Annotated in this window: 62 protein-coding genes and 1 other RNA gene (2 of these 63 only partly in view); 44 read left to right on the forward strand and 19 right to left on the reverse strand. The window is 39.4% G+C overall.

Features of this window, described 5'->3' with window-relative positions; translation table 11 throughout:
• The 14 genes from hypD to CLV48_RS12045 form a co-directional block, all read left to right on the forward strand.
• Positions 1-151, forward strand: partial view of a hydrogenase formation protein HypD gene (gene hypD, locus CLV48_RS11980; RefSeq protein ID WP_106567522.1) — the end only. 956 nt of this gene lie to the left of the window's left edge; only the last 151 of its 1,107 coding nucleotides appear in the window; its start codon lies beyond the left edge, outside the window; it ends in the stop codon at positions 149-151.
• Positions 152-178: 27 nt separating this feature from the next.
• The gene (gene hypE / locus CLV48_RS11985; protein WP_106567523.1) at positions 179-1,240 is read left to right on the forward strand and encodes a hydrogenase expression/formation protein HypE; all 1,062 of its coding nucleotides are present in this window, start codon (positions 179-181) and stop codon (positions 1,238-1,240) included.
• 1 nt (position 1,241) lies between these two features.
• Entirely contained in the window at positions 1,242-2,411 is a 1,170-nt protein-coding gene (locus CLV48_RS11990) for an NHL repeat-containing protein (RefSeq protein WP_106567524.1), read from the forward strand.
• An 11-nt stretch (positions 2,412-2,422) separates the two neighbouring features.
• On the forward strand, positions 2,423-2,629 hold the full coding sequence (locus CLV48_RS11995; protein ID WP_106567525.1) for a hypothetical protein: 207 nt from the start codon (positions 2,423-2,425) through the stop codon (positions 2,627-2,629).
• On the forward strand, positions 2,630-3,205 hold the full coding sequence (locus tag CLV48_RS12000; RefSeq protein WP_106567526.1) for a bifunctional nuclease family protein: 576 nt from the start codon (positions 2,630-2,632) through the stop codon (positions 3,203-3,205).
• Positions 3,206-3,208: 3 nt separating this feature from the next.
• Positions 3,209-3,556: a hydrogenase maturation nickel metallochaperone HypA/HybF gene (locus CLV48_RS12005; RefSeq protein ID WP_106567527.1), complete on the forward strand. Its 348-nt coding sequence runs from the start codon at positions 3,209-3,211 to the stop codon at positions 3,554-3,556.
• 69 nt (positions 3,557-3,625) lie between these two features.
• On the forward strand, positions 3,626-4,252 hold the full coding sequence (locus CLV48_RS12010; RefSeq protein ID WP_106567528.1) for a TetR/AcrR family transcriptional regulator: 627 nt from the start codon (positions 3,626-3,628) through the stop codon (positions 4,250-4,252).
• On the forward strand, positions 4,249-4,611 hold the full coding sequence (locus CLV48_RS12015) for a hypothetical protein (protein ID WP_106567529.1): 363 nt from the start codon (positions 4,249-4,251) through the stop codon (positions 4,609-4,611). Before CLV48_RS12010 ends, CLV48_RS12015 begins: the two co-directional genes overlap by 4 nt.
• An 11-nt stretch (positions 4,612-4,622) precedes the next feature.
• A complete protein-coding gene (locus CLV48_RS12020; protein WP_106567530.1) occupies positions 4,623-5,237 on the forward strand; it encodes a TetR/AcrR family transcriptional regulator in 615 nt (204 codons plus the stop codon).
• Positions 5,238-5,599: 362 nt separating this feature from the next.
• Positions 5,600-6,580: an NADH-quinone oxidoreductase subunit B family protein gene (locus CLV48_RS12025; RefSeq protein WP_106567531.1), complete on the forward strand. Its 981-nt coding sequence runs from the start codon at positions 5,600-5,602 to the stop codon at positions 6,578-6,580.
• A gap of 8 nt (positions 6,581-6,588) precedes the next feature.
• On the forward strand, positions 6,589-8,181 hold the full coding sequence (locus CLV48_RS12030; protein ID WP_106567532.1) for a nickel-dependent hydrogenase large subunit: 1,593 nt from the start codon (positions 6,589-6,591) through the stop codon (positions 8,179-8,181).
• Between the two features lie 111 nt (positions 8,182-8,292).
• The gene (locus CLV48_RS12035; RefSeq protein WP_106567533.1) at positions 8,293-8,793 is read left to right on the forward strand and encodes a hydrogenase maturation protease; all 501 of its coding nucleotides are present in this window, start codon (positions 8,293-8,295) and stop codon (positions 8,791-8,793) included.
• A complete protein-coding gene (locus CLV48_RS12040) occupies positions 8,777-9,151 on the forward strand; it encodes a hypothetical protein (RefSeq protein ID WP_106567534.1) in 375 nt (124 codons plus the stop codon). The genes CLV48_RS12035 and CLV48_RS12040 overlap by 17 nt, the downstream gene beginning before the upstream one ends.
• Positions 9,148-10,665: a hypothetical protein gene (locus tag CLV48_RS12045; protein WP_106567535.1), complete on the forward strand. Its 1,518-nt coding sequence runs from the start codon at positions 9,148-9,150 to the stop codon at positions 10,663-10,665. The genes CLV48_RS12040 and CLV48_RS12045 overlap by 4 nt, the downstream gene beginning before the upstream one ends.
• A 42-nt stretch (positions 10,666-10,707) precedes the next feature.
• Here the strand turns inward: CLV48_RS12045 and CLV48_RS12050 are convergent, their stop codons facing one another.
• From CLV48_RS12050 to CLV48_RS12060, 3 genes are read right to left on the reverse strand one after another with little or no spacing between them, the layout of a single operon-like run.
• Entirely contained in the window at positions 10,708-11,475 is a 768-nt protein-coding gene (locus CLV48_RS12050; RefSeq protein ID WP_106567536.1) for an ABC transporter ATP-binding protein, read from the reverse strand.
• Between the two features lies 1 nt (position 11,476).
• The gene (locus CLV48_RS12055) at positions 11,477-12,508 is read right to left on the reverse strand and encodes a FecCD family ABC transporter permease (protein ID WP_106567537.1); all 1,032 of its coding nucleotides are present in this window, start codon (positions 12,506-12,508) and stop codon (positions 11,477-11,479) included.
• A 3-nt stretch (positions 12,509-12,511) separates the two neighbouring features.
• Complete coding sequence (locus CLV48_RS12060; RefSeq protein ID WP_106567538.1) at positions 12,512-13,753, reverse strand: ABC transporter substrate-binding protein; 1,242 nt, start codon at positions 13,751-13,753, stop codon at positions 12,512-12,514.
• A gap of 171 nt (positions 13,754-13,924) precedes the next feature.
• Between CLV48_RS12060 and CLV48_RS12065 the strand changes: the two genes are divergently transcribed.
• From CLV48_RS12065 to CLV48_RS12075, 3 genes are all read left to right on the forward strand, one after another.
• Positions 13,925-14,371, forward strand: coding sequence for a DUF2721 domain-containing protein (locus CLV48_RS12065; RefSeq protein ID WP_106567539.1), 447 nt, complete (start codon positions 13,925-13,927; stop codon positions 14,369-14,371).
• Positions 14,361-15,302: a glycerophosphodiester phosphodiesterase family protein gene (locus tag CLV48_RS12070; protein WP_106567540.1), complete on the forward strand. Its 942-nt coding sequence runs from the start codon at positions 14,361-14,363 to the stop codon at positions 15,300-15,302. The genes CLV48_RS12065 and CLV48_RS12070 overlap by 11 nt, the downstream gene beginning before the upstream one ends.
• A 380-nt stretch (positions 15,303-15,682) precedes the next feature.
• Complete coding sequence (locus CLV48_RS12075; RefSeq protein WP_106567541.1) at positions 15,683-16,696, forward strand: threonine aldolase family protein; 1,014 nt, start codon at positions 15,683-15,685, stop codon at positions 16,694-16,696.
• A 208-nt stretch (positions 16,697-16,904) separates the two neighbouring features.
• On the opposite strand, the gene CLV48_RS12080 is transcribed toward CLV48_RS12075, so the two are convergent.
• Together CLV48_RS12080 and CLV48_RS12085 are read right to left on the reverse strand one after the other, a co-directional pair.
• Positions 16,905-17,159 (reverse strand): Txe/YoeB family addiction module toxin, encoded by a 255-nt coding sequence (locus CLV48_RS12080; protein WP_106567542.1) that lies wholly within the window; start codon positions 17,157-17,159, stop codon positions 16,905-16,907.
• A gap of 17 nt (positions 17,160-17,176) precedes the next feature.
• Entirely contained in the window at positions 17,177-17,428 is a 252-nt protein-coding gene (locus CLV48_RS12085; RefSeq protein ID WP_106567543.1) for a type II toxin-antitoxin system Phd/YefM family antitoxin, read from the reverse strand.
• A 149-nt stretch (positions 17,429-17,577) separates the two neighbouring features.
• Between CLV48_RS12085 and CLV48_RS12090 the strand changes: the two genes are divergently transcribed.
• Positions 17,578-18,840 (forward strand): replication-associated recombination protein A, encoded by a 1,263-nt coding sequence (locus CLV48_RS12090; protein WP_211299939.1) that lies wholly within the window; start codon positions 17,578-17,580, stop codon positions 18,838-18,840.
• 226 nt (positions 18,841-19,066) lie between these two features.
• Complete coding sequence (locus CLV48_RS12095; RefSeq protein WP_106567545.1) at positions 19,067-19,471, forward strand: GxxExxY protein; 405 nt, start codon at positions 19,067-19,069, stop codon at positions 19,469-19,471.
• Between the two features lie 94 nt (positions 19,472-19,565).
• On the opposite strand, the gene CLV48_RS12100 is transcribed toward CLV48_RS12095, so the two are convergent.
• Positions 19,566-20,801 (reverse strand): hypothetical protein, encoded by a 1,236-nt coding sequence (locus CLV48_RS12100; protein ID WP_106567546.1) that lies wholly within the window; start codon positions 20,799-20,801, stop codon positions 19,566-19,568.
• Between the two features lie 90 nt (positions 20,802-20,891).
• Positions 20,892-21,623, reverse strand: coding sequence for a nitroreductase family protein (locus CLV48_RS12105; protein ID WP_106567547.1), 732 nt, complete (start codon positions 21,621-21,623; stop codon positions 20,892-20,894).
• A gap of 102 nt (positions 21,624-21,725) precedes the next feature.
• On the opposite strand from CLV48_RS12105, the gene CLV48_RS12110 reads away from it, so the two are divergent.
• From CLV48_RS12110 to CLV48_RS12200, 19 genes are all read left to right on the forward strand, one after another.
• Positions 21,726-23,213 (forward strand): DUF5687 family protein, encoded by a 1,488-nt coding sequence (locus tag CLV48_RS12110; protein WP_106567548.1) that lies wholly within the window; start codon positions 21,726-21,728, stop codon positions 23,211-23,213.
• Positions 23,210-23,905, forward strand: coding sequence for an ABC transporter ATP-binding protein (locus CLV48_RS12115; RefSeq protein ID WP_106567549.1), 696 nt, complete (start codon positions 23,210-23,212; stop codon positions 23,903-23,905). The genes CLV48_RS12110 and CLV48_RS12115 overlap by 4 nt, the downstream gene beginning before the upstream one ends.
• A 316-nt stretch (positions 23,906-24,221) precedes the next feature.
• Positions 24,222-25,547 (forward strand): site-specific integrase, encoded by a 1,326-nt coding sequence (locus CLV48_RS12120; RefSeq protein WP_106567550.1) that lies wholly within the window; start codon positions 24,222-24,224, stop codon positions 25,545-25,547.
• Positions 25,548-25,552: 5 nt separating this feature from the next.
• Positions 25,553-26,272, forward strand: a complete 720-nt coding sequence (locus CLV48_RS12125) for a hypothetical protein (protein ID WP_106567551.1) — start codon at positions 25,553-25,555, stop codon at positions 26,270-26,272.
• A 112-nt stretch (positions 26,273-26,384) separates the two neighbouring features.
• On the forward strand, positions 26,385-26,660 hold the full coding sequence (locus CLV48_RS12130) for a helix-turn-helix domain-containing protein (protein ID WP_106567552.1): 276 nt from the start codon (positions 26,385-26,387) through the stop codon (positions 26,658-26,660).
• Positions 26,661-26,726: 66 nt separating this feature from the next.
• Positions 26,727-27,056 (forward strand): hypothetical protein, encoded by a 330-nt coding sequence (locus CLV48_RS12135; protein WP_106567553.1) that lies wholly within the window; start codon positions 26,727-26,729, stop codon positions 27,054-27,056.
• Positions 27,049-27,366, forward strand: coding sequence for a hypothetical protein (locus CLV48_RS12140; protein ID WP_106567554.1), 318 nt, complete (start codon positions 27,049-27,051; stop codon positions 27,364-27,366). Before CLV48_RS12135 ends, CLV48_RS12140 begins: the two co-directional genes overlap by 8 nt.
• Positions 27,353-28,162 (forward strand): hypothetical protein, encoded by an 810-nt coding sequence (locus CLV48_RS12145; RefSeq protein ID WP_106567555.1) that lies wholly within the window; start codon positions 27,353-27,355, stop codon positions 28,160-28,162. Before CLV48_RS12140 ends, CLV48_RS12145 begins: the two co-directional genes overlap by 14 nt.
• A 26-nt stretch (positions 28,163-28,188) precedes the next feature.
• Entirely contained in the window at positions 28,189-28,443 is a 255-nt protein-coding gene (locus CLV48_RS12150; protein WP_106567556.1) for a hypothetical protein, read from the forward strand.
• A gap of 2 nt (positions 28,444-28,445) precedes the next feature.
• Positions 28,446-29,072 carry a hypothetical protein gene (locus tag CLV48_RS12155; RefSeq protein ID WP_106567557.1) on the forward strand — a complete coding sequence of 209 codons (627 nt, stop codon included), beginning with the start codon at positions 28,446-28,448 and terminating at the stop codon, positions 29,070-29,072.
• Positions 29,073-29,146: 74 nt separating this feature from the next.
• Positions 29,147-29,764, forward strand: coding sequence for a hypothetical protein (locus CLV48_RS12160; RefSeq protein WP_106567558.1), 618 nt, complete (start codon positions 29,147-29,149; stop codon positions 29,762-29,764).
• Between the two features lie 164 nt (positions 29,765-29,928).
• Positions 29,929-30,429 (forward strand): ParB/RepB/Spo0J family partition protein, encoded by a 501-nt coding sequence (locus CLV48_RS12165; protein ID WP_106567559.1) that lies wholly within the window; start codon positions 29,929-29,931, stop codon positions 30,427-30,429.
• Positions 30,430-30,557: 128 nt separating this feature from the next.
• Entirely contained in the window at positions 30,558-30,827 is a 270-nt protein-coding gene (locus tag CLV48_RS12170) for a hypothetical protein (RefSeq protein ID WP_106567560.1), read from the forward strand.
• Complete coding sequence (locus CLV48_RS12175) at positions 30,824-31,048, forward strand: hypothetical protein (RefSeq protein WP_106567561.1); 225 nt, start codon at positions 30,824-30,826, stop codon at positions 31,046-31,048. Before CLV48_RS12170 ends, CLV48_RS12175 begins: the two co-directional genes overlap by 4 nt.
• 12 nt (positions 31,049-31,060) lie before the next feature.
• Positions 31,061-31,249 (forward strand): hypothetical protein, encoded by a 189-nt coding sequence (locus CLV48_RS12180; protein WP_106567562.1) that lies wholly within the window; start codon positions 31,061-31,063, stop codon positions 31,247-31,249.
• Positions 31,250-31,263: 14 nt separating this feature from the next.
• Positions 31,264-31,626: a hypothetical protein gene (locus tag CLV48_RS12185; RefSeq protein ID WP_146140095.1), complete on the forward strand. Its 363-nt coding sequence runs from the start codon at positions 31,264-31,266 to the stop codon at positions 31,624-31,626.
• 173 nt (positions 31,627-31,799) lie between these two features.
• Complete coding sequence (locus CLV48_RS12190) at positions 31,800-36,422, forward strand: tape measure protein (protein ID WP_106567564.1); 4,623 nt, start codon at positions 31,800-31,802, stop codon at positions 36,420-36,422.
• A gap of 124 nt (positions 36,423-36,546) precedes the next feature.
• Positions 36,547-36,879: a hypothetical protein gene (locus CLV48_RS12195; protein ID WP_106567565.1), complete on the forward strand. Its 333-nt coding sequence runs from the start codon at positions 36,547-36,549 to the stop codon at positions 36,877-36,879.
• A 1-nt stretch (position 36,880) separates the two neighbouring features.
• Complete coding sequence (locus CLV48_RS12200) at positions 36,881-37,195, forward strand: hypothetical protein (RefSeq protein ID WP_106567566.1); 315 nt, start codon at positions 36,881-36,883, stop codon at positions 37,193-37,195.
• Between the two features lie 84 nt (positions 37,196-37,279).
• Here the strand turns inward: CLV48_RS12200 and ssrA are convergent.
• Positions 37,280-37,682, reverse strand: a transfer-messenger RNA (tmRNA) gene (ssrA, locus tag CLV48_RS12205).
• A 201-nt stretch (positions 37,683-37,883) separates the two neighbouring features.
• Between ssrA and CLV48_RS12210 the strand changes: the two genes are divergently transcribed.
• Together CLV48_RS12210 and CLV48_RS12215 are read left to right on the forward strand one after the other, a co-directional pair.
• Positions 37,884-39,029 (forward strand): DNA polymerase III subunit gamma/tau, encoded by a 1,146-nt coding sequence (locus tag CLV48_RS12210; protein ID WP_106567567.1) that lies wholly within the window; start codon positions 37,884-37,886, stop codon positions 39,027-39,029.
• A gap of 122 nt (positions 39,030-39,151) precedes the next feature.
• The gene (locus CLV48_RS12215; RefSeq protein ID WP_106567568.1) at positions 39,152-39,622 is read left to right on the forward strand and encodes a DNA polymerase III subunit gamma/tau; all 471 of its coding nucleotides are present in this window, start codon (positions 39,152-39,154) and stop codon (positions 39,620-39,622) included.
• Here the strand turns inward: CLV48_RS12215 and CLV48_RS12220 are convergent.
• The 4 genes from CLV48_RS12220 to CLV48_RS12235 are packed head-to-tail and all read right to left on the reverse strand — an operon-like array spanning position 39,619 to position 44,459.
• A complete protein-coding gene (locus CLV48_RS12220) occupies positions 39,619-40,608 on the reverse strand; it encodes a DUF3078 domain-containing protein (protein ID WP_106567569.1) in 990 nt (329 codons plus the stop codon). The genes CLV48_RS12215 and CLV48_RS12220 overlap by 4 nt on opposite strands.
• Positions 40,609-40,628: 20 nt before the next feature.
• The gene (locus CLV48_RS12225; RefSeq protein ID WP_106567570.1) at positions 40,629-42,587 is read right to left on the reverse strand and encodes a LysM peptidoglycan-binding domain-containing protein; all 1,959 of its coding nucleotides are present in this window, start codon (positions 42,585-42,587) and stop codon (positions 40,629-40,631) included.
• Positions 42,584-43,228 (reverse strand): O-methyltransferase, encoded by a 645-nt coding sequence (locus CLV48_RS12230; RefSeq protein WP_106567571.1) that lies wholly within the window; start codon positions 43,226-43,228, stop codon positions 42,584-42,586. The genes CLV48_RS12225 and CLV48_RS12230 overlap by 4 nt, the downstream gene beginning before the upstream one ends.
• Before the next feature lies 1 nt (position 43,229).
• A complete protein-coding gene (locus CLV48_RS12235; RefSeq protein WP_106567572.1) occupies positions 43,230-44,459 on the reverse strand; it encodes a M16 family metallopeptidase in 1,230 nt (409 codons plus the stop codon).
• Between the two features lie 196 nt (positions 44,460-44,655).
• Between CLV48_RS12235 and CLV48_RS12240 the strand changes: the two genes are divergently transcribed.
• Positions 44,656-45,942, forward strand: a complete 1,287-nt coding sequence (locus CLV48_RS12240) for an aminopeptidase P family protein (protein ID WP_106567573.1) — start codon at positions 44,656-44,658, stop codon at positions 45,940-45,942.
• Between the two features lie 75 nt (positions 45,943-46,017).
• Here CLV48_RS12240 and CLV48_RS12245 read toward each other — a convergent pair whose 3' ends face one another.
• Positions 46,018-47,145 (reverse strand): PQQ-dependent sugar dehydrogenase, encoded by a 1,128-nt coding sequence (locus CLV48_RS12245; RefSeq protein ID WP_106567574.1) that lies wholly within the window; start codon positions 47,143-47,145, stop codon positions 46,018-46,020.
• 186 nt (positions 47,146-47,331) lie between these two features.
• On the opposite strand from CLV48_RS12245, the gene CLV48_RS12250 reads away from it, so the two are divergent.
• Entirely contained in the window at positions 47,332-49,257 is a 1,926-nt protein-coding gene (locus CLV48_RS12250; protein ID WP_106567575.1) for an ABC-F family ATP-binding cassette domain-containing protein, read from the forward strand.
• A 43-nt stretch (positions 49,258-49,300) separates the two neighbouring features.
• Positions 49,301-50,572, forward strand: a complete 1,272-nt coding sequence (locus CLV48_RS12255; protein ID WP_106567669.1) for a type IX secretion system plug protein — start codon at positions 49,301-49,303, stop codon at positions 50,570-50,572.
• 32 nt (positions 50,573-50,604) lie between these two features.
• Here the strand turns inward: CLV48_RS12255 and cas6 are convergent, their stop codons facing one another.
• The 5 genes from cas6 to CLV48_RS12280 form a co-directional block, all read right to left on the reverse strand.
• On the reverse strand, positions 50,605-51,474 hold the full coding sequence (gene cas6 / locus CLV48_RS12260) for a CRISPR-associated endoribonuclease Cas6 (RefSeq protein ID WP_106567576.1): 870 nt from the start codon (positions 51,472-51,474) through the stop codon (positions 50,605-50,607).
• A gap of 101 nt (positions 51,475-51,575) precedes the next feature.
• Positions 51,576-52,673, reverse strand: a complete 1,098-nt coding sequence (ychF, locus tag CLV48_RS12265; RefSeq protein ID WP_106567577.1) for a redox-regulated ATPase YchF — start codon at positions 52,671-52,673, stop codon at positions 51,576-51,578.
• A 15-nt stretch (positions 52,674-52,688) separates the two neighbouring features.
• Positions 52,689-53,771: an AI-2E family transporter gene (locus CLV48_RS12270; protein ID WP_106567578.1), complete on the reverse strand. Its 1,083-nt coding sequence runs from the start codon at positions 53,769-53,771 to the stop codon at positions 52,689-52,691.
• A gap of 107 nt (positions 53,772-53,878) precedes the next feature.
• Positions 53,879-54,211 (reverse strand): DUF3276 family protein, encoded by a 333-nt coding sequence (locus tag CLV48_RS12275; RefSeq protein WP_106567579.1) that lies wholly within the window; start codon positions 54,209-54,211, stop codon positions 53,879-53,881.
• A 282-nt stretch (positions 54,212-54,493) separates the two neighbouring features.
• Entirely contained in the window at positions 54,494-54,841 is a 348-nt protein-coding gene (locus CLV48_RS12280; RefSeq protein WP_106567580.1) for a 4Fe-4S binding protein, read from the reverse strand.
• A 145-nt stretch (positions 54,842-54,986) separates the two neighbouring features.
• Here CLV48_RS12280 and CLV48_RS12285 point away from each other — a divergent pair, with 145 nt between their 5' ends.
• Positions 54,987-56,003 (forward strand): aldehyde dehydrogenase family protein, encoded by a 1,017-nt coding sequence (locus CLV48_RS12285; RefSeq protein ID WP_106567581.1) that lies wholly within the window; start codon positions 54,987-54,989, stop codon positions 56,001-56,003.
• Here CLV48_RS12285 and CLV48_RS12290 read toward each other — a convergent pair.
• On the reverse strand, positions 55,996-56,919 hold the 3' portion of the coding sequence (locus CLV48_RS12290; RefSeq protein ID WP_106567582.1) for a sensor histidine kinase. 837 nt of this gene lie beyond the right edge of the window; 924 of the gene's 1,761 nt are visible here — the last part of the coding sequence; the start codon falls outside the window, past its right edge; it ends in the stop codon at positions 55,996-55,998. The two genes, CLV48_RS12285 and CLV48_RS12290, sit on opposite strands and share 8 nt — an antisense overlap.

Consider the following 56,919-nt stretch of genomic DNA (forward strand, 5'->3'; position numbering starts at 1 on the left):
GAAAGGTATAAAAAAACCACACGAATGCCCTCAGTTTGGAAAAGGATGTAATCCTGAGAGACCACTTGGTGCGCCAATGGTAAGTAGCGAAGGTGCTTGCGCGGCGTATTACCATTTTTCCAAAATCAGCGGTCAGGTAATGGAAGCCTAGTACATAAACCAGAATTAACCTTAAGTTATGTCGGAATATAAAAGTATTTTATCATCCTCCTGCCCCATGCCCAAGCTTGATTTTGAGATCATTACCATGGGGCATGGCAGTGGAGGCTTGCTTACCCACAAACTTTTAGATGCAGGAGTATTTGATGTGCTTTCCAATGAATACCTAGATAAGCAGCATGACGGCGCTGTCTTTGAAGTTACTCCGGGAAAGATGGCTTTTACTACGGATAGCTATGTGGTTTCTCCGATATTTTTCCCTGGAGGAAATATCGGTGAATTGGCGATCAACGGTACTGTGAATGACCTTTGCATGTGTGGGGCAAAAGCAGCTTTTATTTCCTTATCTTTTATCATTGAAGAAGGCTTGCGTGTCAGTGATTTTTGGGAAATCTTATTGCATATCAAGCAAGCAGCAGATCATGCCGGGGTCAAAATAGTAACTGGGGATACCAAGGTGGTAGAGCGTGGAAAAGGAGATAAGATTTTTATCAATACAAGTGGAGTGGGGAAGGTGCATCCAAAAGCGGATATTTCGGTTGACCGAATCAAAACAGGGGATAAGGTGATTATTTCCAATGATATTGCAAGGCATGGTATAGCCATTATGAGTGTCAGGGAGGGCTTGGAATTCGAATCGGATATCGAAAGCGATACTTGTCATTTCAATACGATTATTGAGCAGCTTTTGGAGGATTTTGGCAAGGGGATTCACTTTTTAAGGGATGCTACCAGAGGTGGATTGTCTACCATTTTGAATGAGGTATCAAAGTCTTTGTTGAAAGGAATTGCCATTCACCAAAAAGACATCGTTGTAGATGAATCAGTTGCAGGAGCTTGTGAATTATTAGGTTTAGATCCACTATATGTAGCCAATGAAGGGGTTTTTGTAGCATTTGTAGAAGCCTCCATCGCAGATCAAGTGGTCCAAAAATTAAAAAATTGGGAGAATGGAATACATGCAGCAGTGATTGGAGAAGTAATTGATGGTCATCCTGGTCAGGTGGTTTTGCATAGTCAAATCGGAGGAAGAAGGGTTGTCAATATGCTGGTAGGGGAACAATTGCCGAGAATTTGTTGATATGGATGATAAGAAACCAAATATAGCGCTGAATATTACCCTGAAAAGAGCTGTAGCTCCTTCCCTGAGTCCCGGTAAGAAAGTTCCGGTAATTGAGGGTTCAAATAGGGTTTTTTTAGGTGACCCAGGGAGTCCATTTCTTGCCCCGAGGGGAGTGTATGTACATGGCAACAAACTGCTGGTTTCTGATACCGGACAGAATAGGGTTTTCATTTGGCATCAGATTCCAGCGCGAGAACAACAAAAACCAGATTTAGTCATAGGGCAATCTGATTTAAAGAATACCGGTAGAAATGAAGGGGGAGAGGCTTCTGCTCAATCCCTTCAATATCCTTCGGCAGTATGGACAGATGGGAGAAGCTTAATTGTAGCAGATGCTTGGAACCATAGGGTATTGATTTGGAAGCAATTTCCCGAGCAAAATCATCAACCTGCAGATGTTGTCTTGGGTCAGGAGGATTTTCGGGGAAACCTGCCCAATAGAAAAGGAGTGAATTCAGAGCCTTCTGCTGACTCCCTTTATTGGCCTTATGGGATAGCTGTATTTGATGAAAAATTATTTGTGGCTGATACTGGTAATAGAAGGGTATTGGTTTTTAATCAAATCCCGGAGTTGTCAGGTCAGGCAGCCGATTCGGTTATTGGCCAGGAAAATTTTGAAAGTAGAAGCTATGATCCAGACAATGCCATATGGCCCTATGGAGTTGCCCTTGGGCCAAAAGGAGAATTGGCCATCACAGATACACAGTACTATAGGGTCCTCCTCTGGGATCATTGGGAAGATTCGATGAATCAACAGGCTAAGTGTCTTGTTGGCCAACCCAACTTTGAATCCAATGGGCAAAACCAATTTGGTTTATCTCCTGGTCCACATACATTGAATTGGTGTTATTTTGCCGGCTTTTTTAAGGAGGGACTTTTTGTTAACGATACGGGAAATTCAAGAATTCTTTGGTTTGAAAAAGTCCCCAAATCTCATGGAGTTTCTGCAGATGCTCTGATAGGTAAGCCGGATTTTTATACGGGCAGTGAATTTGGGGACACAATATTTGGTACTGAAAAATCTTTGTATTGGCCTTTTAGTTTTAGTATATTTCCTGAAAGGCATCAAATGGTTATAGCCGATACAGGTAATCACCGAATTGTGTTATATGATTTACTGATTTCTTAAAGATTCAATTTATGAATGCAACTCAAAGGTTACTGGAAATGATGGAACAATTTGACCTGCCGGTTTTGGTTCAACGCGAAAAACAAATTGAAACGCAACATGGCTATGTAATTGAGGTGGAGGGCCCAGGCCTATATAAGCTTATCCATCTGGGGGATGTCATCGCACCTTTTGATAATCTAGAAGAACTATGTGGATTTATCAAAACTTACAGTTGAATGGGGGATAAATCAGAATTGGTTGAGGTTTTTATTGTAGCTATGTCTCCAAGTAAAAATCTGCCAAGTAAATTTGCATTAATTTTGGAGGATTTGGATAAGAAAAACAGATTCCCATTACTTATAGGAGAGGCAGAAGCTTTGTCCATAGGGGTTGCCTTGGAGCAGATTAAAACAAAGAGGCCACTCACCCATGACCTTTTTTTTGATGTGGTGAATTTGTTTCATGCCAAAGTGGAACATGTTTGGATCAAGGAAGTCAAGGATAGTATTTTTTGGAGTGAAATTATTTTCAGGACGGCGGATCAAAAGGAGATGAGGGTGGACAGCAGGACCTCTGACGCCATTGCTTTGGCTTTGAGATTTGATAGCCCGATCCTGATTTCGAGACGGCTTTTGGAAGAACAACGCATAGATATGGAAATTTATATTGGTGAAAGCAATAGAACTGCTTTTTCTTCTTATACCTTGCAAGAGTTGGAAAAACTCCTGCAAAAGGTATTGGAAAAGGAAGATTATCAAAGCGCTGTCAGGATAAGAGAGGCAATTGCAAAGAGAAAAAACATCAATCATTAAAATATGCATGAAATTTCATTGGTCAAAAACATATTTGGATCTCTTGACGCTGTATATCCGGAAAAGGATAGAAAAAAGATCAAAAAGATCCACATGAAGGTTGGGCTCCTTTCAAATGTCGAGCCCATTCTGATGCAGAATGCTTTTGAAGCAGTTGTAGCTACTGAGAGAAAAGAGTACATTGATTGTAAACTTTATATTGAAGTATTGCCTATTTTAGTGCATTGTGATGAATGCAATAAAGAGTCGGAGGTGGTGAATTATAAGTTTGTTTGCTCTTGTAATAAACCCACCAATAAGGTAATCCAAGGGAATGAGTTGTTGATTTCAGGTGTTGAATTCCTGGAGTGATTTCTTGTGTACCAAAGTATATGACTGTCATTGTGGGAAAAATGCCGGAAGACTTAATATCCTGATAAGATGACTAAAAAAGACACCAAATCAAGAATTAAAGATGTAGCCTTAGAGCTTTTCAATAGAGATGGCTTCGTCAATGTACGGTTACAACATATATCAGATGTTTGCGGACTAAGTTTGGGCAATATTGGTTACCATTTCCGAACAAAAAACGATATCCTATATGCCTTATTCAGTGATTTTTTGGAGGAGCAAAAACTCTTGCTATCAGAATTTAGGGTTTTACCACTTTTTGAAGATTTTAATCGGTTCTTAAATTCAAATTTTGAGTTACAAAAGCGGTATGTATTCTTTTATAAAGACGCTTTGGACTTGACAAGGTTGTATGAAAATATATCAAAAAAATACAGAGAACATTTAAACTGGCAAGAATTACAATTGCAAGGAATGTTGGTTTTCAACGAAGCAAGAGGGGCATTGGATTCCAAAGGAATTCAGGATTTTACACAAAAAATGTCCTCACTTTTAGTTTGGGCCAGTGAAAGTTGGATCAGTAGGCAGGCAGTAACAGGTGCGGAGGAATTAGATAAGTGCAGCTATCTGGAAATGGTTTGGTTTTTGTTGAAGCCTTACTTTACTGAAACTGGCGAAGAAGAGTTTGAAAACAGGGTCGTTATTTGTGAAAGATGAAAAAATATCTGGTTTTAGATTTTCAAGTGTATAATTGGCTGCTCCGCTCCATTAATCAATTATCACTTTATGAGGATAGATTGGGGGATGAGTCGGAGTTTAGTTTTTTGAGATCCAACGAATGGCTTGGAGACACAGCCGTCATAGATAGGTTGATCTACAGAAGAGGAGAATTCAGAATAGATCTTATTTTTGCACATCATAAACAACCGCTTAAATTCTTGGTGAGGAATATTACTGTCCAATCAGACAGAAAAAAGGCAGAAATTATGTCCCAGTTATTTAGACGACAGGCGGCAAAAGATCAGAGGGGAACATTGATGATTCAAGAGGGGTTATTAAATTTAGATTATAATTAACAGCGAGTAAAATGTCCAAGACTAAAGATAGAATCTTAGAAGCTTCCATAAGCACATTTAACGAACATGGGGTAGCCAATGTAAGGCTGCAACAGATAGCGGATGCTGCAGATATTAGTGTTGGTAACTTAGCCTATCATTTTAAAAACAAAGAAGCAATAGTTTCATATGTTTATGACTTTATTTTTAGTGAATTTTCCGAAATATTGTCCGATTATCTTTTTATAGAGAATTTTCAAGGACTGGATAGAAACTTTGAGCAATACTATGCTTTCTTCATGAAATACCGCTTTTTTTTCACAGATATGTTTGAGATAGAACGCAATTATCCAGATATCTTGGAGAAATGGCACAAGTATTCCAACCGTATGCTTTTACAGGTTAAATCCAGAATAGAATTTGATGTTCAGCGCGGTGTTCTTGTTCCTCAATCGGATGAAATGAATGAGTTACTTTCCAGTAATATTTGGATGTCCATTATTTTTTGGTTACCTCAAAGAATATTAAGGGGACTGCCGGCCGAGGAGAAACTTTTCAAAGAGGCAGTCTGGAGTCAAATGACCCCTTATCTCACAGACAGGGGAGAAGAAGAGTTTGTAGTTTATATTTATCCTGTTCTTATCTAAAGGTGCATTTTTTTCCATTTAATCCCGACTTAAGGGATGGGGACTGGGCTTAAAGCAGGGAAGCGATTGATTATGCCCGTCGAGGCGTAAGAGTCCGTATTAGAGATTCAAGTCCATATTCGGATTTATCTGACCAACTCTTAGGGTTTAATTTGGTAGTCTCAAAAAACTGTCCTATTCACTATAAATCCTATTTTTAGAAAAAAATTTCTAAATATTAGAAAAAATATTCAAATAAAATTAGGAAACCCTTTCTAATTTGATTCAGAATATTTAAATTTGATATTATTGCTTGATTTTAAAATATTGTTTGGCGATCAAGTGATATTCATTTCACAATTTAACCCATAACGACAACTTAAATGGCAAACGTTCTTTGGTTGCAAGGAGGGGCATGTAGTGGTAACACCATGTCTTTTTTAAATGCAGAGGAGCCAACTGTAGTAGAATTGGTCACTGATTTTGGTGTCAATATTCTCTGGCATCCTTCTATAGGTCTGGAAATTGGTCATCAGGTATCTGATCTTTTGGAAAGCATTGTTGCTGGAAAAACCCAATTGGATATTCTGGTTTTTGAAGGTTCAATCGTACAAGGACCCAATGGAACCGGTACAATGAATTATTTTGCTGAAAGGCCAATGATGGACTGGATAAAAGATTTGTCCAAAGTTTCAGGTTATGTGGTAGCCATAGGTGATTGTGCAACATGGGGAGGAATTCCCGCAGTTCCGCCAAATCCTTCTGAAAGTACAGGTATGCAATTCCTTAAAAAACAAAAAGGAGGGTTCTTAGGGGCAGATTATGTTTCCAAAGGAGGGCTGCCTGTAATCAATATTCCCGGATGTCCCGCCCATCCTGATTGGATTACCCAGATTTTAGTGGCCATTTCCACAGGAAGGATTGGAGATGTATTATTGGACGAGTTTCATCGGCCTAAAACCTTTTTCACAGATTTTGTTCAAACAGGATGTCCAAACGCTATTTCTTTTGCCCAAAAAGTGGATGGTCAGTTTGGCAAGCGAGGCGGATGCTTATTTTACGAGGTAGGCTGTAGAGGTCCTATGACCAGGGCCAGTTGTAACCGGATTTTGTGGAACCGTCAATCCAGTAAAACCAGGGCAAACCATCCTTGCTTAGGATGTACAGAGCCAGGATTTCCTCACAATGACCTCGTTAAAGGCTCTGTATTCAAAACCATGAAATATTTGGGTTTTTTGCCAAAGTCAGTCCCGGCAGGTAATACCAAAGCAGGGTACTATGCGAGAGCCGGATTTGAAAAAGCAATGGGTACCCTGGATAAAGTGGTCGTAGGAACAAGGCCTCAATTTGATAGCTCAAAATAACCATAGTAATGTCAACATACAAAGAATTGAATATATCGCCAGTCGGACGTGTAGAAGGAGACTTGGACGTAAAAGTGTATATGGAAAACGGGGTAGTGACCAGAGCACATACCCAGGCAGCAATGTTCCGTGGTTTTGAACAAATCATGGCAGGAAAGGACCCTCAATCCGGACTTATTGTTACCCCAAGAATTTGTGGAATATGTGGTGGTTCACACCTTTATTGTGCTTCTTCTGCTTTGGATACTATTTGGAAGACCCAGCTCACTCCCAATGCTTTACTTTTGAGGGCAATTGGTCAAGCTGCTGAAACCATTCAAAGTATTCCAAGATGGTTCTATGCCATTTTTGCTACTGATATGGCCAATAAAAAGTTTGCCAATAAGCCGCTCTATGAAGAAGTGACCAAAAGATTTTCAGCCTATGTGGGCACTTCCTTTCAAATTGGCTTAACAGCTTCTGCTTTACCTGTAGAGGTCTATGCAATTTTCGGAGGACAATGGCCACATTCTTCTTACATGGTGCCAGGAGGAGTAATGTGTGCCCCGACCTTAAAAGACATCACTAGAGCACACGCTATTCTTAACCATTTTAGAAACAGGTGGTTGGAAACAACCTTCCTTGGCTGCTCTATTGAAAGGTATTTGCAAATAAAATCCTGGGATGATATGTTGGCATGGGTAGAGGAAAATGAAAGCCAAAGAAATAGTGATTTGGGACTGTTTATCAGGGCAGGTCTTGAATTTGGATTGGATAAATTTGGTCAGGGAGTAGGCAAGTTCATTGCTTATGGTACCTACTTGCATAAGGATAAATATAATTTCCCAACTATTGAGGCGAGGAATGAGGCAGTTATTTCGCCTGGAGGATTTTATGATGGATCTAAATTTCACAGCTTAAACCATCTGGATATTCAGGAACATGTCGACCATGCTTGGTACAAGCAAGTGCCACCAGCACATCCATGGGATGAACCTATTCCGACACCTGTACCCTCTCAGAATTTAGAAAATACAGACTTTTCTGGAAAATATAGCTGGTCCAAAGCACCTAGGTACATGGGTTTCGCTGCTGAAGCAGGGCCATTATCCAGGGTGATTATGGCAGGCAATCCTGATAATTTGGATCACCAAAACAGAGATCCTTTGTTTTTGGATATCATGGACAAATTGGGACCTTCTGTATTTACAAGAACTTTGGCAAGGCTGCACGAAGCGCCACGCCTATATGAATACCTTAATCAATGGCTGGGCCAGATTGACCTAGATGGAGAATTCTACATCAAGCCAGAGGAAAGAGATGGGAAAGGATGGGGAGCAACTGAAGCAGCCCGAGGTGCTTTGGCACATTGGGTGGAGATCAAAAATGGGGTGATTGAAAACTATCAGGTGATGGCACCGACCACATGGAATGTGGGACCAAATGATGGTCAGGGAAATCCTGGTCCTATTGAAGCTGCGCTTGAAGGAACTGAAATCGAAGATCCGCATGATCCTGTTGAAGTGGGTATGGTCGCCAGGTCCTTTGACAGCTGTCTGGTATGTACGGTTCATGCCCATGATGGAAAGAGTGGAAAAGAATTGACCAAGTTTAAATTGTAAAACCTTCCTCAGTTAAAAAGTGGAATCCTGGATAGGTTTCCACTTTTTTATTGGCATTACCGATCCCCTAATGTGTCAAGGGATTTTCCACCAAATTGATCCGCTAAAAACATGAAAAAAACTGCCATTCTCGGCTTTGGTAATCCTGTGAGAAGTGATGATGCTGTAGGCTGTGAGGTGATTCGCTTATTAAAAGAAAAGTTGGATCCAGTTCCTGAAATCCTTACGATTATTGATATGGGGACTTCTGCCTTTGAGGTTTTATTTTCCCTTAAGCATCATGACAGGATATTGCTCATAGATGGAGTTATTAATTCTGGACAAGAAGACGGGAGTCTTTTTAAATTGCCTGCAGAGGAGATTCAAGCTGCTATACAAGATGATCCTATGGTATTTCTTCATAGTCTCAAGTGGGACCAAGCCCTCTCTTATGCCAAAAAAATTATGCAGAATGATTTCCCTAAGGATAACATCACAGTGTACTTGGTCTCTATTACAGATACCAGGTTAAGCGTTGGCATGTCAGCCATCATTCAACAATCTGCGTACCATCTGGCCAATAAAATTATTGATGACTTAGAACTCTTTGAAAACAATGGAAAGGGCCTTTGATTTCAATCAAAATATTCCACAGCAATCCAAAATACTGGATACTCCTGTTCAGCTTCATAATCTACATTTGATTATTCAACATGAATTGGCGAATCGGCTTATTGGGGAGGAAATGCAGGCATATGCGGCAATGATGCCCGAAGCAAAAAAAATACTTTTGACAAAAGCCAGTAATATTGCATTTAAGGCAAAGTATAAACCCATCATGCTATTTGTCAAACAAAAAAATACTCATGGGGATAAATCAATTTCCTTACAGGAATTTTTCGCTGATCACCCTGATTTATCTCAAGATAATCAGGCACTGAAATTCAGTTTTGAAGATAAAGAAGCTATTTTAGAAATACATATTATATGATTAAGATATTCTGCCACATTGGCTTATGGGAAGAAATAAAGGATGCTGTTTATTTCGGTTTTCAACTTCAAGATTGGATTGCTTTTGCGGATATAGAGACAATGAAGCCATCAGCCTCTGCTAACCACTTAATCGTGGATAAAGGTTATATTATCCTGCCGGTAGATTGGCAAAATGCAATGCCTCCTTATCTGCTTCCCGAGAAAATTTTATTCAATGAAAAGGTACTTTTGGCCTTGGTCATGATAAGATTGGGAGAATTTGAGAAATCCTTACAACTTATTTCATTTTCTCCTACACTAAAAGCTGAATTTCAAATTATAATTGATTTGATGGAAGGTGGTGAAATAGACCCTCAACTACTTTCTGTAGAGACTTATCAGGAATTTGATGATTATAGACTAATGCATAATCATGCAGTGATAAGACATTATGGCCATGTGACAAATCCCTCCAAAGTAGACTATTACTACCAGGAAGCTACGATGTCCGCTCCAACTGAGGAATATGCTGCATTTTCAGCATTTCATTATTTCAATTATCTGTTTGATGAAGGAAGATTTTCCGAAGCTGAAGGACAGTTGAGAAGAATCCAAACAGCAGAAGTTTCCCAGGAAGGAAAAATGAAAATCCAGGCAGCATTGGCCCATTTATCCACACAATTGTTAAGCCCTCCTTATGATAAAGAAGGACTGACAACCCTGAAAGATAAGTTGTGGCAATGCCTTACCTACTATGAGATTCATGGGTTTAAAGTAGAAGAAGCACAATGTCTTTTGGACGCTGGTTTGATAGCAAACTTTTCTGAAAGTTTTGCTGAGGCACTGGGTTATTATACCAAAGCAGTCAAACTTTTTCAAGAAGAGGGCATGGAAGAATTTGCCTACCAAGCCTTGTTGCAAAAGGCGAGATTGCTAACTATTTGGGCTCAAAAAGGTAACCCTCAGTTCTTTAAACCAGCCATGGAAGCCTATCAGCAGGCCAGTAGATTTTTCACTAAGGAATATTTTCCAGTGGCTTATGCAGAAATTCAAGAAAGCTTAGGGATCATTTATTCAGAAATCCCTGATGAAGTGAAAAAGAAAAGTGTGTGGGCGGCAGTTTCTGCCTCATCATTTGCAGAGGCATTGACCATTTTCACAAAAGAAGACTTTCCTTACGATTATGCGAGAGTTTGTAGCCATTATGGCAATGCCTTGATGAAATACCCACAAGCAGTAAGATCAGATAATTTTGTAAAAGCACTAAGCTATTTTCAAGAGGCTTTGGCTGTCAGGGATGCAGAAAATTTTCCGGTTGAAAGAAGTATCACAATCCTGAATTTCTTAGAAGCTTCTTGGTATGCCGATAATTCTAATGATGAAAATAATCCTGGCAGGCTTTATGAGATGCAGTTGAGGATCGACGAATTGATAGCTATTAATGCAGGTGAAGAATTTGTACAGGAGGCCAAGCTGCATCAAGAAAAATTGAACCAACTTAAAAGCATAATTGCAGAAGAAGGAAAAAGTTAGTGGGATGCAAGTGTTTTTTATGGCCTAACAAAGTCAATGCCCCTAATTCTTTCGAGGCAATACCATCTTTTTCTCTGCAATAGTCTCCAAGGTGCACATGGGACCATAAATCTGTTGCAGTACCTGTTCAGTCATTACTTCTTTTGGGGGGCCATCGGCAATCAACCGCTTATTGTCCAGTATGAGTACTCTGTCACAAAACCAAAGAACGTGATTGGGATCATGGGTACATACCAATACCGACTTTCCTTCTTTTTTTAACTGTAATAATATATGCCATATCAGCAACTGATTTTTAAAATCCAGTGAGGAAGTGGGTTCATCTAGCAACATTAACGTGGTCTGTTGGGCCAGTGCCCTGGCAATTAATACCATTTGCCGCTGCCCACCACTAAGCTGATTAAATGGTTTATCAGCCAAACCCTCCAAGGAAAGGGCTTGTAATGCTTCTTCTGCCTTTAGGTAATGATCATCGGATATTTTGAAATAATTGGAGATATGGACAGTCCTTCCCATGAGGACCATTTCTCTGACCAAATATGGGAATGTTATGGGGTGATCCTGTGGTACATAGGCAATTTTTTTTGCAATTTCCGAAATCTTATATAGGTTTTTTTCTTTTCCCTCAAATGAAATGCTACCGCTTTTTGCATGCAGAAAACCCATTATACATTTAAAAAGTGTTGACTTTCCGCTACCATTAATTCCCAAAATAGCGCAGAGTTCCCCTTCATTTAAGGTAAAACTGACATCCTGAAAAACAGGTTGGCTGTCGTATTGAAAACCCAGTTGATCGACCTTTAGTAACATGTTATACAATTTTGGTTCTCAGTAAATAAATGAGATATGGAGCACCTAGGATGGAAGTAAGGATGCCAATAGGGATCTCCCCTGTGACTATATTTCTGGCCAGGGTATCACAAAAAAGTAAAAAAAGAGTGCCAATCAATGCGGATAAGGGAATTACAAAACGGTTATCAGGACCTATGATCATTCTTGCTGCATGAGGAACCATCAAACCCACCCATGCGATTATCCCTACATAGGCTACCGATAGGGATGTTAAAACTGTGGCACAAAGGATTAGGATGACTTTATTTTTTTTAGGGTCGACGCCTAAGCTTTTGGCTTCTTCATCTCCTATTGAAATTATATTTAGTTTCCAAGCTAAAAACCAAACGAATCCAGATACAGGAATGATTATTGGAGCCAAAAGATATATTTCATTCCAACCACTGTGGTAAAATCCTCCCAAAAGCCAAAACACAATTTCCCTCAGTGCCGAGTCATTGGATATGTACTTTAAAATTGAGACCAAAGAGGAAAAGAAAGAACCTATAACGACCCCTGCTAGAATCAAGGATAAAGTTTGAATCTGACCCCTGATGACTCCCAGGGACAAAGTCAACAAGACTGTTAGTCCCGCAAAAAGGAAAGCGGATATTGGAATTGAATAAAAGATGGCCGGAAAAACGATGGCCATTGAAGCACCAAAAGCTGCACCGCTGGACACTCCTAGGATGTAAGGCTCTACCAAAGGGTTCCTAAAACAAGATTGGAAGATGTTTCCGGAAATGGATAAGGCGGTGCCTACCAAAGCCGCTAAAATTATTCTTGGCATTCGGATTTCCCAAACGATCAACCTTGCCAATTTTTCCCTTTCAAAGTCTGAAAATTGTTGACTTTTGATCTGAAAAATTGCTTGAAACACTTCCCTCACTGATAAGTCATATGGTCCTATGCTCAGAGAAATCAAGCTTGTCAATACCACCATAAGCACCAAGAGAAAAAGTAATAATTTCTTCCGTTTATTGTTTTTTTTGGGAGCAATTACTTTTAGCATGAATTAAAACTGGTTAATTGTCCAATCTAGCCATTGAGCGCTTCTTAATTTTATCGCCATTTCCCGGTCTACATGATAGATTTGTTGATAGAAGTCTAAAACCCATTCATGAATTTGAATGTCTGCAAAAGCTTCGGGGTGAGCACTTTTGGCAATCATCATAACCTCTATAGGGTATTCTAGCCTTTTGGAACAATTACATGGTGTCCATGGGAGGGCGATGACATTTTTTTCCCGGACTGCCCTAAGATTTTGTAATCGGGAATAGTATGGCGCTTCATAAATTTCTTCTGGTGGATGATATCCTGTGGCGGTGTGTAAAATTATTACATCAGGATCTAAAGCTAAAATCTGTTCTTCGCTAAGCATCAAGGAGGCAGATCTTCCGCCTTTTCCCCGAATGGCATTTTTAGCATGAATAATTTGCTCGATGAAATACCCTTCCATAGTGTCTGTGCCCCTTGTAACACCTGCACTTCCACTTTCCCTTGCTATTGGAGATAATCCAAGCATAAGAACATTGGGCTTTTCATCTTTCCGAAATCCGGAAGTTCGATTTTTGATGTTGTGAACGGTTTCATTTAGAAAAGTTATCAGATGGATTGCTTCTTCTTTTTTGTCAAATAAATCACCTAATAGTTGGATTTCTTGGTTTAACATATCCAGATTTGGCGGATCATAAGAAGTGGTGCCTCTCAAAACCACTACAGGAATGCCTAATGATTCCAGCATGGATAAAACCTGCTTATTTTTGGGATCATCCAAATTATTGAGCGTGCAGCATCCTTCTCTAAGAATCACAAGGTCTGGTTTTAAAGTAACCATTTGCTCCAATTGAAGTGGCATTCCTGACCAGGCTATTAAAGGTAGCTCGGCAATTTCTGGATAAAGCATACGAACGGGATTCATGCCATCAGTATACCGGTATGTCTTATTTTTTCCAGGGATGTCATATGTGAAATTTTGTTGTATGCATCTTGATCCCAATGCGATAACTTTGTCTAGTTCCCCAAAACTCCCTAGTACTGATTCTATCATCCCATCACTGACGGTGATGACTCGCTGAGGGAATTTTGGAACATTCACCAATACATTCCTCATATCAGTGATTGTTCTTAGTCTTTCCTTTCCACTGCTGTTGTTTATCTTATCAGCGCTTTGACCACAGGACCCGAAAAAAAGAACAATCCATAACAATATTAAGTTGATTAAACTGAATTTGTCGATAGGTTTAATCTTAAGCATTTAAAGTCGTATTTTCGTATTAATTCGCCCAATGATAAATTAGGCTTAAACTAATCATTCGGATCTGATAATTCACCATTACCAATTAGTAAAAAATTTCTAGATTCAAATCAGGATTGATGGGATTAGCTTTAATCTTATTAATTTAAGAAAGTCACATCACCTTAATTTATGGAACTCCAACTCTCCACACCCGCTTTGCTTTTTTCGGCCATCACTCTGATGATGCTTGCCTTTACCAATCGATTTTTGGCCATTGCCAATCTGATACGGGGACTTCATAAAAAATACCTCGAAAACCCGGAAGAAAACATCATCATTGAGCAAATTCACAACCTGAAAAGGCGATTGAGCATGATCAAGTACATGCAGCTTTGCGGAGTCTTGAGTTTCCTGCTCTGTGTGATTTGTATGTACCTGATTTTCATTGAAGCCCAAGAAGCGGCCAATTATGTATTTATTGGGAGCATGTTGGCTTTGTTGGTTTCCTTAGGTATTTCATTGATCGAAATATTGATTTCAACCAAAGCCTTAAATTTGGAAATTCAGGATATGGAAGAACTTTTTCAAAAGCGTTCCTCTGGATTCTGGTTCAAAAAAGAAAAAAATGATGAATAAGATTTATGGATTTTTGATGCTGTTGCTGGTTTTTTCCTGTAAAAATGGGGGTTCAGATAGTCAAAATACAGCACCTGATATTGATGAACTGAATGGGATACTGGTTACCTCAATAGCAGAGGCCAAGGATTTTTACTCCTGGACTTCTGATAGGATATCAATGGTTTCTGCACATAGGGGAGGACCTTATCCGGGTTATCCGGAAAATTCCATTGAGGCGTTCGAAAATACATTAAGGCACACTCCTTCCATCATCGAATTTGATGTGGCACTGACCAAGGATTCGGTCTTGGTTTTGATGCATGACAATACTTTAGACAGAACTACTTCTGGGAAAGGAAAGGTAATTGATCATACTTTTGAAGAAATCAGGGAATTATTCCTGGTGGATAAAGAAGGCCATCAGACAAATTTCCGCATACCTACTTTTGAGGAAGCATTGGCATGGGGAAAAGGAAAAACCTTATTCACTGTGGATATCAAAAGAGAAGTTCCTTTTGAAATGGTCGTGGATGTTATCAAGAAGTATAATGCCGAACCCTACGCTGCGGTGATAACCTACAGTGTAGAGGCAGCAAAGAAAATGCACAGATTGCACCCTGAACTGATGTTATCCGTGACTATCAGAAATGAGGAAGAACTTCAGCGGTTTGAGGAGTCGGGTATCCCAGTGGACCGTTGGATTGCCTTTACCGGCACTTCCGAGCGTCCGAAGGAATTCAATGAATTGCTCCATGAGAAAGGTGTTTTCACTATTCTTGGGGTTTTGGGCAACCTGGACCGCAGTGCGATTGCCCGCGGGGACCAAATCTATGCGGAATTTGTTGAGAATGGTGCTGATATCCTTGCCACAGACAGGCCAATCGAGGCTGCAGAGGCCATTGCGGACTTGATTCCCGGGAATAGTTCTAAGTTGAAGTATTTTAGGTAAGAAGCAAGAACTTAGATGCTAGACACAAGACTTATGACATAAGATTTTGAACAATTAAGGAGTTGAGGGATTCATTAAGAGCCAAGGTAAAAGAGGACCGAGCGTAAATAAAAGCTTTAGTAAAGCTTTTTAGCGAGGGGCCAGGTTGCAGCGCGTGGAAAAGCCGGATTTCGAAAGTGTGATTTTGGAAATAATTAAGGATAAAGGAAGATGGAAAGCGAGAGATCAGGTTTAAGTGTGGTTTCGAATGGCGGTCGACGGGAAGCTCCAGATCTCAAATCTTGCATCTTATGTCTTATGTCTAAGATTTTTAGTCTTTATATTTACCATTTGCGGAAAAGTCTAGCATCTCGCTTCTCGCATCTAATCTCTTAAAAAATATGATTATCGATTTACGTTCAGATACCGTGACCAAGCCTACCAAAGGCATGTTGGAGGCCATGTGGTCTGCCCAAGTGGGCGATGATGTCTTTGGAGAAGACCCAACCGTCAATGCTTTAGAACAAAAGTTGGCGGACATGTTCGGGATGGAAGCAGGGCTTTTCTGCCCCTCCGGCACCATGACCAATCAGATAGCCATCAAGCTGCATACCGGCCCGCAAAAGGAAGTGATCTGCCACAAATATTCCCATATCTACCTCTATGAGGCTGGAGGTATTATGGCCAATGCCCATGCATCGGTCAAACTCCTGGAAGGCGTATATGGTAAAATCACTGCCCAGGATGTTGCGGACAACATCAGTGCAGATGATGTACATGCCTGTGAAACTACACTTGTCTCCCTTGAAAACACCATGAACAAGGGTGGAGGTAGTATTTATACTTTGGATGAGGTAAAGCCGATTAAAACCCTTTGTGAAAAACATGGCATCAAACTCCACCTAGACGGTGCCAGACTTTTCAATGCCTTAGTGGCAAGCGGTGAAAGTGCCAAAGATTGGGGAGCGCAATTTGATACCATTTCCATTTGCTTGAGCAAGGGTTTGGGTTGTCCCATTGGTTCTGTGCTTTTGGGATCCAAGGCTGACATCAAGAGGGCGAGAAAAATCAGAAAGTCTTTTGGCGGAGGCATGCGGCAGGCCGGTTATTTGGCTGCAGCTGCCATCTATGCCCTTGACCATCATGTGGATCGTCTGGCTGAAGACCATGACAGAGCAAAGGCCATGGGACTCATGCTGGAAAAACACCCCCTTGTGTCAGAGGTTTTCCCTGTGGTGACCAATATCGTGATCGCAAGATTGCAGGACATTAGTCCGGAAGTTTTCCTTTCCAAATTAGCAGACAAGGGCATCAAGTCCGTGAAGTTCGGTAAAGACCAGGTCCGTTTTGTGACACATCTGGATTTTAATGATGAAATGCTAGAGTTATTCGGGGAGAGGGTAAAGGAGATATAGTAGAAATCGGAGCGTAGCGCAGATCCCGAGAGCTTTAGCGATTCGGGATAGGCCTCGAAAAATGTATAGTTGATATTGGTTGATATTTATTTTATGATATTGGATATTAGTCTCAAAATCAATATCCATGAATATCTAATCAACCTTGTAGCATAAGGCTTTCACATAGTGTTTATATTTTGTTTATGCAGATTTCAAATCATACTTCCTAATAGTGATACCGGCATTGAAGGATATAAATTGAGTCATGCTCGACTCTATAAACCAACCTGTGTTCTAGATTGATCCTTCGTGACCACCAACCTGAAAGGTTATGTTTGTGGGGTTCTGGTTTTCCTGTCCCCTCAAATGGTGTTCTTATGGATTCTTTGATCAACTCATTGATTTTTTTGAGGGTTTTTCTGTCATGCTGTTGCCAAAAAAGATAATCTTCCCATCCGGTGCTTAAAAAAATGATTTTCATGGTGAAAGAGATACTTATTATTCAAAAAGATTTTTTTCTTCTCCCAAGCCTTCTTCAAATTCTTCTATTCCTCTCAAAAGTCGCTCAGCGTTTTTAGGGCTCTTTAACAAATAAAATGTTTCCTGCATGCTCTCATAGTCCGTCTTGGACATTACCACTACGTCTTCGCCATTGGCCCTTGTAACAAAAAGTGGAGACCTGTCATGGAATACTTTATCCAAAAAGCTTTTGAGATGTTGCCTGAAATTTGAGTAAGTTGTGATTTCCATGATTGTTCTTTTTTACAAATTTAAGCAATTTGACTTATTGTACAAAAAGCTGTACAAATTAGTAGCTTGCTGTTTTCTAATTTTATGGATAGTCTTTCCAATTACCGTCTTATTACTAATTTGCATCTTCAAAATTTCCCGGACAAATGATGGACAGCACCCCTTTGGCAGAACGCATGCGGCCTTCCCGATTGGAAGAGCTGATAGGACAGGAACACCTGACGGCCCCGACGGCATTTTTGTACAAGGCCATCAAGTCAGGCAATGTGCCTTCCCTGATCTTTTGGGGACCTCCCGGGGTGGGTAAAACTACCATCGCCAACATCATTGCCAATGAAATCAAAGTCCCTTTCTATACCCTTTCTGCCATTAGTTCAGGAGTAAAGGATATCAGAGAAGTCATTGAGAAAGCCAAATACCAAAGGGGTGCAGTACTCTTCATCGACGAGATCCACCGCTTCAATAAATCCCAGCAGGATGCCCTCTTAGGGGCCGTGGAAAAAGGGGTTATCCGTCTGATCGGTGCCACCACCGAAAACCCCTCCTTCGAAGTCAATGCGGCTTTACTTTCCAGGTGTCAGGTCTATACCCTGAATTCCTTGGGTAAGCATGAACTTGAGGCCATGTTGCAGCAGGCCATGGAAAAGGATGTGGAGTTGAAGAAAAAGCGTATAGAACTCCAGGAAACGGAAGCGCTGCTCAGGATGTCTGGAGGGGATGGCAGAAAGCTCCTCAATTTGTTTGAAATCGTCATCAATGGGATCAATGAAGACCCATGTGTCATCACCAATGAAAAGGTCGTTCAGATCGCCCAGCAGAAAATTGCACTATACGACAAATCCGGAGAGCAGCATTACGACATCATCTCTGCCTTTATCAAGTCTATCCGGGGTTCTGACCCGAATGCTGCTGTGTATTGGTTGGCCAGAATGATAGAAGGAGGGGAGGATGTGAAATTTATAGCCAGGAGACTGGTAATCTTGGCCTCAGAAGACATAGGCAACGCCAATCCCAATGCCCTTTTGTTGGCCACTAATTGTTTCGAAGCTGTAAAGGTAATAGGTTATCCTGAGTCAAGAATTATCCTGTCCCAATGTGTGACTTACCTTGCCTCCTCTCCTAAAAGCAATGCATCCTACATGGCCATCAATCGTGCCCAGGCCTTGGTCAAGGAAACGGGTGATCTGCCGGTTCCCTTACACCTGCGCAATGCCCCTACCAAGCTGATGAAGGACCTGAATTATGGAAAAGAGTACAAATATGCCCATGATTATGAGCAGAATTTTGTCGCGCAGGAATTTTTGCCTGATGCTATCAAAAACACCAAGCTTTATGAGCCAGGGAACAATGCCAGGGAAAATGAACTAAAGAGGTTTTTGGGGGATAGGTGGAAGGGGAAGTATGGGTATTAAGTGGAATTTTCACCATTAAGGAGTTAAGATATTAAAGAATTTCATTGAGAATATATTATGAGAGCATAAAAAGCTCATCAAAGGCGGATTTATTGACAAAAGGGGGCTTATTATGACTATTACTTACTATTAAACATGATAGCAATTAAACATATCCGATTATATCCGATTAGGAATTTTAAGATGGCTGAAACTAGGATAACTTTATTCCAAAGTTGTTTTAGCTATGTATAAAAAAATGATTACCCAAATGTCATATGATGTGCTTGGTTGCGCAATTAATGTACATAGGGAAGTGGGCCCAGGTCTTTTGGAAAGTGTTTATCAAAAATGCCTAATCCATGAATTGAAATCAAAGGGTTTTAAGGTTATGCAACAAGTGAAAGCACCATTATTCTATAAAGACCTTAGGCTTGAAGTAGAATTAAAAGCAGATATAATAGTTAATGAATCAGTCATTATTGAGTTGAAGACTGTTGATTGTCTTTTGCCTGTTCATGAGGCCCAAATATTAACATATATGAGGCTCTTGAAAATTCCACAAGGGTTATTGATGAATTTTTATTCAGACAACCTTTCTAAAAACAAAATACCCTTGGTAAATGAATATTTCAAGGCATTGCCTGAGTAAAATCTTAATGAACCCCTTATTCCCTTAACTCCTTAATGGTTTAACACTTCCGATATTCGCCTTTCGAAATCCAACTTGAACTTTTTTTTACCAATTAGAAAGACCTGAACTCCTCAATTTTTTCAATTTTTTGCCTCAGGTCACTGATATTGATGCTGTCTTTGATACCGTTGTCCCGGGTAGATTTTTTGTCTTTCAGGTTTTTGCTGATGCGTTCATAAACCTGTTTGGGGGTCTCTTCAGTACCACCTGCCTTTCTTCCTTTGATGATGCCATTGTTATTTGCCAGATCAAGAGCTTCAAGTACCCTGGTATGGTAGCTATCTGCAATTTCGAAGAAATTGTCATAGTACATGATAAACCTCTTTGACAAGTCAGCCAAGGTACCCATGTGGGTGCTGAAGTTTTTTAACTCAGTTTCGCGTTGGAGCAAATTTGAGTAATTGATTTCACCCCTATTGTTTTTATACCTATTCTCAATCCTCGTCAGATAAAGTTGCACATAATCATAGGAAAAACCGTTTAGAACACGGTTAAAATAAGCATCGATGGTTTCGTTATTGAATCTATCAGGGACTTGGTAACCTAACTTTGGAGCTTCTTTTTTAAGCCTTGACATCAATTCCAGCTGAAGGTTTTCAAGAAGTAAAATCCTATCGTTATAGGAGGACTGATTGGCTGCATTGGCTTTGTCTAAGGCAGCGAAATAGGTGAGGTACTTGTTCAGTTCTGTTTCAAATCGGTTCAATTTCTGGAAATCCGGTTTCTTTTCGGTCATCAGGGAACTGTATGCAACATTCAAAAGGGAATTGGAAGCGGATACAGCTTGAGAAACAAATGGGATTCCGGCAGCGATCGGACTGGCAATAACGGAATTGGTGATTTCCAGAAAGCGGTCCATCTTGGACTTGCTCTCAAATATTCCAATTCTTTTTACGGATTCCATGATTACTTCCTCAAATGAAAAACCCAATGGCCCTCCTTCAATGGATCCCAACGAATTGATGAAACCCTGATAATCCTGATCCGTCATCCTGGACTTTAGATTGATGATGTCATCACTAAGTTTTTTATAGATTTGGGTCGAATGAAGAATGCTTGATTTTAGGTTGGTCCATCTTGTCTCATCTGAAATATTTTTGTCACGGATCAGGTCATTCAAAGCCATGTTGGTGATTTCCAAGCTGCCTGATAGATTTTCATTGTAGTTTTTAAGCGTTTCAATTTCTTTTTCAAGCCGTTTGATTTTCAAAGAATCGGCTTCAATTTGTGAAAATGAAGCATGGATGAAGGCGATTATCAATCCTGCTGTCAAAATTACCTTTTTCATAGGTTATAGGGGGATTAAGCTTTTTTGTTGCAATCACAAAAATCAAGCAAGAATTTTAATTTTTTACAGACTGCCTTCAATTATTTTTATTTATTTAAGGAAAATCACTTCTTCATTCGGTAGCCTAAACCTATCGCCATATATTCCATCTGGCAGTCCTTTGCCGCAACCAATGATCATATTTATTTCTGCCCCTGAAGGTAAGCCAAGCAGTTTTTTTACCCTTTTGGAATCAAAGCCTTCCATGGGGCAGGTATCATAGCCCTCAGCTTTCATAGCATACATAAAAGTCATCGCGGCCAATGCAGCACTTTTGTGGACAGATATCCTCACATCAGCATTAGAAACCTGACGGACCATAGGGCGCTTCAGTCCCACTAACCATGCAATGATCTGCTTGATGGTAGACCAGAAAAGTATCTTTGCATAAAGTTTAGGGACAAGGTTGGTATAATAGGATAGTGCCCTTTTTAACTTTTTGGGTTCTGCATCCTTATAACAATCACGAATGTATGCCTCATTGGCTTTGGCACGGGATTTCCAAAGGTCCCTTCTCGTCACTATGACCACCAGCTCACGGGCAGTGGTGGCAGCTTTTTGTCCCATGCATAATTGGGCAAGTTTAGCTTTGTTGGGCGAAGTTTCAGGCATCCGGTAGAATTCCCAAAGCTGCATGTTGCTGCTATTTGGGGCTAAAGTAGAAGCTTCTAGGCATTTTTGTACAATATGGTGGTCGAAAGCCTCTTTTGGGTCAAAGATTCTGACTGATCTACGCTCCTGCACGACTTGAAAAAAATCCTTTATATCCGTTTTTTCGATCATTTGGTCAATAATTCAGGGTTCATCTAATTTCTGAAATTTCTTTTAGTTATATTCAAAGCTCAAAAATAAGTTTTTATCCTATAACCACATCGCATTCTTATTATGATCCTTAGTCTGCTTAAGTTGGAGTTATTGAAGACCATGCGCTCAACCTCTTTTGCAAAAAGCGCATTAGTAGCCATTTTTCTGGCATTTTTGGCAGTAATACTGCTTTCTTATGTGCTTTTGTTGGGTGTCTTTTTAAAAGAGATCATTGAAGAGGGTTTTGATAGCTCAGATGCCTATGTTACCTTGAGTGGAGCCCTGATTTATTTTTACCTTTTTGAGTTCATGTACCGGTATTTTGTACAAAAGCTTCCGGTAATGGAATTGCAGAGTTTCCTGCACCTGCCTTTGAAAAAAAGCAGGATCATTCAGTTCCTGTTGGGAAGGAGTTTCGTGTCTCCTTTGACATTGATTGCTCCGCTTTTATTTGCGCCATTTGCTTTTAAGGAAATTGCACCAAGATTCGGCGATCTGGCAGCTTGGTCCTGGTTAGGCTCCGTTGTGATGAGCAGTTGGTCACTTCATTGGCTGATGCTTTGGTTCAAACAAAAGTTTGAAGACAGTCTGATCGGTTTAGGGGTGGTGTTTTTAGTACTTTTATTGGGTGCTGGGTCTAATTATTACGGTTGGTTCAATTTAGGGGCTTTGATGAAACCTATCTTTGATTGGTCTCTGACTTCTGTTTTTCCACCGATTATCATGACATTGGTTTTTCTGATCCTGTACAGATTGGCCTATACATATTATTACCGTAATGCCTATCTGGAGGATTTGGTAGAAGAAGAGGAGGCAAGATTTCTCAATCATAGTCTTGGAATTTTCAAGCGTTTTGGATTGGCCGGTGAATTGGCCAACCTGGAATGGAAACTGATCATCCGGCACAAAAAGAGCAGGACATACCTTACCTTGGCAGGTTTCTTCCTGCTTTATGGATTGATCTTTTATACCAATCCCCAATACAAGACAGAGGATGGGTTCAGTCATCTTTTTGTTTTTGTGGGCTCATTTATCACCGGCATCTTCATGTTACAGTATGGGCAGCTTTTCCTAAGTTGGAATTCCTCCAATTTCGATTTCTTCCTTAATCGAAAAGGTGGGGTAGAAGCGTTGGTGAAAGGAAAATACCTGTTGTTTGTGGCTACTTCGATTCTATGCTATATCATTTCAGTGCCCTATGTGTATTTCGGGTGGGATATATTGCTCATCCATACAGCAGCTTTCCTTTTCAATATAGGTGTAGTCATGCATTTAGTGGTATACCTTGCCCTTTGGAAACCCAAACCCATGGACCTGAATAAAGGGGCCATGTTCAATTATGAGGGTGTTGGTATCGCTCAATTTTTAATGATCATCCCCATGATGGTAGCACCTTATTTGATTTACCTGCCATTTGCGCTTTTGGTCAGTCAATATGCGGGATTGCTTGCCTTAGCCGTTGTAGGTACGGTAGGCGTGATAGCCTTTCCTTATTTGTCTGATCTGTCGGTCCAGCGAGTTTTATCCAATAAATATCAGATTTCATCATCTTTTAGACAAGAATTATGATCAGTATCAATTATCTCAGAAAACAATACAAAGACATTGTTGTCCTCGATGTAGAGCATTTGGAAATTCCTAAGAAGGAGTGTTTTGGCCTTGTAGGAAATAACGGTGCAGGAAAGACAACCCTTTTCAGGATCATGTTGGATTTGGTGCGGGCTACAGAAGGCCAGGTACTTCTTGATGGGATAAATGTTGCCAAAAATGAAGATTGGAAATCCAGGGTCGGGGCCTTCTTGGACGAGCACATGTTGCTCTCTTATCTGACTCCGGATGAATATTTCGAAACACTGAGAAAAATCTACGTGCTTTCGGAGGAGGATTTAAAGTTGCACTTGGAGAAATTCGAAGAACTTTTCAATGGGGAAATTATCGGTAAAAAGAAATATATCAGGGACCTGTCCAAAGGTAATCTCAAAAAAGTGGGAATTGCGGCAGCAATGATGGGTAATCCTGAAGTAGTCATGTTGGACGAACCTTTTGAAAACCTTGATCCAAGTTCTCAGGTGAGGTTAAAAAAGCTCATTCTTCAAGAAAAGGAAATATCCCAGGTCACTTTTCTGATTTCCAGCCATGACCTCAACCATGTGACGGAAATCTGTGACAGAATTGTATTATTGGAGAAGGGGAAAATTATAAGGGATCTTCGTGAAAAATCAGAGATGGTAGAGGAGTTGAATGCTTATTTTGGCACTTAAGAATTTTGGCAAGCCTATTTTGGCTGTTGATATATACTTTAAATACAACGATGAACAAAACAAATGATTTTACTGCGAATCTTCTAAAGAAGAAAAACAAAAAATCCCTGTAATCTCAACAATTACAGGGATTTTTTGGTGGTGGAGCTGGCGGGATTTGAACCTTTGATTTTTATAATTGCTCAATTTTACATAAAGTGCTTTATTTTAGCTTTTTATTGTGTTTTTTGTAATTTGTTGTAAATTTATGTTAACCTTTGTAATACATAATTTGCACCAGTAATTGCACCAGTAATTGCACCACTAAATTTAAAGCATGGGATTTACACTAAGATTTGAGGCAAGAAAAGACACCATCAATAAAGATGGGAAAGTCCCGGTATCTATCATAGTTTCTGTTTCAGGGAAAAGAAAAAGAATCAAAACAGATATCAGGACATACTATTTCAATTGGGATCAAGGATTGCAAAGGGCAGTATTTGTAAACAGAAAAAAGATCAAGGAACTAAACCCGGAATTTGATCCCAATAATTTGCCATCTTCCATGGATATTGAAGATATTAACCAAGAGCTTGTTTTGGTTGAATCAAGATTCAGAGACCTGGCTAAAAAATTTGAGCTTGACAACATTGCCTATGGGGTTCAATCTCTTTGTGAGGCTTTTTTGTTGGAGCAAAAGCCAAAAACGATTAAAGAAGAATCAAGTAAATACGTGCTGGATTACATTGAGAAATACATCCGGGAAAATGAAGCAAAAAGGGCTAGGGGCAGCATGAGTGTTTACAAGTCCCTAAAAGGCAAACTTGAAGCTTATCTGAAAAAATCAAGAATCTCAATCTCATTTGAAAAAATTGATTTGGCTTTTTTCCGGTCTTTTGAAAATTACCTAATAAAGGAAGGCGAAATAAATAATATTACCATAGCCAAACAATTGAGCACTTTGAAAACCTTTCTCAATTATGCTTCAATGGACGGTATCAAAGTAAATGATTCTTGGAGGGCTTTTAAAATCACAAGACAAACCCTTGAAGTAATAGCATTAACTGAAAAGGAGTTCTTGACCTTGTACAATCTTGATCTTTCAAATAACAAAAAACTGGATAAGGTCCGGGATGTGTTTTGTTTTGGCTGTGCTACTGGCTATCGCTACAGTGACCTAAATCAACTTAGAAGAGGCCATATTTATGGTATGGAAATTAGGCTTACAGTTCAAAAAACCCAAAAACCCTTGATGGTGCCCTTGAACAAGTATGCTTATGAAATTTTAGAAAAATATAAGGAAATGGAAATGCCGCTTCCTGTTATTAGCAACCAGAAAATGAATGACTATTTAAAAGACCTGGGTAAGCTGGCAGAGATCAATGAACCCATTGAAATAGTCAGATACAGGGGAGCAAATAAAGTGGTCAACATTTACCCAAAATATGACCTGTTAACTGTTCATGTTGCACGTAAAACCTTTGCCACCTTGTCCCTTGAAAAAGGAATACCGGTTGAAACAGTGATGTCTGTGACAGGTCATTCCAGTTATAGTAGTTTTCAAAGGTATGTCAAAGTTACTGAGGAAAGGAAAAGAAAAGAGATGGCCAGGGCCTGGGGTGCGCCTGAGCTTAAAAAAGTTGTGGGAGGAGCTGACCAATAATAGGTATGATTGACATCAGAAATATTTTAGAATCGGAAGAAATTAACAATGGATCTTTGTTAGAGGAATTTTTTATAAAGGAAATTGATGGTGGCCTGAAAAGTAAATCCCCCTACAAAACAAAGTATTTTGAAGATGAAATCGGGTTCAGTGAACTTATTCAAAGAGAGTTGAAATCCAGAAATAGTAAGTTTTCGAAAAGACTAGTTGAGGCTGTTGAGTTTGACTTAAACCTAATGATTGAGGACCATAAAAAACTGTATAAAGGAAGGAATACGGATTTACTTGAATTGGCAGATAGGTTTAAAAATTGGTTGATGGGATCATCAAATCAATTTAATTTTCAAAAGGAACCAACTGAAAAAAGAACACTTGAAAATGTTCTCAAAGAACCTTCAAATAGTAATTTTAGAAAGATTGTTGAAATTCTATTGTTAAAGAATGCTGAAATTTCCTTAGATCATTTGAAACCTTTAATAGACGTTAAATTGAATTGGGTAGGAAATAAAGGAGCAGTTCAAGTTTTCGGGGAAATTTTGATTAATAAAAAAATAGTTATTGAGACTAAGAAATCAAAACTAGGAAGAATCCTTTCCAATACTTTCCATGGTGTTAAAGAAAAATGCATGGAACAGGGTAATGCTGAAAAATATGGGGCAAAGGAATATGAAGAGTATTTTTTGAATAGCCTTAAGGATCTATCAGGCCCAAACCAACTTAAGTAATGATTTGATTTACTTTTTTCCCCTTTTTATGACTTTTTTTTAGGAATCCTAAAATCCTAAATCCTCCTAAAGTTCCATTTATAATCTTTGATCCATCAACAAATCAAAAATTATGGAACAAATAATTTTATCCCCTATACCACTAAATGAGCTTAAGATGGCAATTAGGGAAATAACTGAGGAGGCTTTATTGAATATCCAGAACAGACCTCAAAAAGCAAAGTCCCAGATTGTTGATGGGGACTATCTCCAAAAAAAGTTTGGGGTGACAAGGCAAACTTTAGGAAGGTGGCGAAAACAAAATAAAATACCTTTTATCAAGCAAGGCGGCATAATAAGATATGATCTTGATAAGGTAATTGAATCATTGGAGAAAAAGAAGCGGTAACAACAACAGGAAAAATCCCGGTCTTAACAACACTGAAAAATATGTGTTACCAAAATTTTATTGAAAATGAATCAAAAAAGAAAGGCCCTAACCGTGGAGGAGGAAAGGGCCGAAATAACTAGAGGGCAACAGCTACAAAGAAACAAATTTATTGCTCAAAAAAGAAGGGTTTTTGAATCTTTTCTTGAACGTCCTAAGACAATGCTGGAAGTGGAGGCTGAAACAGGTATTATGCGATCAAATATCTGTTATTATGTGAGGGATTTTTTGCTGGAAGATAAAATAAAAAGAGTAATAACCGGAATTTGTTCGATCACATTCATGAGGGCAGGACGGTACACTACTGACCGGAGCCAATGGAATTACCCAACCGGAAAAGGGGGTTCACATGAATAGTAATGGCCCCTATATCGCCAAACTTGATGATTTCCCAATCGAAAAATCCATGTTTGATTCATGGTCCTCAGAGGATCTTATTTCAAGATACCAGGGTAATAAAAAGCTATTGGGTAAGCTGGTTGAAAATCTCAGCCTAAACAAAGAGCTGCAGAAAGAATATTGGCAAAATGGCTGGATACAAACTTATACCATTGAGAACAGGATTATCCTAAATGTCCTGGGATCACGGCTGGAAAATATTCAGCTGGAATCCCTCCTGGAAAAAAATGTAGCTGGAAGAAAGGAGGTGAGAAATGGACATCTATAGGCTTTCCCGTTCATTCTGGGATTTTGCATTTGAAAATCCGGATAAAATAAAACCTAATCATTGTGCCCTCTTCTTTTTTGCGATAGAGCATTGCAACCGTCTTGGATGGAAAGAAAAATTTGGGCTACCTACCACAATGGTTATGGAGGCAATTGGTATAAAAAGCTACAACACGTATATCAAGACATTCAATGAACTTGTTGAAATAGGTCTTTTTGTTCTACACCAAAAATCCAAAAATCAATATTCAAGCAATATCATTGCTCTATCAAAATTTGACAAAGCAAATGACAAAGCACTTGATAAAGCATTGATAAAGCACGGAACAAAGCAAAGAGAAAGCACGGAACAAAGCATTGATAGTATAGATATACAATATACCAATTTAAAAATTAACAAAAGTACCATTGATGATTCACCTGATTTGATTGAAAAAAAAATTGATGAAGAAAGAGTGATCAAAGGTACAAAGCAGATAGCAGAATTCTTTTCCATATCTGAATTGAGGCAGCCAAAGCACTACATGACAATAGGAAACTTTGTCCGGCACCATGCCCTAAAAGGAAATCTTGATCACCTGGCAGAGCAGTTCACTGCTTACCAGATGATAAAAAGCAAAGATCCGAAATTCAAACACAAATGGTATAACTGGATAGGAAGTCCGGAAAAAAGCTATGAAGACGGACAGTGGAACATTGTTGACTGGGTGGAAGAAATGGAGAGGCAAAAGGAACCGGTTGATAAAAAAACAATAAATGCAATGAAAAGAACCTATGAGCTTCTAAACGAGAAATAAATACTTACAACCAAAAACTAAAAATCATGGAAAAACTAAACATCTTCCAAAATTTGGAGAAAACGCAAAAGGCCATAGTCCTTAAAAGATTAAAAGAGATGAATGACGACTTGGGACAGAAAATCAGTAAGATACCAAAGGAGTTGATTCCTGATCTTATAACCGAGTTGGAAACTGACCTTACAGCAGGGGGCAAGGAAAGCCCGCAAAACCAAAAACCTGAATACACGGAAGACGAGAATTCTACATTAAATGAGGCCGTAAAATCAATATTCAGATAATCATGGAAGCTATTTTACTAGAATACAAGGAAAAAGAGCATGCCCAGTTCAATGAGCATGCCACTAGGCTAACTAAAAAAATAAATTCATTCCTGGAATCATGGGAGACCGTTAACAGTGAATTAAAAATTGACATAGCTTACCCGGATCTTGTCAAAGGTATCATTGAAGTTGGACCGGCCTTGTTTGAAAGGCTTGAAGTTGATTACCTTAAAGACAAGGATACGCCACTGATCAAGCACTACCAGGAATTTTATTATTCAAAAATCAACCTCCTTACTGACCTTTGCCGAAAGATAACTGAGGGCACAATTGGTATGGGTAATTACCCCAAGGAATTACAGGACGTTGCCCAATGGCCCTGGGAAGCAGACAGGCTAAAACCCCATGAAGCTTGGTTTTCTTCCCTCAGAGAACACTTTGAGCTAGTTGCCAGCACCAAAGAGCAGCAGGAACTTGTTGACCTCTATTTGGCACTTAAAAATGCGTATAATGCCCTACATGAATTTTCTGATTCGAAAGGGTTGGGGCTATCACATGACATCAGAGGGATGTATAATTTCCATCATGAGGGACTTCAATTCAGAATAAGCGAGAATTTTGACCTCTTGCCCCTCCACAGGTTGTAGAATGGTTTGGCAGGGCCCCATCATTAATTGGGGCCTTTGTTACACCAATCTTTAAAGATTTAGGTTTCAATTTTATGGCCAGAACCCCAACTTATCCCGATATAGCAGAGGATCTTCCTTACATTTCCATCAAGGATTTAAAGGATCAAGGACTTTTTAATTTGGGTATTAATTCTTTGGGAGTTTTCAGGCTTTGTATTGATGGAATGCCCCGTGGAGGCACTATAGAGGCTTTTGTTGGCTTAAAGGATATCAAATACATTTCCCTTTCTTGGTACTCAGAAGACAAATACTTTACTGCGTCCACAAAAATAACAAGTATAAAATCTAATCTTGGAGCAGGAGAAATTTACTATTTCCTATGCCCAAAAACATCAAAAAGGTGCCTAAAACTTTACTTTTTGGGTAATGTTTTGGCATCAAGACGCTACTTTAACCTCTATTATCGCGATCAAATCCTTTCAAAACCAAACTACGGCATTATCCAGTTATGCAAGGCCTTCCAGGAATTTGATGAACTTAAAAATAAATATTGGTCACTGAGGACGAAATCCTATAAAGGGGTTCCCACTAGGCAGGCCATCAGGTTAAGGGTAAAAATGGAGAATAAAAGAAGGATTATCCAGGCTATACAGAAAGTGACTGAAAAGGATTATCAGAAAGAAATTCAAAGGATCAAAAAAGGAATTTAAAACCGGACTTTTCTGACCTCTATAAAAGGGTTCAAATCCAATCACATCTAATGCATAACATCAAAATCAACCATTGAAGGCCTATAAATAGGGATAATTGCTAAAGGTGGTGCAATTAGTGGTGTAGTTAAACAGTAAAAAACTTAAAATATTTGGAAGTTGGTATGTTTAAACTTGATAATGGAATTCAGATTCCCGGTGAGATTGATTCTAAAGATAGCTTTGTGAATTTTGTCTTAAATCAATGTCAAGAAAGGAAAACGGTTTTAATGGAAAAAATGAAGCTGAAAAATCCAGGTTCATTCATTTCCAAAGAAGAGCTTTTTGAATATGTCCAGGCCCTAAAAGATTTTCAGGACTTTGATTTGGTAACAACAAAATTTTTGATCTCCTTATTCAAATGCCCAGAAGATTACAAAATCCAATTGATTGAGGCCAATAAAATAAAACCAAGATCCATATCAAGCGGTGATAAAGTAGAGGCATTCAAGAAAATGATTTATGAAAGTGATTTTATACCCCCGGTCTTTGTTACAAATTCATTTGATCTAGTGGATGGGCATCATAGGCTATTAGCTGCAATTGAATTGGGATATGATTTAATACCCTCATTTGTTTTAAGCGGAGCATGTAATTCAAACTTTGGTAATCAGGTGGTTTTATAAAAAAGTGTAAATAATTCACTTACATATCAATACTTACATGTCAATATAATACATACATAAAATTTTGTTATTTTAAAAAAAATAAAATAATATTTGTTTTTTTAATTTTTTCTTTTTTATTTTCAGTTATGGAAGCAAACAAAGAATTGATTTTTGAAATAGCATACTTTCTGAAAAGTTATTCAGCATTTGAAATGTCTGTTTGTGTGAATCATGCAAAAAAGTTACTTGAAGAGCTTACTTGTATGACAGATCAAGAAAAAGAAATTAAGATTTCAGAAATCAAGAATTCAATAGGGCAATTCAAGCTATCTCTTAGTTTGACAGGTTCGCACAAAATTTCAGCCTTTCACTTACAATCATTAACAATTGGAAAAATCAAATTAATGCCTACATGAAAGAAATAAAGATTGAACACAAAATTTTAATTCATGATGAATTAAAAAAAGCCCTAGATGCAATAGGCAATATTGGTGAATTATGCGCTAAAGAAAAATACCATCATATTTTGCTTTCCACAACATCAATTTTAGGATTGATAAATAATGTTTCCCGATTAACAATGGGGAAGGATATTGATAAATCATTAATACCAAATCAAGATTTTACTAAAAACTAAAACTACAAAACCATGAAAAATTCAAAATCAACAGAACAATTATTGCAAGGTATCCACTTAATGGAAGAGGGCTTGAAAAAAGTTAGGACCGAGATTGGTAAACTTGATGATCCTTGGTTGGATGATTATTCTGCTATTTTACAAAATAGACTTGAAGTACTGAAAACAGGAATTGAAGTTGAGGTAATTGAAGTTGATTAATTATGATTATTGTTATGAAAAGGAGGCTGGTTTTAATCTTTATGACCATTTTGGTGGGTTGTATAGAAACCAATCCTGAACCAAATCAAAGCAATATTTCAGATGTCAGTGTTGCTGGTTTTTCTGTTAAAAAACTTGGTGAAGAAGTTTCTTTATTTTTTGCAGTGGAAAGGATTCCAAAAAGGAATAAGTGGATTATGGTGTGGAAAATAAACGGAACAATAGTCCATCAAGAGCCAATTCCAAAAAACAATGTAAGCATTGTTTTATTTCATCGCTATAAACCTTCAAGTACAGGACAATACCTTTATGAGGGTTGTATTTCAAATGGTTCCTCTGAATTCTGTAATGGGGATAGTTTTTCAGTAATTGAATAAAAACACTACTTTGAAGACTATTTAAATTAAATGAATTCGCAAAAGCCCTTAACTGGGTTTTTTTTATTGACATTTATTCTAAGTGTCAATAATCAAAAACCTTTTTCCTTAGATATATTAACCTTTTTTCAAAAATTGTTCACAGGAATATTTTTAACACAAAAGGAAAAACAATGAGCGTAGAAGTCAATGACGGAGGATTGGGATGGGTAGCCAGGATAGATACATCCCAACTGCAGAGAGATGCCCAGAAAGTTGCGGACATCATTGAAGATGCCGCAAAGAAAGGTGAAATCGGACAGCAGAAAGTAATCAAGAACCTTAGCACCAATGCGAGGACAGTTGTCCAGGACGGAGCCGAAGCACTAAAAAGCCTCACACCTGAAATACAGAAACAGGTGGCAATCCTACAATCATTCCAGGTTGAACTTGGAAAAGTAAAGCTCACACAAAAGGAACTTCAAAGGGACCTTGACAGAGGAACAATTTCCCAAAAACAATACAACCAGGCAACCCAGGGATTATCCGTAAGATATGCTGAAATAAACGAGAATATTAGAAAGTATTCTGACAGCCTTTCAAGGAACAGGGCTCTTATGGACACTTCCAACGGTTCCATTGATCAAAAAAGGATCAAGCTACAGCAGATGGTAACCGCTTACAATGCGCTTTCCAGATCCGAAAGGGAAAATTCCGAAACCGGAAGAAGGCTTGCTAAAGAAATCCGTCAACTTGACCGTGAAATCACCAAAGCTTCAAGAAGCCTTAAGGGAATGTCGGACAGTTCAGCCGTTCTTAACAGAATCCTTGCAGCCTCTGCAGGTCTATTCACTTTGGCCAGTGCAAAAAGATTCATCACGGACATAGTAAGGGTAAGGGGTGAAATCGAACAGCTTGAAGTGGCCTTTGCAACGATCCTGAAATCAAAAGAAAAGGCAAATGTTCTTTTCAAGGAAATTGTTCAGGTGGCAACCACAACACCTTTTACCATTACAGAAGTAGCGGACGCCACAAAACAGCTTTTGGCCTATGGATTTGCAGCAGAGGAAGTAAGGGGCGAACTATTGAAAATAGGCAACGTGGCTTCCGGTACCGGTTCCACATTCCAGGAGGTTGCTTATGCATACGGAACACTCAAAACCCAGGGACGTGCTTTTGCAAGGGATATCAGGCAGTTTACCACCCGTGGTATTCCTATTGTGGCTGAATTGGCCAAACAGTTTGGAGTTACGGAAGAAAGAGTAAATGAACTTGTTTCAGCAGGTAAAGTAGGATTTCCAGAGGTTTCCAAGGCATTCGAAAGCATGACCAAGGAAGGAGGGGTATTTTTCAACCTCATGGAAGAGCAGGCAAAAACTGTTTCCGGTGAAGTGGCAAGATTACAGGACAAACTTCAACTGATGCTCAACAGTATCGGGGAATCCAACGAAGGTATAATCAAAGCAGGTATTTCGGGCCTTGGTTCTTTGGTGGAAAACTATGAAACAATAGTTGAAATATTGGGAAGCCTGGTAGTACTCTATGGATCTTATAAAGCTGCTTTATTGTTGACTTTTGCCGCTTCCAAGCTTGTGGCCACAGGCACAGCAGGTATGACAGCGGCCCAGGCCATCAACACAACAGCAACAGCACTTGCGACAAGGGCAACAGCTCTTTGGGGAGCTGCCATGAACGCCCTTCCATTGGTTGCGCTTACTACTCTTATTGCAGCTCTTGTAGGAGCTGTTTATTCCTGGAACAGTGCCGTTGATTCTGCAACGGCTTCCCAAAGAAGGTTGAACGATATACAGAAAGACGGGGAGGCAGCAGCAGATAAGGAGAAAAACAAGATCAACGAACTTATTGCGGTCCTGAAATCCGAGGTTGCTACAATTGCCCAAAAGGAAGGTGCCATGAGAGGCCTACAGGGAATTTTGGGAGATTATATTGACGGTTATACCCAGGAAGAAATTGCAGCAGGAAAAGCCGAAAAAGCCATAATTGATTATACAGAAGCTCTCAAAAAATCCGTAGAGATCAAAGAGGCTTTTGAGGCTTACAATAAGCTTGGTGATCAGATCACCGATATTGAGAAAAAAGGTGTTGATGCACTCGATACCTATGAGCAGGTAGGTCAGAACCTGAAAAATGTTTTCCAGCTCAACGGAAGGTCCATTAGCCAGTATTTCAAAGAACTTTTCTTTGTTGATGACCAAACTTTGATTGACAGGAATATCCAGAGCCTTAAAGAGCAGAGAGAAGCATTAAAAGAGGCTTTTGATTTTACTGACATCCTGACAGGAAATGAATCCATAGGAACCATACAAAGGGAGTTTGATACTCTTATCGGAAATGTAGAAGGGAATTTCAACAGGCTTATTGAGCTTGCCGAAAACAAAGCAGATCTTGAAAGGATCAAAAAAGGACTTACCGAATTTTTGGAAGAGCTGGCACCCAATGATCCACAGATCGAAGGTTTGAAAAGGCAGATTTCCAAGGTCAATGACATCCTCAAATCCTACAGCCTTACCGAGGAAAACAAAACCTTGAAAGATGCTTCAAGGGAAAGGAAAAAAATCCTTGAAGAGCTCAACAAAATGGAGGCAGAGACTTTTGTTAAAGGTTTTGACAAAAGGGAACAGGAAATCCAGAAAGTAAAGAAACAGTTTGAGGACCTTAGGGATGCAGCTAAACAGGCTGGACTTGGACAGGGTGTCATGGAAAGAATTGACAGGCTGGAAGAGCGTAGGACAGGGGACATCAGTTACAGAACCGAAACAGACCTTTTAAAACAGGAGCTTGAAAAAAGAAAGCAGCTTTATGAAGACCTTGAAGTGTATGCCAAGGATTTTGGAATACAGGCAGCAGAAGCAAGGTATTCAGCTGAGCTTGATGTAGCAAAAAGATACCTTGATCTTGTACAGGAGGAATATAACAAGCTTGTCCAGATCAATCCTGAGGAAAGGACAGGTGTCCAGAATGAAAGGCTTGAATTCCTTCAAAAGGAGCTGGACAGTGAAAAAAGAATCCAGCAGAAAAAGTATGATGAATTTCTTAAGACTGTCCAGGACTATGAGACACAAAGAAGCCAGATTACAGAAAAGTACCAACTGGAAAGACAGAAATTGTTGGAAAACGGTGACAACCAGTATCTTGAACAGCTTAAGCAGAATTATGAAACAGAAATAGGGGCCCTTGATGATGCCAATGCCCAAAAACTCGGACTTTACCAAAGATTCTTTAGAGGTCTTGAAACACTTTCCGTTGCAGCTTCCAGAAAACTGATCAATGACCTTAGGGACAATCTTGAAGCATTAAGAGGACAGGGAAGGGTTACTGATGCCTTCTATAGGGATATGCTTGACAGACTTAACCAGGCAGAGATCCAGACAAACATGAGGATTCCACAGGGCCTTAAGACCATGGCCCAGGAATTTGCAAATATTTCAAGGGAAATAGGGAAATCCAACAAAGGACTTTCCACAATGTTGGGAATACTTTCCGAATCACTCAGCAGGGTTGCGGACATAAAGGCGAATATTGCCCAATTTCAGATTGCATCCAAAGCCAATGAAGGCAAGGGTGATATTCTGGGAATGGCAACAGCGGGACTTGGTGTCATTGGATCAGCAGTAGGAGGGATATTCCAGATCATAAATGCCATCAACAGGATAAATGAAAGGCAGCTTGAAATGATCAGGTCCCAGCTTGCATTTCAAAGAAGGCTTATTTTCGGGGAACTGGAAATAAACGAACTGAGAAGGCAAAGAGCCCTGGAATCTGCAAAGATTGAAAACGAGACTTTGAACACCTTATTGGCACAAAGGGATGTTTTGAAAGAAAATTTGGGCGAGTTAGGAGTAGATAAAGCAGCCATTGAATCAAAATTCAATGTTGATCTCACAAAAAACCAGCAGAAAAGACTGAATGATTTCAGGAAAGGGATGGACAAGGAGAGAGAGACTGTTAGGGCAGCCCTTGAAGAAAGTCTTTTTATAGTAGGTGAAAAAACAGTGAATACCGGGTTCCTGAATCTTGGAAGAAAGACAGTGCAGGAGTTTGGAAGCCTTGCAGGAAAAAGCTTTGAAGAAATAGAAAGACTTTTCCTTGAAGGAAGGCTTACCAAGGCAGCGGAAGAGCTTTTCCAAAAACTTAAGGAGCTACAGGACAGCGGCAAGGAAATCGAAAGTCAGTTGAAGGATATTGATGATCAGCTAAGGGATATTTTCACAGGTGGGGCAACTTCCCTTGGACTGGCAGACAGCATTATTTCAGGATTCCAACAGGGAAAAAGGGCAGCAGAGGACTTTGGGGATGATGTGGAGGAAATATTGAGAAATGCAATCCTTAGCGGGTTCAAATACAAGTTTCTTGAAGCTCCTTTGAATGCTTTGCTGGAACAGCTTTACCAGGATTCGCTTTCAGAAGAAGAGCTTAGCGCTTCTGAAATTGCCAATTTCCAGCAACAGTTCGGAAAGATCATAGATGAATATTCCAAGGTTTTTGAAGACCTACAGAACGCAACAGGAATAGACCTTTCGGGAATAACAGGAAATGTGGCGCAAAAAGGACTTGCAGGGGCTATCAGGAGGGAAATGACTGAGGCAACTGCTTCTGAACTTGCGGGGATTATGAGGGGAGATTTTGACGTGAACAAAAGGCATTTGCAGATTGCTCAGGACAATCTACAGATCCAGTTCCAGATTGAGAGAAATACGGCTGAAACAGTACTGGAACTCAGGCAGGCAGTTGTTGAACTTAAAGAAATCAGGATCAACACCAAGAGTGGATCAGGAAGGGATTTGGGGCTGGATTAATTATTTTTTATTGTTTTAATATTCCTAAAAAGCCTCTATCCTGGGGGCTTTTTTTATAAAATACCCTGTAGAGGGGATTTTTTCCTATTTGAAAATTTTCTAATATGGGATTTAAAAAAAAGCCATGGATCAGGACCTTAATTTATTTCTCCCTTTAATTCTGAATATCGGTTTATTAATCGGAGTGGTCATCCTTTTCGTAAATGTGGCTAAAATTAAAAATTCAGTTTCAAAGAGTTCTGAATTCTGGACAGATCAATTTTGGAAACATTACCATTTTGGTGAAAATGAAAAGGCATTTGAAGCGCTGAAAGAATTGACCTGGACAGAAATAAGGATAATCTACAAAGATGAATTTGTCCAATCTGAAAGGCAAAGGAGGGTAGAAGTATTAAAAAACAAGTATAAATCAATGTTTGAAAAGATAGGGAAAACTTTTCCTGAGACACCGGAATGATATGGATTCAGTCATAATTCTGCTTTTTATAATTCAGGTTATTTTGATAGTGGTTTTTATTAGAATGACCTTCAATGTCAGCAAGATCAGAAGGCTTCTTGAAAGCTCGGGAAAAGACTGGTATTATGAGTACAACAAAAACATGTATTTGGGCAGAAGAGATAAGGCAGCAAATTGTATTCAGGAACATGTATGGGTATTGATGGAAAAGAATAGATCTAACTCCAACTATGAAAAATTGAAATCTAAATATCAATCCGATTTTGAAAACCTTGGAATCCAGTTTCCATTAAATCCTTATAAAACCGTTGATTGAGCTTTAAAAATTGCACCACTTTTTGCACCACTGTTTAAAACAAGAATCCTAACTGATTGAAATAATGTCAGTTAGGATTTTTTGTTGTGGAGCTGGCGGGATTCGAACCCGCGTCCAGATAGGGAAACACCGTACCGTCTACATGCTTAGTCACCTGTTGGGTTTTCGACTGTTGTTTGCTGGGTGACACACCGGACAACAGCTTAGCCACTGGTCTTAATCCCGTTTAGTAGCCTCACGGGAAGCATCATTGTCTTATCGACACCCCAAATCCATCCGGACAATGCAACAAATGGCGGAGTGTGGCTGGGGAGTCACTCTTGCAACTCAACCCTTTAAGCGATATCTATCCCCTTAGGGTTAGATTAGGCAGCCATGGCGTAAGAAGTTTCGCCAGTTATCTTTGCATGAATCTTTTAAGGCCGTACATACTTCAGCCTGCATGCGAGCCCGATCTTCACACCTACTGTCAAAACCGGTCAGCCCCTGAATTAGGGTACTCTTATTAAGCAAATATAAAGGGAAAAAAGTTCCTGACAGGAAAAGCAATCATTTTTGATAATAGGTTTTTATCCTGAAAAAACCATTCAATTTTAAAATACCTTAAAATGAATGCTTTACAGAAAAATCGAGCAACAATGATTTTTTTTCAGGGAACATAATTCCAATAATTTTATATCTTGCGGTGATGGAAAATTTTGTTGTTTCTGCCAGAAAGTATAGACCTTCCAATTTCAAAAGTGTGGTAGGCCAGGGCCATATTACTACTACTTTGAAAAATGCCATTAAAAACAACCATTTGGCTCAGGCTTTCCTCTTTTGTGGCCCAAGAGGGGTAGGGAAGACTACTTGTGCAAGGATTCTTGCAAAAACCATCAACTGCCAGAACCTTACTCCTGAATTTGAAGCCTGTAACCAATGTGACTCCTGCAAGGCTTTTAACAATAATGCTTCCTTCAATGTACATGAGCTGGATGCTGCGTCCAATAACTCCGTTGATGATATCAGAAACCTGGTAGATCAGGTGAGATATGCACCTCAGCAGGGTCAATACAAAGTGTACATCATAGATGAGGTGCACATGCTTTCTAATCAGGCTTTCAATGCCTTTTTGAAGACTTTGGAAGAGCCTCCTAAGTATGCCATTTTCATATTGGCTACCACGGAAAAGCACAAAATCATTCCCACCATCCTTTCACGTTGTCAGATTTTTGACTTCAACAGGATTCAGATCAATGACATCACTGATCACCTGAAATATATATCCAGGGAAGAAAATATCGAAGCTGAGGACGAAGCACTTAGACTCATCGCTACCAAGGCAGATGGAGCTTTGAGGGATGCCTTATCAATTTTTGACCTTATCGTAACTTATTCAGCTGGAAATAAGGTTACCTACCAAGAGACAATCAATAATCTGCATATTTTGGATTATGACTATTATTTCAAAGTAGTCGATGCCCTATTGGCAGGTAATATTTCCAATGTACTGCTCACTTTTGATGAGATCCTCAAAAAAGGATTTGATGGACACAACTTTATCATTGGCCTGACCGAACACCTACGAGACCTGATGGTTTGTAAAGATCCAGCCACTGTTGAGCTTATTCAGGTTTCTGAGGCTACCAAAGAAAGGTATTTAGATCAATCAAAAAACAGCAGTATTTCTTTTTTGCTTTCAGCATTGAATATCTGTAACCAATGCGATATCCATTATAAGGCAAGCAAAAACCAAAGGCTTCATGTGGAATTGGCTTTGATGAAATTGGCCAAACTGCCACAAGCCCTAAGCTTAGCTGCATTGGCACAGGAAGAATCAAAAAAAAAAGTCTGATTGACCAAGAGCAAAGCCCAAATGGTAACGGAACTGTTGCCCCGTCCCTTTTTAAAGAAGCCAATCCTTTTGCTGCCAAGAAAACCCCGGTACAAAAAACGATAGCCATTCCTTCCAGTTTGATGGCTACGCGGAAAATGGTCCAAGAAAAGCCTCAGCCTGAAGTTCAACAGACAGAGTTGAAAAAGGAGGACGAAAAAGTCAGTCTGAATCCCCAATTGGCAGAGGAATTTGACCTACAAAAATTGAACAGTATCTTACAGGAGATTATTTTTACTTACAAAGAACAGCACAAAAACCTTGAAACCACTGTCTTAAAGCAACCAGTGGAATTGACAGGGGAGACCATAACTTTTAAACTGAACGGTGAAATCCAGCAGGATATTTTTCAGAAAATAAAGCCGGAAGTCTTTCAACTGTTGAGAAGGAAGCTGAACAATTATAGTATTCACTTAGATTCCGTGATTGTGGAGGAAGTTATTGATGGGAAGAAGAAACTCTACACCAGTACCGATAAACTGCAATATTTAAAGGGAAAATCCCCCGCCTTGATAGAATTACAAAAAAGATTTGGACTTGAAACGGACTTTTAGAAGTCCAGAGTCAGTCCAAAATTGATCATGTTCTGGAGTTGTATCGCCTGTTGGGGTGGGCCACTGTCCTGTTGAATGAGTACACTTTCATCATAAATTAGGATAGTCTCAATCCGCGTTGAAATATACTTATTCACCCGCATCGTGATCAGGGAATTGAAGTTGACAACAAAGTTGCCCAGTTTTTCAAAATTGGAGAAGAGGTTTAAATCTGCCCTCCATCGTACATTTTCGATAATTTGAAAATCTGTGGTCGAACCAATGGATATACCTGCCTCCGCTCTCACGGCTTCTCCAGGTACCACCCCGAATGCTCCGGCCCTGCTGAGGGAATCATCCAACACTACTGTAAATCTTCCGGTAAACGGAGATGCTATTATAGATAACCTGTCCTTGTTTTTGTACTCTTTTCGATAATTCAAACCTGTAGAGGACTGGAGATAAGCCGGTGCAAGAAAATCTGAAATCTGACTTCGGGAGTCCTGTTCCGCCCCTGCGGGTCTAAAATACCTAAACCCCTCCAATAACTGTGTTCTTGCATCTATCTGTGTAGAAAGATACCAGAGTTCGGTCAGTTCCCTGCCATACTTACTAATGAAAATAAAGTTATCATTGGTCTTCCTGGTCTTGAATCTCCTGTCAGCCTGTCTGTTGAAACCTGCGTTAATATTGAGTTTGGTGTCCCAGATGATCTTATCCTTTTTATAATTGGCAAACATTGCAAGGCCTGAATTTAGAGCCATATTACTGGCCCCGCCTGCGTTCCAGTTGGAAAGGCTGACTTGCTGGATGCTGAGGTTAAAATTCCCCCCTTTTTCCCAATATATAGGTCTGATTTTTTGCTTGACTATGATTGAATCACCTATCATAATGATGGTGTCTCCGGCTATCAAAAGCGTATCAGCCAAAATAGCAGGGTCTTGGGCTCTTGATAAACCCAAGGACCCTGCTAATAAAATTATTATAAGCGTAAGCCTCTTAATCATCTATATATATTCCCAAAAAATCAGGGTTTAATGATGGTTATTTTTTGCCCCACCTGGATAGTGTTATCAGGTAAATTGTTCCATTTTCTGATATCATCTACACTTACGCCATAGTTTTGGCTCAATCGGAACAATGTTTCTCCCGGGCTAACGGTATGAACAATTGTCCCACTTGAAGATGTACTGCTAGGAGTTGTTGCACGGCTCTGGGTAGAAGTGCCTGAAGGGTTGATGATGATTTCCTGTCCTACTTTTATGGTATTGTCGGGTAGATTATTCCATCTCTTAAGATCATCCACACTTACTCCGTAGTTTTGACTTATTCTGAATAAGGTTTCCCCTGGAGACACGGTATGAACTGTCCTTGAAGATGATGAGGTACTTGACGGCTGAGTTCTGTTTACAGTCTCCGTTGACCTCGTAGGCTCAGGAGTCCTTACAGGTGCAGTGGTTTCAGTTCGGACAGGCTCAGTTCTTGCAGGCTCAGTTCTGCTTGGTTCTGTCCTTACAGGCTCAGGGGTTCTTGTAACCGGTGCCGTACTTGGAGTTACTGTAGTACTTGGTTGTGATGCAGGCGTACTGGTTTGAGAAGTAGCTGTTGCTTGGTTTGTCTGTGTTTGGTTAGCAGATAAAGCTTCCAACATTTTCCTGTATTCGGAACCGGAAACCATCACGAAATCTTCACCCCTTTTTCTAGGTTCCTGAAGATTAAGGATCATTCCTGGGGATAAATCTATGTCATCCCTGATCCTGTTCTTGGCTTTTAGTGCTGCCAACCTAATACCATATTTCTGAGAAATGGACCATAGTGTTTCTCCTGGCATCACTACGTGATTGGCCACATCCGCTTTGGTAGCTTTTTTGTCCAGGTAATAATATTGGCCTGCCACTACCGGGTCATTTTTGTCCAGATCATTCAGTTTCCTGAATTTATTGGGTTTCATTCCTACCTGTTTTGCAAAACTGGCCTGTGAAACCGAGTTGGCTGCACGTACCCCTTCAATGTTGTTGACTTTGATTTGGTTTGGGGCAGTGGCACTTTGTTGATTTCCTGATATTCTAGGGAAACCGGAAGTAGGGGTTTGGGTTTGTTGCTGGCCGGTACTTGAACTTTCTCTTTGGGCCACTATGGGTCTCGCAGGAGGTGTTCCCTGTTTCAAGTAAACCACGGAATAGGTTTTGTCACTCGGAATATCACCTCTTCCTATCCATTTATTATATTCCCTAAGGTGGTCTTCACTTATTCCCAAACGACTTGAAAGGTCTTGCAGGGAAGAAGGTCCTTGAATACGTACTTCTTCCAAATAACCGGTGTTGCTTACAAAATTTGCGCCTGCATGATTTTCAAAAGCAATTTTATGTGCAAGAAACTTCTTGAAATACCAATGTGAATTTCTGTCTACATCGACAACTTTTTTGCCGTTAAACTGGCTTCCAAAATAGGCTTTAGCTCCTCCCAGTCCCATTTGATAAGAGACAAGGGCACACATCCAATTATCAAATTGGGTATTGTTTTTCTTGAGATAAAGAGCAGCGCCTCTTGTTGAAGACACTATGTTTTTTCTCTCATCGATCTGATTATCTACTCTCAAAAAAACTTCTTCGGCTGTTCCTTGCTTGAATTGCCAGAATCCCACTGCATTGGAGCTGGAAACTGCATCAGGAATAAGACTTGATTCCTGGATTACCAGATATTTAAAATCATCAGGCACCCCAGATTCTCTTAATTCCCTTTCCACTAATGGCAGGTAAAGATTGGCCCTGTCTGCCTTGCTTTTGAAGTATATCTGATTGCGGTGAAGGGCATCCACATCCAGCTGAATTTCCCGTCTGGCCTGTTCATTGATTCTTATTGTCAGGTCAGCAAATTGCATTTCTTTAGGAACCTGGGGCACTTGGGCCAAAGTTTCAAAAGACAAAAGAAGGAACAAAATTTGAATAAGGGGACGTCGAAACAATTGACTTTTTATATTTTTCATAACTTTCTCGCTATCATTAAGCCATCTCTAATAGGTAAAAGTACATTTTCTACCCGTGGGTCTTCCTGTACCATACAGTTGTATTCCAAGATAATTTTTGTGTCTTTATCGATTTTCTGGCCTTCTTTTAAAACGACTTTTCCCGACCAAAGAACATTGTCTGCAATAATAATTCCACCAGGGCTTACACGGTCTATTACCAGATTGTAGTAGTTAATATAATTATTTTTATCCGCATCGATAAAGACCATATCAAAATTTCCTTCCAAGGAAGGAATAATTTCTATAGCGTCTCCCAATCTGTAGTCAATTTTATGGCTTAATCCTGATTTTTCAAAGAAATTCCTGACCATTGTTTCCAATTCATCATTGATATCCAAGGTAATGAGCTTTCCGTCCTGCCCTAAACCCCTGGCCATGCATATGCCTGAATAGCCAGTATAGGTGCCGATTTCAAGGATGGTCTTGGGATTCAATAGCTTGACAAGAAGTTCGAGTGTCTTCCCTTGCAAATGCCCGGAAATCATCCTGGGCATGAGTACTTTTGCATGTGTTTCCCTTTTAACCCATTTCAGTAAAGGATCTTCTTCAGTACTGTGCTGTTCACAATAGGCCAATAATTCAGGTGAAATGAATTCCATGTCAGGAAGGTAAGTAGGTTAAATAGCTCATCTGTTTGGGATCAAATATTTCATTGGCGATATCCATCAATTCTTCAGCTGTGGAACTTCTTATGATTTCAAATATAGTATCCAGAGAATCTATCCTGTCTTTGTCCAAAAGATTTTTTCCATACACCAGCATCAAGGCTGCGTAATTTTCTTCGGCCATCGCCATCTGACCTATTGCTTGCTCTTTTGCCATATGGAGTTGGAGAGTCCCCATTTTTACTTTCCGAAGCTTCTCCATTTCTTTGAGGACAAGTTTTTTGGCCTTATTGGCTGTCTTTTGCTCAGTTCCAAAGAATACACCAAAAAAACCAGTATCTGAATAGGTTTGGTAATGGGATTCAACACTGTAAACATAACCGTGCTTTTCTCTCAGTGCCATATTTAAGCGGGAGTTCATACTGGGGCCACCGAGTATGTTATTCAGCAAATAAAGCTTAAATCTTCTGGGATCGTACATGGAATAGGCAGGTTTTCCTAAAGCACAGTGTGCTTGGGTGATATCCTTCTTTACCATTTTGTTTTTGGCCTGGTAATTAGAAAAACCGCTCCTGATATAAAGGCTTCTTTTTAATGGAACCTCGCCAAGTAGTCCTTCAATTTTTTGTAGCGCTTTTTCGAAAGTAATGTTCCCTATTACTGAAAACACAATTTGTGTGGTATCCAATCGGGTCGAAACAAAATCAAAAAAATCCTCCTGCTTGAATTTACTGACTGTGTCCTCGTTGCCCAGGATGTTTCTGCCCAAGGCATGGCCTTCGAAAACCATTTCGTCAAAGTCATCTTGAAGAGAATCATCAGGAGAATCTCTGTACATGGCCATTTCTTCCAATATTACCTGTCTTTCCTTTTCTATCTGTTTTTGGGGAAAGGTAGAATTGAAGGTGATATCAAAAAGCAATTCGGCAGCTTTACCATAATGCTCTTTTAATACGCTGGAGTAAAAACAGATTTTCTCCTTCGTAGTATAGGCATTGAGTTCACCACCCAATGATTCAAGCCTGTTTATGATGTGAAAGGCCTTTCTTTTCCTGGTGCCTTTGAAGGCCATGTGTTCCCAAAAATGAGCTATACCCTCTTCCTCTTTAGATTCATCTCTGCTACCAATATTGAGGACAAAACCACAATGGACAATTCTGGTATGGTTGACTTCCTGGTGAACAATTCGTATCCCGTTTGCTAACTGCTTTAAATTGTACTGCATGTAATCCTATTTCCTCTCCTCAAGGTACAAAATTAAAAGACTTTCAAAACTCTTTTTTCAATATTCCAAAGATTCAATTTCAGGGAAGGTTTTTTTTAAAGCCGGACTGAATTGATAATTTAGGGCTTTATTAACCCTTATATTGTCCGTGTTAATAATTTCACGGTAATCCAAACATTTGAAAATATACTTAAATATGAAGTATTCGCCTCTTCCAAAAAGTCTTTATATCAAAAACAGGAAAAAATTAATTGAGAAATTTCCAGCTAAATCAGTAGCTGTATTTCATTCCAATGATATCATGCCCACCAATGCCGACGGGACCATGCGTTTTAGGCAAAATAATGACCTATTTTACCTTTGCGGAATTGACCAGGAAGAAACCATCTTGGTGCTTTGTCCGGATTTTCCTGATCCGAATATGAGGGAAATCCTCTTTCTAAGAGAGACCAATGAACACATTGCGGTCTGGGAAGGGCATAAGTACACCAAGGAAGAGGCTTATGAAGCTTCTGGGATTGAAAATATCCAGTGGCTTGGAAGCTTTGATAATGTTTTCAATACTTTGATGGCACTGAGCCAACATGTTTTATTGAATACCAATGAGCATCTTCGGGCAGATATCCAAGTGGAAACCAGGGATGCCAGGTTTATAAAAAAATGTAAAGAAAAATATCCGCTCCATCATTTTCATAGATTAGCTCCGCTGATGCACCAATTAAGAGGAGTGAAGGAGCAGGAAGAAATTGACCAATTGCAGATTGCCTGTGATATTACTGAGAAAGGATTTAGAAGAGTTCTTTCTTTTGTAAGACCTGGAGTTGCAGAATTTGAGATTGAAGCTGAATTTATCCATGAATTTATTAGAAACAGAAGCAAAGGCTTTGCCTATGAACCGATAATTGCTTCCGGGGCCAATGCCTGTGTACTGCACTACATTGAAAATAAAGAAATATGTAAGGAAGGTGAACTTATTTTGCTGGATGTAGGGGCGGAATATGGAAACTATAATGCCGATATGACAAGGACTATCCCGGTAAATGGCAAATTCTCCAAAAGGCAAAGACAAGTCTATGATGCTGTGCTACGGGTTCAAAGAGGAGCAATGGAAATCCTGAGACCTGGGATAAATATACAGGATTACCACAAAGAAGTAGGCTTGATGATGCAGTCCGAACTCATTGGTTTGGGGCTTTTGGATCAGACTGATATCAAAAACCAAGACCCTAAATGGCCTGCCTTCAAAAAATACTTCATGCATGGGACTTCCCACCATTTAGGGCTAGATGTCCACGATGTAGGCACCATGCATGAACCTATTGCTCCAGGGATGGTTTTTACCGTTGAGCCCGGCATCTACATCAGGGAAGAGGGGTTGGGCATTCGGCTTGAAAATAACATAGTGATCCTACAAGATGGATATCTTGACCTGATGCGTAATATTCCAATTGAAGCAGAAGAAATCGAGAGTTTAATGAATTAAAAAAAGAGGAAAGGAATCAGGGAAAAGGTGAAAAGACCAGCAAAATCAATTTACCTTTTCCCCTTCACCTTTCTACTAATTCTTATAACTTATCTTATAAATACAATTGGCCATATCGTCAGATACCAGTAAACTTCCATCAGGAAGCTGAAGGACATCCACCGGCCTTCCCCAGACATCCTGAGTGGCATGGTTTAGCCAACCTTCAGCAAAAACTTCTTCTTTGACTACTTTTTGGTTGCCGTCTAAGATGACATGCGTGAGCTGATATCCAATTTTTTTGCTTCGGTTCCAAGATCCGTGTTTGGCAATAAAAATATTGTTTCGGTATTTTTCAGGGAATTGGTTGCCAGTATAGAACCGCATGCCCAAAGGTGCAGTATGAGGGCCCATTTTGGCAGCAGGCGCCACATATGCATTTTTATCCTTTCCTTTATTGCCAAACTCCGGGTCTTTTATATCACCTGCATGCCAATAGGGATAGCCAAAATGCATGCCTTTTTGAGGAGCATGATTCAATTCGCAATCCGGAAAGTCATCCCCCATCATGTCTCTGCCATTATCTGTGAACCATAATTCTTTGCTTTTGGGATGCCAGGCAAATCCAACAGTGTTCCTTACACCCTTTGCAAAGATTTCAGGTTTTATATTAGAGGAATTGACATCAATCCTGGTAATCGAAGCAAATATTTCCTCGGGATCGCAAATATTGCAGGGAGCGCCCACAGGTACATAGAGCATACCGTCCGGGCCAAAAGCAATGAATTTCCAACCATGATGGGCTTTATCTGGATATTGGTCATATACCACTTCGAATTTTGGATTCTCAAGGTTCTTTTCTATGTTTCTGAACCTTAAGATCCTACTTACCTCTGCCACATACAGGTCACCATCTTTGAAGGCTACCCCATTGGGCATCCTTAAACCTGAAGCTAATGTGTACCTTTTGTCAGCTTTCCCGTCTCCATTACTGTCCTGAAGGGCATATACGTTTTTACCTTGTCTATTGCCAACAAAGATAACGCTGCCGTCTGCATTCATGGCCAATGACCTTGCATCGGGAACATCCTCAGCCCAAACCGAAATCTGAAAACCCGGCGGTAGCTTTATGGTCTCCAGCTGTACATAATTGTTTTTTTTGTTTTGTCCCGAGCAGGAGTAACTGACCAGGATAAAAAAGCTTAAGAACAAATGTCTTACCATCTAGTGTTTTTTTTGATTCATTGTCAATTTAACCAAATCTTTCATGTATTGTTGGGTAAATTCAATAAGTGATAAAATTGGTGTATTACACACAACAAAAGCTAATTTAAAAGGTAATCTGGAATCCAAACTCAGCATACTTTGTTAATTTAGCCGACTGGTTTAGTGTTGACCCGAATTTGAAGCATGTTATCTATCAATAATCTTTCCTATTTTATCGGAGGCAGAGCCCTATATGAAAATGCCTCTTTGCATATCAAACCAAAAGATAAAATCGGCCTTGTCGGACTGAACGGGACCGGTAAATCTACGTTGCTCAAACTGATCAATGGGGACTATCAGCCAAGCTCTGGAGAAATCCAAAAGGCTAAGGACTGTACCATTGGGTTTCTCAACCAGGACCTGCTTTCTTATCAGTCTGAGGACAGCATCTTGGATGTTGCTTTAGAAGCATTTAAGGCCACCCTTCAATTACAGGAGGAAATAGATATGGTCCTTAAACAGATGGAAACCGATTATTCAGAAGAAATAATCCATAAGCTTGCCAAATTACAGGATCAGTTTGAGGCCAATGAAGGCTATACCATCAAGGCCAAGGCAGAAGAGGTCTTGGAGGGGATTGGTTTTTCTACTGAGGACCTAAAAAGGCCGCTCAAAACTTTTTCCGGAGGATGGAGAATGAGGGTGATGTTGGCTAAATTGCTTTTGGAAAAGCCATCGTTGCTAATGTTGGATGAACCAACCAACCACCTGGATCTTCCCTCCATCCAATGGGTGGAAAATTACCTAAGGACCTATGAAGGGGCTGTAATTGTAGTTTCCCACGACAAGGAATTCCTTGATAATTGTATAGATACCACGGTAGAGGTTTCCAATGGAACACTTACGGTATATGCTGGTAATTATTCTTTCTACCAATCGGAAAAAAAAGAAAGGATGGAAATACAGCAAAACGCTTATGAAAACCAGCAACAGATGATCAAGCAAACGGAACGCTTTATTGAGCGTTTCCGGGCCAAAGCTTCCAAGTCCAATCAAGTCCAATCACGCATCAAAGCGTTGGACAAAATGGATAGGGTAGCAGAGGTAGTGGATGACAATATTGCGGTAAATTTTAAATTTAAGTTCTCCCAAAAATCAGGTCGGGATGTAGTTGTTTTGGATCATGTTTCCAAGGCTTATGGGAATTTATGCATTCTTAAAAATACTTCAGCAAGAATCGAAAGAGGGGATAAAATAGCCTTGATCGGTGCTAATGGAAAGGGAAAATCAACCCTTTTGAGGATCATCGACGGTACAGAAAAATTAGAAGGGAAAAGGGAACAGGGGCACAATGTCATCAAGTCATTTTATGCCCAACATCAGTTGGAAGCATTGAATGTGGACAATGAAATTCTCCAGGAATTACAACAGGCAGGTTCGGGAAAGACCGACACAGAACTTAGGAATGTTTTGGGATGCTTTCTATTTACCAATGAAGATGTGTTCAAAAAAATCAAAGTACTCTCTGGAGGTGAGAAATCGAGGGTAGCTCTGGCAAAAACCCTTATTTCGGAGGCGAACTTTCTGCTGCTTGATGAACCTACCAATCACTTGGATATGCAGTCAGTCAATATTCTTATCCAGGCACTGCAGCAATACGAAGGTACTTTTATCACTGTTTCGCACGACAGGCACTTTATCAGGGGAGTGGCCAATAAAATCTGGTATATCGAAGCGCATCAAATCAAAGAATATCCCGGATCTTATGAGGAGTTTGTCTATTGGAAATCACAGCAGCTGGAAAATCAAGGATCCAGTATTCAAGTTGAAAAAAGCAAGGCAGAGCCCAAAAAGAAAGTGTATAATGATGTAGAGCTCCAACAAAATAAAAAGGAACTCAAGAAAAAGGAACAGGAACTGGCCCAATTGGAGGAGAGAATCATGGCATGTGAATCCCAAAAAAGTGAGTTGGAGGCAGCCTTGGCAAATCCTGAAAACTTTTCAGACCCTTCAAAATTGGAAACATTAAACCGTGAATATCAAAATTTGAAACAGAATGAGGATTTATTGAACAGTGAATGGGAGCAGCTCGTAGAACTGATTGGGGCCTTACAGGAAAATATCAGATAATGGCCCAGGATTTGTTTGTGAAACTCAAAAGAACTTAATGATGATGCGCAGAATTCTTATTCTTTTTATATTTTTTCTATGGTATGGCTTCACCTTTGGTCAGGCAAACAAAATTATTTATGATAGGATTTTTGAAGAAAACATCCAGTCTGTAAGACTCTTTCCCATGCGGGGAGATTTAGAGGCACAAATGAATTCTCCTGTAATACAGTTGGGGGGAAATATTCCGCTTGTATTGTATTTTGATGATCTTGCCTACGACCCTGATATGTATTCAGTAAAGATTATCCATTGCAATATGGACTGGACACCTTCTGACCTTAAAGAGCCAGAATACCTTGATGCCTACAATGAGTTTAATGTGACTTCATACGATTATTCAATTGATACCCGTATTCCTTATATCCATTACAGGTTTACCATTCCCCAGGTCAAAAAATCCGGCAATTATGCCGTGATGGTTTATAGAGGGAGGGACCAAAATCAACCTATCATCACAAGAAGGTTTATGGTCTTTCAAAACATGGTCAATCTTGCGGCACGGGTTGTTCCCCCCAGTCAAACAGAGATGCGCAGACAGGTACAACAGATCAATGTGAATGTCAATTATAAGGGAAGGGAGTTATTTGATCCTATCAATAACCTAAGAGTGGTAATCAGGCAAAACCAAAGGTGGGATAATATAAAAGTCCTTAAGAAACCGACTATGCTCAGAGAAGATACCAAGATGCTGGAATATAACCTTTTTGATGGGCGCAATGCGTTTTTTGCTGGTAATGAATTCAGGTTTGTGGATCTAAGGTTCATGAGGGCAAGGGGAGTTAACATAAGGAATGTTAGGGTAGAAGAGGATGCAGTATTTGCGGAAGGTTTACTTGATAAATTACGGCCTGCGGGAGTTTACTCTCAATACCTGGACCTCAACGGTCAATATGCCATCATGAACATGGAACGTCAGAATTATGAGTTGGAAAGTGAATATATGATCATGACCTTCAGTCTGGATGCAGATGGAATTAATGATACCCCTTATCTTGTAGGGGCTCTCTCTGAGTGGGGCTTTAGTCCTGATGCAAAAATGACTTTAAATAAGAAAAGAAATGCCTATGAAACCACTTTGCTTTTGAAACAAGGGTGGTATGATTATCAATTTGCTTATAAAGGTCAGGAGGGGTGGGATATGCTACCTATTGAAGGGAGTTATTTTGAAACAGAGAATGAATATGAAGTCTTAGTATATTATCGGGACATGGGGTCAAGATATGATGAACTTATCAGCTATTTTAATTTGAATCCAAATAAAAGGAGGTTATAAAAAAAATCCCGATCGACTGATCGGGATTTTTTTTAGATTTCCTGTTCACCTTCAAGTTCATCAGGCTTTTGCCTTTCGGTGTGGGATTTGTAAGGAATAAATCCCTCTCTTTTGAATTTGTAAGGTTCAGTCCTTTGACTTGGCAAATGGTTTGCTAAATCCAGCATTCCAAAGCCTTTGTGGGTGAAAGCACCCAGTCCACATTTGAACACAAAGTCCTGAACTTCTTGGGCTGCATATAAGGTAAAAGGTAAAGTATAACCTCTTACTTCATATTTCACATCCATGTCGTAAACAGAATAGATTCTTGCAAATTTTTTCTGCTGTTCTCTCAGCTTATTTACATAATTCATATCCGGTACCACTTGGAATTTGTAGAAAGATTCCATTTGTTCCTGGCTGTACCAACCTGATTTTTCCATTCTGGTAAGGGTAGATTCATACAATAGATCCGAAAATTCATCGGTATCCGGATTGATGAAGCGCTTACCTGACTCATCATTGAATGATGGAGTGATCAATACCAAGGGTGAAATACAAACAAATTTGTTTGAACTCTCCAAGGTTGGTTCAAATTCCTGTTCGGTGTACTCAGGAGAGAGTATCAAATTGCCCAACTCAATTTTCGGCGTTTCGAATACCTGCTCCAGCAAATAGTCCATAAATTCTTCATTGGGTGATGAAAGCACTAAGGTGACTAAACTGGAATAGTAATGAAGTCCGCTTCTACTTACTTTGGTCTGTCCTTTGAGACCAGAGAAATTGAAGTAATTGTAATTGAAAAACTCTTCTCTCCCACCTTTTACGATGAGACCTTTAAGGAATTGTGCCAGAATGTACTGGTGGTGAAAGGGTAAATAAGCACCTTTGTTTTTTAGGGAAAATATTAGTCTTATTCTCACGGTTTTAAAAATAAAATTTAAACAATCATTAAACTTAGATTACTTACTATTTACTTTTTGTTTGGTATCTGGCAAAAGTACAAATTTTTTTTAAAGATTGATTAAACATTGAACCTAAAATGCATAATATCTCCATCCTGTACTACATACTCTTTGCCTTCTATGGAAATTTTTCCATTTTCCCTACAAGCTGATTCGGTTTTAAATGTTTGATAATCATTGAGTTTTATTACTTCTGCTTTGATAAAACCTCTCTCGAAATCAGAATGGATAACTCCTGCAGCCTGTGGAGCTTTCCAGCCTTTCTTGATAGTCCAAGCTCTTACCTCTTGAACACCAGCTGTAAAATAAGTGATCAGGTTAAGTAACTTATACGCAGCCTGAATCAATTTGTTGAGGCCGCTTTCATCTAATCCATATTCAGAAAGAAACATAGCCTTTTCTTCCTGATCTTCAAATTCTGCAATTTGGGACTCTATTGCCGCACAAAGTACAATGACTTCAGCATTTTCCTCCTTTACTTTTTCTCTCAGCTGTTCCACAAATTTGTTTCCTGTGAGTATGCTTCCTTCTTCTACATTGGCCACATAGAGTACAGGCTTAATTGTCAACAGGTGGAGATCCCTCACAACCTCCAGATCTTCTTTTTCTACTTCAATTGCCCTTGCGTTTTTGCCAGACTCCAGACCCTGCTTAAACAGTTGAAGGATTTCAAGCTCTTTCTTGGCTTTGGCATCACCTGATTTGGCAATTTTTTCAATCCTGATGATCTTTTTCTCCACAGATTCCAAATCTTTAAGCTGAAGCTCTGTATCAATAACTTCCTTGTCAAAAACAGGGTCTACGCCTCCTGCTACATGGACGATATTGTCATCCTGAAAGCAACGGATCACGTGAATAATGGCATCCACTTCTCTGATGTTTGCAAGAAATTTATTGCCCAATCCTTCTCCCTTACTGGCTCCCTTTACCAAACCCGCGATATCTACGAATTCAATTACTGTGGGGACAAGCTTATTGGGCTTTACCAAATCTTCCAAAATCTGTAACCTTTGATCAGGTACAGTAACTACACCAACATTGGGTTCTATGGTGCAGAAGGGGAAATTAGCAGCTTCTGCTTTTGCACTTGATAGTGCATTGAATAAAGTAGATTTACCTACGTTGGGAAGTCCAACGATACCACATTGTAAAGCCATTCTTGATTTTTTCTTTTACAGTTTAAATATTCTGTACTCCCTGTAACCTTTGTAGAACTCCAAAAAGGATACCCTAAAGATTGTGTAAACAGGTATCGCAAAAATCATCCCCAGGATGCCTGCGATTTTAGCACCGGCAAAGATAATAACAAATATTTCAAGAGGATGCGCTTTTACAGATTTAGAGAAAATTAATGGCTGAAGGACCACATTGTCCGTCAGCTGAACGACAGAAAATACAGAAAGGATCTTTACCACCATAAAAATAATTTCATTGGATGATTCAAAGGATCCAGTAGTGAGGCCGACTATAACGCCAAAGGCTGCACCCAATAAAGGCCCTGCATAGGGAATTAAATTAGCCACAGCAGCAAACATCGCAATGGTAAGTGCATATTCTATACCCATTAGACTCAAACCAATGGCCGCTAAAGAAAAAATACAGGTCAGCTGTATAAGTAAGCCGATTAAATAATTCGAGAGTAGCCTTTCAACTTTATTGAAAGTATACACTGCCAGCTCAAAATAGGCATTAGGTACCAAACTCATGATATTTCTCCTCAGCAGGCCGTTTTCCAGCAATAAGAAAAAAGTGATAAAGGAAATCGCCATGAAACCCAATAATATTGAGCTTGTTGTACTGAATATGGTGTTGATTAAACCCTGAATATTTATACTACTGAAGCTATTGACAAGGTTTTCCCGGACTTGAGTGATCAGAAATCCAGGCTCACTTTTTATAATCTCATATTTAATCAGGAGGTCTTCAACTCTACCGGCAGGGTTTTGGATCTGTTGATAAACATAATCTAAATCATAAGTGGCTATTACCTGAATTTGAGCGCCAATCAATGGGATAAACAATGCACCAATGGAAAAGATGATAGCGCCCACCACTGCAAATGAAATGAATATGGAAATCCAGCGCGGTACATGTTGTCCAAAAATATGAATAGAATTGATCCTATTGGTCAGTGGCCTAAGGATAGCAGCCAGCACCAATGAGAAAACAAAATACATGGTAATGTTCGAAAAATACCAACCCACTCCAAAGAGCAGTAAAAAGATAAGGACTAGTTTTGGAATCGGCTTTTTCATAGGATAACAAAAAGGAGAAAGACGCTCTCCTCCGCATAAAAATTATGCCGGCGATTGACAAATTTGTCTAAGAGCTTCTTTCTCCTAAATAAACTAAAAAATGGGAATTAATCCCATTTTAACTCATCATCAAATTCATTTTCTGATTCTTCTTCTCTTTCAAATTGAGAGAAATCGAAGTCAGCCATCAAATCGTTTTTTACATGATCCACTGCTTCCTGCAATGCTTCGAGAAATTTGGCAAAATCTTCTTTATAAAGAAAAATCTTGTGCTTTTCAAAGGAAAATGAGTCGTCCCTCATTCTTCTTTTACTCTCAGTAATTGTTAAGTAATAATCATTTGATTTTGTTGACTTAACATCGAAAAAATATGTTCTTTTACCTGCCTTTACTCTTTTGGAGAAGATTTCTTCTCTGTCGTTGCCTCTGTTGTCTTCCACTGTTAAAAGAATTTATTGTTTGTGTTTGGAATGATTTGTCCTCCAAGATAAAGCAAATCAAAAAACATATTCAAGGGAATTGTCAGTTTTTTTTAAATAAATGATAGGAAATGTGTGTCAAACGGTTAAAAATCAGAAGTATTTATAAGTGATGCGTATTTAAAAATTATGGCTGTCACCTTTTTGGAGACAGCCATATCGTAATTTTTGTATTAGTTTCAACCTTGATTTTGAACCTATAAAACGAATAAGCCTTTCACGCGGAGAAGTTTTTACACTTAATTATTCTCCATGCATGAAGATTTTTTTCGCCATAAGTTCTTCTTCTGTTTCTCTGTGGTCTGGATCATCTACGCAGCAATCCACTGGACACACAGCTGCACACTGTGGCTCTTCGTGGAATCCGGTACATTCTGTACATTTTTCTGTTACAATATAGTAGAACTCATCTGAGACAGGTTTTTGCTTCTTATGGGCATCAACTACCGTCCCGTCGGGTAAGGTTACTTCCTTAAGATTTGTGCCTCCTGCCCAAGTCCATTCTATTCCTCCTTCGTATATAGCTGTATTAGGGCATTCCGGTTCGCATGCACCACAGTTGATGCATTCGTCAGTTATCATTATAGCCATAGCGGATCCAATTTTATTTTCCCAAAATTACTATGCAAATAACATTGGATGCAAAAAAAAGTTGTCATGCTAACTAATTTAAATTCATTCTATCCAAAGTTCCTTTTTACTAATTGAATATCTTTGTGCCTGAAATTGCGTGAAAATGACCCTGGAAGAAAGAATTAAAGCATTTGTTTTACTTGGAAAAGCCATAAATGAAATCTCAGAAGAGGAGTTTGGGGAGCTTTCCTGGAAAATAGAAAATAACAATAACTGGTTTATCCCTGATCAGACCCGACTGGCATTTCTTGCAATTTCTGATATGCTTCAGGAAGATAAGTTAAGGAATTGGGTGAAATCTTATGCTTTGATAGAGGAAGTTGAAACCAAAGATATCGGAATCCTGATGGCTGGAAATATCCCGGCTGTTGGCTTTCATGATTTACTTTGTGTGTTGATTGCAGGCCATCATGCTTCTGTCAAGCTCAGTTCTGCTGACTTGGTTTCCATTAAATGGTTGATGGATAAACTCTTCGCTATCGAACCAAAATTTTCCTCTTTGGTAAGTTTTGAAGATATGCTGAAAGGAAAAGATGCCTATATAGCTACAGGAAGCGACAACTCTGCTAGATATTTCAATTATTATTTTGGAAAATATCCTCATATTATCAGAAAAAACAGAACATCGGTTGCCGTCCTAGATGGTTCCGAAACAGCCTCTGATTATCAGGAGCTTGCCAAGGATGTTTTCCAATATTTTGGTATGGGATGTAGAAATGTTTCTAAAATATTCATCAACCAGGAGTCATCACTTATCGGATTTTTGGACAACATCAATGGTTTTCAATTTTTGGGCAGCCATCATAAATACCTCAATAATTATGATTACAATAAATCCATATATCTCGTAAATAAGGATACTCATTTCGATAATGGATTTTTGTTGCTAAAAGAAAGCCATGACCTGGTTTCCCCTATAGGGGTTTTATATTATGAGTATTATCAAGATCTGGAAGACCTGAAGTCCAAAATCAATCCTTTGAAAGAGAAAGTGCAGTGCATTGTTAGTAGGGGAGCCTGGTTTGAAAACAGCATTCCTTTTGGAGAAGCTCAGTGCCCTGGTTTGGCTGATTATGCTGATGGTGTCGATACCATGGAGTTTCTAATCAAACTCAAATGATTAATTGATTTTGTTTGGGCAAGCTGAAGCTAAAAGCACTTCCTTTGTTAAGTTCACTGGAAATGTTCAGAACGCCTCCATTCTTGACAATATAGTCTCTCACCAAAACCATTCCCAGACCGGTTCCTTTCTCTTTGTTTTTTCCAAAAGTTGTAAAGGAAATTCCCATCCTTAATTTTTCAAGGTTTTCATGGGTCATTCCTGTACCTGTATCAATTACCTGGATAAATACTGAATTGATATGGTCTGTGGCAGATAATAAAATCTGGTCCCCTTTGCTGCAGAATTTAATTGCATTGCTTAAAAGATTCCTGATGATCAGGTCTATCATATTTCTGTCAGCATATACCTGAAGGTCTCCTTCTTTTTCTAAGCGGATTGATATGCCTTTATCTTGGGCATATTTTCCGAAAAGCTCCAAATGTTGATCCATCTGTATCCCAATATCAAATTGTTTTTTGACGATGTATTCTCCCTGCATCTGCGTACTGGCCCAAGCCAATAAATTTTCCATTAGAATGGAAACAGAATCCAGGTTTTTGGAAATTTCAGGCATCAGATCAAAAAACTCCTGTTGGCTTACCAGACCGGACCTGGTCATTTTGATAAGTTCTTTCAATCCAAATATCGGCCCTTTGAGATCATGGGAAATGATACTGAAGATTTTGTCTTTGAGTTGGTTTAGATCCTTTAGCTCCTCAGCTTGCTTTTTTATTTGGTCAGCTGTTTTTCGGCCATCGGAAATATCATCAAAGGTAAGCACTGTGCCCATGTAATTTTGATTTTTACCAAATATGGGGCTTAAGCTCAATTGTAAATGTTTAAGTTCTCCGGACTTAATAGTCAATATTTCGAATTTTTCGCCTTTTCTATGCGCTAGGCTTTTTTCAATTTCTTCACGATCAGGAAAAATCTC

This window comes from Cecembia rubra (genome assembly GCF_003014575.1).
Taxonomy (GTDB): domain Bacteria; phylum Bacteroidota; class Bacteroidia; order Cytophagales; family Cyclobacteriaceae; genus Cecembia_A; species Cecembia_A rubra.

Coding starts and splice junctions, on each gene's coding strand:
- CLV48_RS12270 (WP_106567578.1), bottom strand. CDS start 53,771: ATGAAAAAGCCGATTCCAAAACTAGTCCTTATCTTTTTACTGCTCTTT.
- CLV48_RS12090 (WP_211299939.1), top strand. CDS start 17,578: ATGGACAGCACCCCTTTGGCAGAACGCATGCGGCCTTCCCGATTGGAA.
- CLV48_RS12280 (WP_106567580.1), bottom strand. CDS start 54,841: ATGGCTATAATGATAACTGACGAATGCATCAACTGTGGTGCATGCGAA.
- CLV48_RS12105 (WP_106567547.1), bottom strand. CDS start 21,623: ATGATCGAAAAAACGGATATAAAGGATTTTTTTCAAGTCGTGCAGGAG.
- CLV48_RS12285 (WP_106567581.1), top strand. CDS start 54,987: ATGACCCTGGAAGAAAGAATTAAAGCATTTGTTTTACTTGGAAAAGCC.
- CLV48_RS12065 (WP_106567539.1), top strand. CDS start 13,925: ATGGAACTCCAACTCTCCACACCCGCTTTGCTTTTTTCGGCCATCACT.
- CLV48_RS12240 (WP_106567573.1), top strand. CDS start 44,656: ATGAAGTATTCGCCTCTTCCAAAAAGTCTTTATATCAAAAACAGGAAA.
- CLV48_RS12045 (WP_106567535.1), top strand. CDS start 9,148: ATGATTAAGATATTCTGCCACATTGGCTTATGGGAAGAAATAAAGGAT.
- CLV48_RS12120 (WP_106567550.1), top strand. CDS start 24,222: ATGGGATTTACACTAAGATTTGAGGCAAGAAAAGACACCATCAATAAA.
- CLV48_RS12005 (WP_106567527.1), top strand. CDS start 3,209: ATGCATGAAATTTCATTGGTCAAAAACATATTTGGATCTCTTGACGCT.
- CLV48_RS12245 (WP_106567574.1), bottom strand. CDS start 47,145: ATGGTAAGACATTTGTTCTTAAGCTTTTTTATCCTGGTCAGTTACTCC.
- CLV48_RS12210 (WP_106567567.1), top strand. CDS start 37,884: ATGGAAAATTTTGTTGTTTCTGCCAGAAAGTATAGACCTTCCAATTTC.
- CLV48_RS12050 (WP_106567536.1), bottom strand. CDS start 11,475: ATGTTACTAAAGGTCGATCAACTGGGTTTTCAATACGACAGCCAACCT.
- CLV48_RS12255 (WP_106567669.1), top strand. CDS start 49,301: ATGCGCAGAATTCTTATTCTTTTTATATTTTTTCTATGGTATGGCTTC.
- CLV48_RS12180 (WP_106567562.1), top strand. CDS start 31,061: ATGAAAAATTCAAAATCAACAGAACAATTATTGCAAGGTATCCACTTA.
- CLV48_RS12115 (WP_106567549.1), top strand. CDS start 23,210: ATGATCAGTATCAATTATCTCAGAAAACAATACAAAGACATTGTTGTC.
- CLV48_RS12070 (WP_106567540.1), top strand. CDS start 14,361: ATGATGAATAAGATTTATGGATTTTTGATGCTGTTGCTGGTTTTTTCC.
- CLV48_RS12195 (WP_106567565.1), top strand. CDS start 36,547: ATGGATCAGGACCTTAATTTATTTCTCCCTTTAATTCTGAATATCGGT.
- CLV48_RS12200 (WP_106567566.1), top strand. CDS start 36,881: ATGGATTCAGTCATAATTCTGCTTTTTATAATTCAGGTTATTTTGATA.
- CLV48_RS12010 (WP_106567528.1), top strand. CDS start 3,626: ATGACTAAAAAAGACACCAAATCAAGAATTAAAGATGTAGCCTTAGAG.
- CLV48_RS12145 (WP_106567555.1), top strand. CDS start 27,353: ATGGACATCTATAGGCTTTCCCGTTCATTCTGGGATTTTGCATTTGAA.
- CLV48_RS12040 (WP_106567534.1), top strand. CDS start 8,777: ATGGAAAGGGCCTTTGATTTCAATCAAAATATTCCACAGCAATCCAAA.
- CLV48_RS12160 (WP_106567558.1), top strand. CDS start 29,147: ATGGCCAGAACCCCAACTTATCCCGATATAGCAGAGGATCTTCCTTAC.
- CLV48_RS12085 (WP_106567543.1), bottom strand. CDS start 17,428: ATGGAAATCACAACTTACTCAAATTTCAGGCAACATCTCAAAAGCTTT.
- CLV48_RS12095 (WP_106567545.1), top strand. CDS start 19,067: ATGTATAAAAAAATGATTACCCAAATGTCATATGATGTGCTTGGTTGC.
- CLV48_RS12025 (WP_106567531.1), top strand. CDS start 5,600: ATGGCAAACGTTCTTTGGTTGCAAGGAGGGGCATGTAGTGGTAACACC.
- CLV48_RS12060 (WP_106567538.1), bottom strand. CDS start 13,753: ATGCTTAAGATTAAACCTATCGACAAATTCAGTTTAATCAACTTAATA.
- CLV48_RS12225 (WP_106567570.1), bottom strand. CDS start 42,587: ATGAAAAATATAAAAAGTCAATTGTTTCGACGTCCCCTTATTCAAATT.
- CLV48_RS12150 (WP_106567556.1), top strand. CDS start 28,189: ATGGAAAAACTAAACATCTTCCAAAATTTGGAGAAAACGCAAAAGGCC.
- CLV48_RS12215 (WP_106567568.1), top strand. CDS start 39,152: ATGGCTACGCGGAAAATGGTCCAAGAAAAGCCTCAGCCTGAAGTTCAA.
- CLV48_RS12055 (WP_106567537.1), bottom strand. CDS start 12,508: ATGCTAAAAGTAATTGCTCCCAAAAAAAACAATAAACGGAAGAAATTA.
- CLV48_RS12155 (WP_106567557.1), top strand. CDS start 28,446: ATGGAAGCTATTTTACTAGAATACAAGGAAAAAGAGCATGCCCAGTTC.
- CLV48_RS12230 (WP_106567571.1), bottom strand. CDS start 43,228: ATGGAATTCATTTCACCTGAATTATTGGCCTATTGTGAACAGCACAGT.
- CLV48_RS12190 (WP_106567564.1), top strand. CDS start 31,800: ATGAGCGTAGAAGTCAATGACGGAGGATTGGGATGGGTAGCCAGGATA.
- CLV48_RS12170 (WP_106567560.1), top strand. CDS start 30,558: ATGGAAGCAAACAAAGAATTGATTTTTGAAATAGCATACTTTCTGAAA.
- CLV48_RS11995 (WP_106567525.1), top strand. CDS start 2,423: ATGAATGCAACTCAAAGGTTACTGGAAATGATGGAACAATTTGACCTG.
- CLV48_RS12125 (WP_106567551.1), top strand. CDS start 25,553: ATGATTGACATCAGAAATATTTTAGAATCGGAAGAAATTAACAATGGA.
- hypE (WP_106567523.1), top strand. CDS start 179: ATGTCGGAATATAAAAGTATTTTATCATCCTCCTGCCCCATGCCCAAG.
- CLV48_RS12000 (WP_106567526.1), top strand. CDS start 2,630: ATGGGGGATAAATCAGAATTGGTTGAGGTTTTTATTGTAGCTATGTCT.
- CLV48_RS12250 (WP_106567575.1), top strand. CDS start 47,332: ATGTTATCTATCAATAATCTTTCCTATTTTATCGGAGGCAGAGCCCTA.
- CLV48_RS12220 (WP_106567569.1), bottom strand. CDS start 40,608: ATGATTAAGAGGCTTACGCTTATAATAATTTTATTAGCAGGGTCCTTG.
- CLV48_RS12185 (WP_146140095.1), top strand. CDS start 31,264: ATGAAAAGGAGGCTGGTTTTAATCTTTATGACCATTTTGGTGGGTTGT.
- CLV48_RS12165 (WP_106567559.1), top strand. CDS start 29,929: ATGTTTAAACTTGATAATGGAATTCAGATTCCCGGTGAGATTGATTCT.
- CLV48_RS12020 (WP_106567530.1), top strand. CDS start 4,623: ATGTCCAAGACTAAAGATAGAATCTTAGAAGCTTCCATAAGCACATTT.
- CLV48_RS12130 (WP_106567552.1), top strand. CDS start 26,385: ATGGAACAAATAATTTTATCCCCTATACCACTAAATGAGCTTAAGATG.
- CLV48_RS12100 (WP_106567546.1), bottom strand. CDS start 20,801: ATGAAAAAGGTAATTTTGACAGCAGGATTGATAATCGCCTTCATCCAT.
- CLV48_RS12015 (WP_106567529.1), top strand. CDS start 4,249: ATGAAAAAATATCTGGTTTTAGATTTTCAAGTGTATAATTGGCTGCTC.
- CLV48_RS12110 (WP_106567548.1), top strand. CDS start 21,726: ATGATCCTTAGTCTGCTTAAGTTGGAGTTATTGAAGACCATGCGCTCA.
- CLV48_RS12075 (WP_106567541.1), top strand. CDS start 15,683: ATGATTATCGATTTACGTTCAGATACCGTGACCAAGCCTACCAAAGGC.
- ychF (WP_106567577.1), bottom strand. CDS start 52,673: ATGGCTTTACAATGTGGTATCGTTGGACTTCCCAACGTAGGTAAATCT.
- CLV48_RS12175 (WP_106567561.1), top strand. CDS start 30,824: ATGAAAGAAATAAAGATTGAACACAAAATTTTAATTCATGATGAATTA.
- CLV48_RS12080 (WP_106567542.1), bottom strand. CDS start 17,159: ATGAAAATCATTTTTTTAAGCACCGGATGGGAAGATTATCTTTTTTGG.
- CLV48_RS12140 (WP_106567554.1), top strand. CDS start 27,049: ATGAATAGTAATGGCCCCTATATCGCCAAACTTGATGATTTCCCAATC.
- CLV48_RS12030 (WP_106567532.1), top strand. CDS start 6,589: ATGTCAACATACAAAGAATTGAATATATCGCCAGTCGGACGTGTAGAA.
- CLV48_RS11990 (WP_106567524.1), top strand. CDS start 1,242: ATGGATGATAAGAAACCAAATATAGCGCTGAATATTACCCTGAAAAGA.
- CLV48_RS12135 (WP_106567553.1), top strand. CDS start 26,727: ATGAATCAAAAAAGAAAGGCCCTAACCGTGGAGGAGGAAAGGGCCGAA.
- CLV48_RS12035 (WP_106567533.1), top strand. CDS start 8,293: ATGAAAAAAACTGCCATTCTCGGCTTTGGTAATCCTGTGAGAAGTGAT.
- CLV48_RS12235 (WP_106567572.1), bottom strand. CDS start 44,459: ATGCAGTACAATTTAAAGCAGTTAGCAAACGGGATACGAATTGTTCAC.